General features: G+C 49.4%; 45 protein-coding genes and 6 tRNA genes (1 of these 51 running past the window's edge). 18 read left to right on the forward strand and 33 right to left on the reverse strand.

Annotation, left to right across the window (positions count from 1 at the left end; translation table 11 throughout):
• Positions 1–194: 194 nt before the first annotated feature.
• Complete coding sequence (gene prsT, locus EOE67_RS08870) at positions 195–2,948, reverse strand: XrtA/PEP-CTERM system TPR-repeat protein PrsT (protein ID WP_164852263.1); 2,754 nt, start codon at positions 2,946–2,948, stop codon at positions 195–197.
• A 56-nt stretch (positions 2,949–3,004) separates the two neighbouring features.
• The gene (locus EOE67_RS08875; RefSeq protein WP_068065958.1) at positions 3,005–3,265 is read right to left on the reverse strand and encodes an acyl carrier protein; all 261 of its coding nucleotides are present in this window, start codon (positions 3,263–3,265) and stop codon (positions 3,005–3,007) included.
• A gap of 137 nt (positions 3,266–3,402) precedes the next feature.
• Here EOE67_RS08875 and EOE67_RS08880 point away from each other — a divergent pair, with 137 nt between their 5' ends.
• The 3 genes from EOE67_RS08880 (at position 3,403) to EOE67_RS08890 (ending at position 7,770) form a co-directional block, all read left to right on the forward strand.
• A complete protein-coding gene (locus EOE67_RS08880) occupies positions 3,403–4,962 on the forward strand; it encodes an acyl-CoA ligase (AMP-forming), exosortase A system-associated (RefSeq protein WP_240652760.1) in 1,560 nt (519 codons plus the stop codon).
• Positions 4,949–6,247 carry a pyridoxal-dependent decarboxylase, exosortase A system-associated gene (locus tag EOE67_RS08885; RefSeq protein WP_127698750.1) on the forward strand — a complete coding sequence of 433 codons (1,299 nt, stop codon included), beginning with the start codon at positions 4,949–4,951 and terminating at the stop codon, positions 6,245–6,247. Before EOE67_RS08880 ends, EOE67_RS08885 begins: the two co-directional genes overlap by 14 nt.
• An 89-nt stretch (positions 6,248–6,336) precedes the next feature.
• On the forward strand, positions 6,337–7,770 hold the full coding sequence (locus tag EOE67_RS08890) for a right-handed parallel beta-helix repeat-containing protein (protein WP_164852264.1): 1,434 nt from the start codon (positions 6,337–6,339) through the stop codon (positions 7,768–7,770).
• Positions 7,771–7,809: 39 nt separating this feature from the next.
• Here the strand turns inward: EOE67_RS08890 and EOE67_RS08895 are convergent, their stop codons facing one another.
• The 4 genes from EOE67_RS08895 to EOE67_RS08910 are packed head-to-tail and all read right to left on the reverse strand — an operon-like array spanning position 7,810 to position 11,763.
• Complete coding sequence (locus EOE67_RS08895; protein WP_127698752.1) at positions 7,810–8,715, reverse strand: hydrolase 1, exosortase A system-associated; 906 nt, start codon at positions 8,713–8,715, stop codon at positions 7,810–7,812.
• Positions 8,708–9,511 carry an alpha/beta hydrolase family protein gene (locus EOE67_RS08900; protein WP_127698753.1) on the reverse strand — a complete coding sequence of 268 codons (804 nt, stop codon included), beginning with the start codon at positions 9,509–9,511 and terminating at the stop codon, positions 8,708–8,710. Before EOE67_RS08900 ends, EOE67_RS08895 begins: the two co-directional genes overlap by 8 nt.
• Positions 9,504–10,700 (reverse strand): GNAT family N-acetyltransferase, encoded by a 1,197-nt coding sequence (locus tag EOE67_RS08905; RefSeq protein WP_127698754.1) that lies wholly within the window; start codon positions 10,698–10,700, stop codon positions 9,504–9,506. Before EOE67_RS08905 ends, EOE67_RS08900 begins: the two co-directional genes overlap by 8 nt.
• Positions 10,684–11,763 carry a sugar-transfer associated ATP-grasp domain-containing protein gene (locus EOE67_RS08910; RefSeq protein WP_127698755.1) on the reverse strand — a complete coding sequence of 360 codons (1,080 nt, stop codon included), beginning with the start codon at positions 11,761–11,763 and terminating at the stop codon, positions 10,684–10,686. Before EOE67_RS08910 ends, EOE67_RS08905 begins: the two co-directional genes overlap by 17 nt.
• 223 nt (positions 11,764–11,986) lie before the next feature.
• Here EOE67_RS08910 and EOE67_RS08915 point away from each other — a divergent pair, with 223 nt between their 5' ends.
• Both EOE67_RS08915 and EOE67_RS08920 read left to right on the forward strand, forming a co-directional pair.
• Positions 11,987–14,959 carry an InlB B-repeat-containing protein gene (locus tag EOE67_RS08915; RefSeq protein ID WP_127698756.1) on the forward strand — a complete coding sequence of 991 codons (2,973 nt, stop codon included), beginning with the start codon at positions 11,987–11,989 and terminating at the stop codon, positions 14,957–14,959.
• 127 nt (positions 14,960–15,086) lie between these two features.
• Positions 15,087–16,184, forward strand: coding sequence for a hypothetical protein (locus EOE67_RS08920; protein ID WP_127698757.1), 1,098 nt, complete (start codon positions 15,087–15,089; stop codon positions 16,182–16,184).
• Between the two features lie 28 nt (positions 16,185–16,212).
• On the opposite strand, the gene EOE67_RS08925 is transcribed toward EOE67_RS08920, so the two are convergent.
• From EOE67_RS08925 to EOE67_RS09010, 18 genes are all read right to left on the reverse strand, one after another.
• Complete coding sequence (locus EOE67_RS08925; protein WP_127698758.1) at positions 16,213–17,361, reverse strand: DegT/DnrJ/EryC1/StrS family aminotransferase; 1,149 nt, start codon at positions 17,359–17,361, stop codon at positions 16,213–16,215.
• Entirely contained in the window at positions 17,358–18,506 is a 1,149-nt protein-coding gene (locus EOE67_RS08930; protein ID WP_164852265.1) for a carboxylate--amine ligase, read from the reverse strand. The genes EOE67_RS08925 and EOE67_RS08930 overlap by 4 nt, the downstream gene beginning before the upstream one ends.
• Complete coding sequence (locus EOE67_RS08935; protein ID WP_127698760.1) at positions 18,506–20,011, reverse strand: lipopolysaccharide biosynthesis protein; 1,506 nt, start codon at positions 20,009–20,011, stop codon at positions 18,506–18,508. Before EOE67_RS08935 ends, EOE67_RS08930 begins: the two co-directional genes overlap by 1 nt.
• Before the next feature lie 12 nt (positions 20,012–20,023).
• Positions 20,024–21,271 (reverse strand): glycosyltransferase, encoded by a 1,248-nt coding sequence (locus EOE67_RS08940; protein ID WP_127698761.1) that lies wholly within the window; start codon positions 21,269–21,271, stop codon positions 20,024–20,026.
• Complete coding sequence (locus EOE67_RS08945; protein ID WP_127698762.1) at positions 21,271–22,296, reverse strand: polysaccharide deacetylase family protein; 1,026 nt, start codon at positions 22,294–22,296, stop codon at positions 21,271–21,273. The genes EOE67_RS08940 and EOE67_RS08945 overlap by 1 nt, the downstream gene beginning before the upstream one ends.
• The gene (locus EOE67_RS08950; RefSeq protein ID WP_127698763.1) at positions 22,275–23,492 is read right to left on the reverse strand and encodes a hypothetical protein; all 1,218 of its coding nucleotides are present in this window, start codon (positions 23,490–23,492) and stop codon (positions 22,275–22,277) included. Before EOE67_RS08950 ends, EOE67_RS08945 begins: the two co-directional genes overlap by 22 nt.
• 30 nt (positions 23,493–23,522) lie before the next feature.
• The gene (locus tag EOE67_RS08955) at positions 23,523–24,530 is read right to left on the reverse strand and encodes a polysaccharide deacetylase family protein (RefSeq protein WP_127698764.1); all 1,008 of its coding nucleotides are present in this window, start codon (positions 24,528–24,530) and stop codon (positions 23,523–23,525) included.
• Positions 24,527–25,864 (reverse strand): putative O-glycosylation ligase, exosortase A system-associated, encoded by a 1,338-nt coding sequence (locus EOE67_RS08960; protein ID WP_164852266.1) that lies wholly within the window; start codon positions 25,862–25,864, stop codon positions 24,527–24,529. Before EOE67_RS08960 ends, EOE67_RS08955 begins: the two co-directional genes overlap by 4 nt.
• 111 nt (positions 25,865–25,975) lie before the next feature.
• Positions 25,976–27,346, reverse strand: a complete 1,371-nt coding sequence (locus tag EOE67_RS08965) for a phenylacetate--CoA ligase family protein (RefSeq protein WP_240652761.1) — start codon at positions 27,344–27,346, stop codon at positions 25,976–25,978.
• Positions 27,339–28,430 carry a glycosyltransferase family 4 protein gene (locus EOE67_RS08970; protein WP_127698766.1) on the reverse strand — a complete coding sequence of 364 codons (1,092 nt, stop codon included), beginning with the start codon at positions 28,428–28,430 and terminating at the stop codon, positions 27,339–27,341. Before EOE67_RS08970 ends, EOE67_RS08965 begins: the two co-directional genes overlap by 8 nt.
• On the reverse strand, positions 28,430–29,641 hold the full coding sequence (locus tag EOE67_RS08975) for a TIGR04063 family PEP-CTERM/XrtA system glycosyltransferase (protein ID WP_127698767.1): 1,212 nt from the start codon (positions 29,639–29,641) through the stop codon (positions 28,430–28,432). The genes EOE67_RS08970 and EOE67_RS08975 overlap by 1 nt, the downstream gene beginning before the upstream one ends.
• 12 nt (positions 29,642–29,653) lie before the next feature.
• Complete coding sequence (locus EOE67_RS08980; protein ID WP_127698768.1) at positions 29,654–31,540, reverse strand: XrtA/PEP-CTERM system amidotransferase; 1,887 nt, start codon at positions 31,538–31,540, stop codon at positions 29,654–29,656.
• Between the two features lie 70 nt (positions 31,541–31,610).
• Positions 31,611–32,714, reverse strand: coding sequence for a TIGR03088 family PEP-CTERM/XrtA system glycosyltransferase (locus EOE67_RS08985; RefSeq protein ID WP_164852267.1), 1,104 nt, complete (start codon positions 32,712–32,714; stop codon positions 31,611–31,613).
• Positions 32,711–34,171, reverse strand: coding sequence for an exosortase A (gene xrtA, locus EOE67_RS08990; protein WP_127698770.1), 1,461 nt, complete (start codon positions 34,169–34,171; stop codon positions 32,711–32,713). Before xrtA ends, EOE67_RS08985 begins: the two co-directional genes overlap by 4 nt.
• Positions 34,171–35,376, reverse strand: coding sequence for a TIGR03087 family PEP-CTERM/XrtA system glycosyltransferase (locus EOE67_RS08995; RefSeq protein ID WP_127698771.1), 1,206 nt, complete (start codon positions 35,374–35,376; stop codon positions 34,171–34,173). The genes xrtA and EOE67_RS08995 overlap by 1 nt, the downstream gene beginning before the upstream one ends.
• A 3-nt stretch (positions 35,377–35,379) precedes the next feature.
• The gene (locus tag EOE67_RS09000) at positions 35,380–36,411 is read right to left on the reverse strand and encodes a FemAB family XrtA/PEP-CTERM system-associated protein (protein ID WP_127698772.1); all 1,032 of its coding nucleotides are present in this window, start codon (positions 36,409–36,411) and stop codon (positions 35,380–35,382) included.
• Between the two features lie 154 nt (positions 36,412–36,565).
• On the reverse strand, positions 36,566–37,420 hold the full coding sequence (locus EOE67_RS09005) for an XrtA system polysaccharide deacetylase (RefSeq protein WP_206099536.1): 855 nt from the start codon (positions 37,418–37,420) through the stop codon (positions 36,566–36,568).
• A gap of 5 nt (positions 37,421–37,425) precedes the next feature.
• Entirely contained in the window at positions 37,426–38,832 is a 1,407-nt protein-coding gene (locus EOE67_RS09010) for a TIGR03013 family XrtA/PEP-CTERM system glycosyltransferase (RefSeq protein ID WP_127698773.1), read from the reverse strand.
• Positions 38,833–39,016: 184 nt separating this feature from the next.
• Between EOE67_RS09010 and EOE67_RS09015 the strand changes: the two genes are divergently transcribed.
• From EOE67_RS09015 to EOE67_RS09030, 4 genes are read left to right on the forward strand one after another with little or no spacing between them, the layout of a single operon-like run.
• Complete coding sequence (locus EOE67_RS09015) at positions 39,017–39,646, forward strand: XrtA/PEP-CTERM system exopolysaccharide export protein (RefSeq protein ID WP_127698774.1); 630 nt, start codon at positions 39,017–39,019, stop codon at positions 39,644–39,646.
• A gap of 25 nt (positions 39,647–39,671) precedes the next feature.
• The gene (locus tag EOE67_RS09020; RefSeq protein WP_127698775.1) at positions 39,672–41,264 is read left to right on the forward strand and encodes an XrtA system polysaccharide chain length determinant; all 1,593 of its coding nucleotides are present in this window, start codon (positions 39,672–39,674) and stop codon (positions 41,262–41,264) included.
• A complete protein-coding gene (locus EOE67_RS09025; RefSeq protein ID WP_240652762.1) occupies positions 41,261–42,196 on the forward strand; it encodes an XrtA-associated tyrosine autokinase in 936 nt (311 codons plus the stop codon). Before EOE67_RS09020 ends, EOE67_RS09025 begins: the two co-directional genes overlap by 4 nt.
• 46 nt (positions 42,197–42,242) lie before the next feature.
• Positions 42,243–43,874 (forward strand): porin family protein, encoded by a 1,632-nt coding sequence (locus EOE67_RS09030; RefSeq protein ID WP_127698776.1) that lies wholly within the window; start codon positions 42,243–42,245, stop codon positions 43,872–43,874.
• Between the two features lie 83 nt (positions 43,875–43,957).
• On the opposite strand, the gene EOE67_RS09035 is transcribed toward EOE67_RS09030, so the two are convergent.
• On the reverse strand, positions 43,958–45,019 hold the full coding sequence (locus EOE67_RS09035; protein ID WP_127698777.1) for an AAA family ATPase: 1,062 nt from the start codon (positions 45,017–45,019) through the stop codon (positions 43,958–43,960).
• Between the two features lie 317 nt (positions 45,020–45,336).
• Between EOE67_RS09035 and EOE67_RS09040 the strand changes: the two genes are divergently transcribed.
• The 6 genes from EOE67_RS09040 to EOE67_RS09065 all read left to right on the forward strand — a co-directional run bounded on the left by EOE67_RS09040 (position 45,337) and on the right by EOE67_RS09065 (position 45,941).
• A tRNA-Ala gene (locus EOE67_RS09040) sits at positions 45,337–45,412 on the forward strand.
• Positions 45,413–45,425: 13 nt separating this feature from the next.
• Positions 45,426–45,501, forward strand: a tRNA-Glu gene (locus EOE67_RS09045).
• A gap of 30 nt (positions 45,502–45,531) precedes the next feature.
• Positions 45,532–45,607, forward strand: a tRNA-Glu gene (locus tag EOE67_RS09050).
• Between the two features lie 26 nt (positions 45,608–45,633).
• Positions 45,634–45,709, forward strand: a tRNA-Glu gene (locus EOE67_RS09055).
• A gap of 22 nt (positions 45,710–45,731) precedes the next feature.
• Positions 45,732–45,807 (forward strand) — tRNA-Glu (locus EOE67_RS09060).
• Between the two features lie 58 nt (positions 45,808–45,865).
• Positions 45,866–45,941: transfer RNA gene (locus tag EOE67_RS09065), tRNA-Ala, on the forward strand.
• A 183-nt stretch (positions 45,942–46,124) separates the two neighbouring features.
• On the opposite strand, the gene EOE67_RS09070 is transcribed toward EOE67_RS09065, so the two are convergent.
• Positions 46,125–46,724, reverse strand: coding sequence for an arylesterase (locus EOE67_RS09070; RefSeq protein WP_127698778.1), 600 nt, complete (start codon positions 46,722–46,724; stop codon positions 46,125–46,127).
• Here EOE67_RS09070 and EOE67_RS09075 point away from each other — a divergent pair.
• Positions 46,723–47,430, forward strand: a complete 708-nt coding sequence (locus EOE67_RS09075; protein ID WP_127698779.1) for an ABC transporter ATP-binding protein — start codon at positions 46,723–46,725, stop codon at positions 47,428–47,430. The two genes, EOE67_RS09070 and EOE67_RS09075, sit on opposite strands and share 2 nt — an antisense overlap.
• Entirely contained in the window at positions 47,420–50,008 is a 2,589-nt protein-coding gene (locus EOE67_RS09080) for an ABC transporter permease (RefSeq protein WP_127698780.1), read from the forward strand. The genes EOE67_RS09075 and EOE67_RS09080 overlap by 11 nt, the downstream gene beginning before the upstream one ends.
• A gap of 69 nt (positions 50,009–50,077) precedes the next feature.
• On the opposite strand, the gene EOE67_RS09085 is transcribed toward EOE67_RS09080, so the two are convergent.
• The 5 genes from EOE67_RS09085 to EOE67_RS20970 form a co-directional block, all read right to left on the reverse strand.
• Positions 50,078–50,971, reverse strand: a complete 894-nt coding sequence (locus EOE67_RS09085; protein ID WP_127698781.1) for a TIGR01777 family oxidoreductase — start codon at positions 50,969–50,971, stop codon at positions 50,078–50,080.
• A 213-nt stretch (positions 50,972–51,184) separates the two neighbouring features.
• A complete protein-coding gene (folX, locus tag EOE67_RS09090; RefSeq protein WP_127698782.1) occupies positions 51,185–51,556 on the reverse strand; it encodes a dihydroneopterin triphosphate 2'-epimerase in 372 nt (123 codons plus the stop codon).
• 415 nt (positions 51,557–51,971) lie between these two features.
• The gene (locus tag EOE67_RS09095; RefSeq protein WP_127698783.1) at positions 51,972–53,291 is read right to left on the reverse strand and encodes an ATP-binding protein; all 1,320 of its coding nucleotides are present in this window, start codon (positions 53,289–53,291) and stop codon (positions 51,972–51,974) included.
• Positions 53,291–53,968, reverse strand: a complete 678-nt coding sequence (locus EOE67_RS09100) for a response regulator transcription factor (RefSeq protein WP_068065857.1) — start codon at positions 53,966–53,968, stop codon at positions 53,291–53,293. The genes EOE67_RS09095 and EOE67_RS09100 overlap by 1 nt, the downstream gene beginning before the upstream one ends.
• A gap of 92 nt (positions 53,969–54,060) precedes the next feature.
• Positions 54,061–54,567, reverse strand: coding sequence for a glycine zipper 2TM domain-containing protein (locus EOE67_RS20970; protein WP_276317437.1), 507 nt, complete (start codon positions 54,565–54,567; stop codon positions 54,061–54,063).
• Between the two features lie 239 nt (positions 54,568–54,806).
• On the opposite strand from EOE67_RS20970, the gene EOE67_RS09110 reads away from it, so the two are divergent.
• On the forward strand, positions 54,807–55,154 hold the full coding sequence (locus tag EOE67_RS09110; protein WP_240652763.1) for a ComEA family DNA-binding protein: 348 nt from the start codon (positions 54,807–54,809) through the stop codon (positions 55,152–55,154).
• A gap of 154 nt (positions 55,155–55,308) precedes the next feature.
• On the opposite strand, the gene EOE67_RS09115 is transcribed toward EOE67_RS09110, so the two are convergent.
• Both EOE67_RS09115 and putP read right to left on the reverse strand, forming a co-directional pair.
• A complete protein-coding gene (locus EOE67_RS09115) occupies positions 55,309–56,532 on the reverse strand; it encodes an EAL and HDOD domain-containing protein (protein ID WP_127698784.1) in 1,224 nt (407 codons plus the stop codon).
• Positions 56,533–56,675: 143 nt separating this feature from the next.
• Positions 56,676–57,671, reverse strand: the 3' portion of a protein-coding gene (gene putP / locus EOE67_RS09120) for a sodium/proline symporter PutP (RefSeq protein WP_127698785.1). It continues 498 nt past the right edge of the window; the window shows 996 of its 1,494 coding nt (coding positions 499–1,494); its start codon lies off the right edge, out of view; its stop codon occupies positions 56,676–56,678.

Genomic DNA, 57,671 nt, shown 5'->3' on the forward strand with positions numbered 1-57,671 from the left:
CCATCAGATCTTCAGGAGATTTGCAGTCAGCTAACAGCTGATCCAGTAATTGGTCTGTAATTGGCATTCTTTATCCCTTCCAAGGAGTTAGGTAGAATGCCACTTACACAGATTTTTTTACAGACTCAAAAAATCAGGCCTCAATTGAGGCCTGATTAAATTTGAACAGTCACTTCATTCATTGAAGTGGCAAATTACAACAAAGCTTTTAACGCATTCATTTTATCTTCGCTTGGTTTGTCAGTCGGTTTTACTTTGTCGAGCATCGTTTTCGCGGTATTTTTATCACCGGTTTTGATTAAGGCGTCGATATAGTTCAACTGCACCGCAACATTGTCCGGTCGGATCCGTAACGACTTTTCAAACTGCTCCAGTGCCTTTGCCTGTTGGCCAGTAATGAATAACACTGTGGCGTAGGTATCCAGCACGTCCGGGTTTTCCGGGGCCAGTTTGATAGCTTTTTCGATATGAGGTAATGCTTCAGTGGTTTTTTGCTGTTCCAGTAAAGTCCAGGCCAGGTTATTCAGTGCCGCCACATTCTCTGGCTGCGTATCTAATACCTTAGCAAAAGCAGTGGTCGACTTTTCTTTGTCGGTGCCGAGCAGCAGGTTGCCATAATAGATTTGTAACGCTGAATCATTTGGCTTGTAGTTAAAGTGTTGTTCAATAAAGGCTTTTGCTTTTTGTTCCGACATCGTTTTGGCGTAGATATCGGCAATCATCAGCGCCGTAACGCTGGCTTGATTTTGCTGATAACTGCCGGTTAACGCCACTAAAGCTTGTTCCGGTTGTTTATCAGCCAGCAATAACCGACCTTTAACAAAGAGGGCGTCAGCTTTGGCTGCTTCTTCGGCAGATAATTTTTCAAGCTCTTTCAGCGCTTCTTTATACTGACCCATTTCGCCCAGTAACTGCACTCTGGTGCCATACAGCACTTTGTTGTCTGGTGCTTTGGTCAGCTCGTCGCTGGTCAGTTTCAGCGCTTTGTCCAGCTGTTTGTCCAGAATCAACATCCGTAAATAGGTATACAACGAGTTCTGATCTGCTGAATTTTGGGCAAACCACTTTGCTGCCGATTCTACGGCCGCCTTGCTGTCTTTTAACACAGCGCGCTGATGTTCAATAAACAATGCCCAATGGAATGAGTGACGTTCTGTTTCTACCTTGCCGGTGGCATTGAGCAAATCCAGACCTTGTTGATGTTTACCTTGGTCCGCCAACATCCGGGCATATAACAAAGCCGCTTGATAATCGGTTGGTTTGTCTTTATTCAACGCTTCTGCTTTGGCAAGGGCTGCGGTTGCATTATCGTTCCTGGTCAGTGCGTATAACTGTTCCAGCGCCGGCAGATAAGTTGGGTGTTTTTCCAGTAAGCCGGACAAGATTTTAATTGCATCGTCTACTTTGTTGGCGGCTTGTGCCAAGGTCGCCTGTAATAATTGGCTGAACGGATGTGTTGCATCCACTTTCAGCGCTGCATCAATATGCTGTTGAGCCAACAGGTTATTGCCTTGCAGGAAGGCAATATAGGCCTGCATATTCAGGCTGGAATGTTTCAGCTTGTCGTCATTTTCCCAGCTTTTCGCCAATTCCAGTGCCTTGTCGTATTGGCGTTGTTGCAGGTAGGCTGTCACCAACACCATTTGGGTCTGTTCTACCTGAGGTGCCAGCTTAGCAGCTTCTTCCAGTGCCGCCAGACCTTGTTGCTCCATGCCCGGAATACTGAGTTTCAGACTGCCTAATGTCATCAGGTCGTCGGCGGTGGCTTTGCCGCTTTTTTCATATTTATCAACTAACTCTTGCGCCGCGCTGTCTGAGCGTTGTTTCACCAACTGAAAGGCGGTTGCGGAAACTAACTGCAAATCGGTGGCTGCATTGTCATTGCTCAGCAGTTGTTGCTGTGCGGCTGCGGTGTCGCCGAACTTCAGTTTTAATGCCACATACAGCTTTTGCGCCGGCGGGTAGGTGCCGAGCTGGCTATGTACAGCCTGCAGGTGGTTTAAAGCTTGTTGCTCAAGGCCAAGCTGCGTTGAAGAAATGGCGGCTAAGACGCGGCTACTCACAGAGTTCAAGCCGTTATCGATGGCAATTTCGCTGGTTTCTTTGGCTTTTTGGAAGTCTTTGCGTTCGAATTCAACCACCGCTTTTAAATAGTTGGCGAGTGGCTGTTTTGGGAATATTTTTAATAATTTAACGATTTCTTTATCGGCTTCGTCGTTTTTATTGGTCGCAATATAACTCTGCGCCAGAATCAATCGTGCCAGATGGGCACCTGGGTTCAGTTTTAAATAAGCATTAAAACTCTCAATCGACGCATCATATTGCTTCAGCACATTTTGCAGTTTTGCTTTGAGTAACAACGCATCATTATAGATGTGATGTGGCGCCGTGATGCTGCTCAATGCTTGTAATGCCGCTTCGTGCTGACCGGACATCACCTGCGTTTGTGCTTCAACCATCGCTTTAATCGCCGGATCGGCAGATTTGGCAAGATCAGCAAAAATTGCTTTGGCACCATCTGTATCCGAAGCTTCAATCAACGATAAGGCATGATACAGCTTCAATGTATCTTGGACGTCTGCCGGCAACTCCGGGTGTGCCGTCAGGTACGAGCCAACTTTTTGATGTTGACCTTGCAGGAAATAACTTTGGGTCAGTGGAATGGCGAGGGTCTTGCTGTCGAGTTTAAATTCAGCGGCGCGTTCCAGTTCTTTCGCGGCTGAAGCGGCATCACCGGCTTTTAAGTAAATCATGCCAAGTTCAAAACGTAACCGACCATCGTCCGGCTGCTGTTGAATGGCCGACTTTAATTCGATAATCGCCGCCGGAATTTCATTATTGGCGGCAAACTTCAGCGCATCCTGCAGATGCTGCTCGCTGTCTTTTTTACCACAACCCTGCAGCAGCAATGCCGCTGTGATACAGGTTACAAGGAGTGTTTTTTTCATGATTCTGTTCCATCGATTTACGAAAATAAAAGAAGACTTCAGGCCATCATTCCGCGTTAGCAGGTAGCGTGATGTTTGTTTTGTACAAATTGGCATAAGCTGCCAAAGGTTGCAAAAATTTCTGCGCTTAACTCGTCGTCGTCAAACTGAAAACCATAATGATCTTCCAGCATGGTTAAAATGGTCATAATACTGGCCGAATCGAATTCCGGCAGTGCGCCAAGTAACGGCGAAGAGGGTGTAAATTGGGTATCGAGAGCGAGGGCAGTTTGTAGGATCTGCTGCACCAGCGATTGAATTGTTTTTGGTTGGTCCATTACCCGGAACTCCAATAGACATTTGGTGTTAACGCATTGTACTCTACCACATTATTAACTTAAGCAAAGCCCCCGAACCTGGCCGGTGCCAGCGCATTATCTACGGGATTTGTGTCAAGCATGGATGAGTGGTTCAATTGCCGGTAAATTTTATCAGTCAGTTCAGCGAACACGCGGCGGCTCGCTGGCCGGAGCGCATCGCATTAATAGCCGGTAGTCAGCAGTTAACTTTTGCGGCGTTACACCAACAAGTGTTGGCTTGTAGTTTGTTGTTAAGTCAGCGCGGGTTAAAAGCTGGTGAGCGGGTGGTGCTGGCAGCGCCAAAACAGCTGGAACTGGTCGTGATGCTGCTGGCGGTGGCCAGACTTGGCGCCGTGGTGGTACCGGTGCATGCACAGTTAAAACCGGCGCAGTTGGCGCATGTGCTACAGGATTGTCAGGCGTCGCTGTTGATGACCAATCAACATCGGCTGACTCAGTTGCAGGAACTACAGCTGCCACTGCCCGAAATTAAAATATTGCTGACCGAGACTTTGTCACAGGCCATCACCGAGATACACACAACTGGCGTAGAACGAGTCCCCTGCATTGCGACTTTGGTCGCCAGCGATGTCGCCGCCATTATGTATACTTCTGGCAGTACCGGTTTACCCAAAGGGGTGGTGTTGTCACAGCAGAACTTAATGTTGGGGACTTTAAGCGTATGCCAGTACTTGCAGTTAACCAGTGACGACGTGTTACTGGCGCTACTGCCTTTTAGTTTTGATTATGGTTTGAATCAACTGCTGACCGGACTTTATTGCGGCGCCACTGTGGTGTTGCTGGAGTATTTGTTGCCACAAGACGTGGTCAAAGCCGTGGTGCAACATCAGGTGACTGGTTTAGCCGCGGTGCCGCCGTTATGGTCTGCCCTTGCCAGAGCAAACTGGGGTGAACAAGGCGGGGCTTCACTTAGATTTATTACCAATTCCGGCGGTGCAATGCCGCAGCCGCTGCTCACGTCATTGCAGCAGATTTTCCCCCATGCCAAACCCTATTTAATGTACGGCCTGACTGAAGCCTTTCGGTCCAGCTATTTAGAACCCTCAATGCTCACGGCAAAACCAGGCTCAATCGGCAAGGCCATTCCTTTTGCCGATTTACTGGTGTTGCGACCCGATGGTAGCGAGTGCGCTGCCGATGAGCCGGGCGAACTGGTACATCGCGGGCCGCTGGTCAGTTTGGGGTACTGGAATGACCAACAACGCACCAACGAGCGGTTTCGGCCGGATCCGGTGCAGCCGACAGCCGTCATCAACAAAGCGCTCGCGGTGTGGTCGGGCGATGAAGTCCGCCGTGACGCCGAAGGTTATTTATATTATCTGGGGCGGCTGGACGAAATGCTCAAATGTTCCGGCTTTCGCATCAGTCCGGCTGAAGTTGAGCAACTGGTGTATCAATCTGCACCCCAACTTTATGATGTTGCGGCTATTGGCGTGCCGTTTGGTGATACCGACAGCGCCGTGTTATTACTGTATTGTTGTGACGCGCCGGTGGATGAAAAAGCCTTACTGGCGATACTGCGACAGCAGCTGCCGCATTATATGTGCCCAAAAGCACTGCAAAAGCTTGCTGCGCTGCCAAAAACCGCCAATGGCAAATTAGATCGTAAATCTTTGCGTCTGACTTATAAGGATTTTTTCGGTGACAACGCCTAAGCCAGCTGATCTCCAGTTTGCACCAACCCCAGAACCGCTATCGCCGTTACTGGCCACTCAACCGCAACTCGCGGTGCCATTAAGCTATTTACAGACCGTTGCAGGCACACTTCAGATTGGTGGCAAGTCGATGCAACAAATTGCTGATGTGCTCGGCCAGCAACGATTTTATGCCTATGACCGGCAGGCAATCACCCAGAAAATTCGGCAATTACGCAGCAAAATGCCAGCGCAGTTAAAGCTTCATTATGCTATTAAAGCCAATCCATATTTGCCGGTGGTACAGCACGTTGGCACCTTGGTGGATGGTTTTGATGTGGCGTCGCAAGGTGAGTTATTGCTGGCGCTACAAACCGGCATGTCGGCGGCAAAAATCAGTTTCGCAGGCCCTGGTAAAACGGACGCTGAGCTAAGAGCAGCGCTGACTGCCGGTTGTTGTGTGCATATCGAATCGGTCGGCGAATTACACCGGCTTTGTGCTATTGCAAGCCAGTGTGGGCAAATCGCGACCATCGCGCTGCGGGTAAATCCGGAATTTGAATTAAAAGCCGCCGGTATGAAAATGGCGGGCGGCGCTAAAGCTTTTGGTATTGATCAGCAGCAAGTGCTGGCGTTGTTGCCAAAGCTTTCGGCGATGCCGGTGCAGCTGGTTGGTTTTCATTTGTACTGTGGCTCCCAAAATCTGCAAGCGGACGCTATTTTGCAGACGCAGCAGCAAATCATGCAGTTATTGCTGCAACTGTTGCCGCTATGTCCGACGGCGCTGCAATTTGTCAATTTGGGTGGTGGTTTAGGTGTGCCTTATTACAGCAGCGATCGTGCGGTAGATTTGGACAAGCTGGCTGAGGGCTGGGCAGAGCTATTCGAGAAACTGCCTGCAGAATTGCAACAGCTTGAATTTATACTGGAATTAGGGCGTTACCTGGTCGCCGAAGCCGGTGTCTACGCTTGCAAAGTGGTGGATATCAAACAATCGCATGGCCAGACCTTTGTGGTCTGTAACGGTGGTATGCACCATCATTTGGCGAATTCTGGTAATTTTGGTCAGGTGATCCGGCGTAATTACCCGGTGGCATTCGCCGACAAACTAGACCAGCCATTGGTTGCAGCGGTGCAGGTGGTTGGACCGCTTTGCACACCACTGGATGTGCTGGCCGATAAAATTCAATTGCCCAAAGCGGAAGTCGGCGACTGGTTTGTGGTGTTGCAGTCGGGGGCTTATGGTGCCACGGCCAGCCCACAGGCGTTTTTGGGGCATGGCGTGGTGGCGGAGATTTTACTTTAATCGCGCTTTGAACATGTAGGCAATACCAACTGGTGTTGCAGCTGGTTATCTGACGGGAACCCTGAGCAAATTCAGGCAGGATGAATACAATGCGCAAGTATCTTTTATGGTCGGGTGTGGTAGCAAACCTGCTGTTGGTCGTTGGTTTTTTATTGTGGGCGCGTAGTATTTACTGGTTGGGTTTACCGCTGCCGCTATATAGCCAAAAAGTTGCAAATGATATTCGGGTCAATTATCCCAGTGTGGCTTTTGTCACGCCGATATTGGATTTTTTTGCCGGTTTCGAACATAAGAACTTTTTATACCGGCCATTGGATCCAACCAAGTGGCATGGCGCTGGCGCTCATCCTGATTATCAACCGCCAGCCGCAACCAACATCGTTACAGTCGGCAATATCACCGAACTTAAAAAAGCCCTGCGCGAAGCATTGCCCGGCCAGCAAATTGACGTTCTGCCCGGGCGTTATGAATTTGACCGGACCATGGAAATCCGCCAAAGCGGTGCCGAAAATAACCCGATCCGATTAACCGGCCGCAACCTGCATCAGGTTGAGTTTTCGATGAAAGGCGAAGGCTTATTGATTTTGCAGCCATATTGGCAGATTGAAAATATCAGTTTTATTGGTGATTGTGATATTCATGATCGCTGTCAGCACGCTTTGCACATTGTTGGGCGCGCCAACAATGTCGTGATCCAAAACAATGTGTTCCGCGATTTTAACTCGGCGCTTAAGGTCAATGGCAATAAAGGACATTATCCGGATTTCGGGCTGGTCAACAACAATACCTTTTATAATACTGCGCCACGGATCACCAAAGGCCCGGCGACGCCGGTGGATATCGTTGCGGTAAACGACTGGCGGGTCAGCGGCAATTTTATTTTTGATATTCAAAAATCTGCTGGTGATGAAGTCAGTTATGCCGGATTTATTAAAGGCAATGCGCATCGTGGCGTGTTTGAACGTAATTTGGTGATGTGTGAGGCCAATTTAAAAGGTGGTGGCCATACGAGCCTGGGTCTTTCTTTTGGTGGCGGCGGTACTGGTAAGCAATATAGCCGGGATGAAGTTAGCCGCGAAAGCAGCAAAGGCGTGATGCGTAATAACATCATTATGCATTGCCCGAACGATGTCGGTATTTATCTCAATGAAGCCCACGACACCTTGTTGGAAAACAATATTGTGTATAACACCGTCGGGGTTGATGTGCGATATGAAGACAGTACGGCGGTGCTTCGTAATAATATTATCAGCGGCCGGGTGATTAACCGCGCTGGTGGGTCACATCAATTGCAGCAAAATCTGATTCAGAGCCGTAGTTTTTTCACCGGCCGCGATCATCTGAAAGATTTGTTTAATTCGGCTGACTTGGGTGATTTCAGTTATCTGGAACCGTTAGAACTAACACCGGAGCCGACCCATGCCGGTGACGGTGTGCTGACCGATTATTGCGGCAAGCTGGTGCAGGCGCCGTACATTGGCGCCTTTGCTGATCCACAGTTTTGTGCGCAAAAACTCGACTAAGCGGGTCGTTGCAGCTGGTTCAGTGTGGCAAGTACTGGTTTATTGTGAAAAATTCTGCAAAAGCCAGTCCTTAATCACGCGCTGTAACTGTAAAAAGTGGGTGGCATCGCTACAGGTATGGTTGGCTTTGGCTACGGTTTTGGTGGTGGTGTGCCGGGCAATTTGTTGGCGTTGTGTTGCTGGCAATTCAGCCAGCAACGATGCACATTCTTGCGCCGTCAGGTCATTTTCACTCAGTGCCAACAACACTGGCTTTGCATACTGCTGCCAGTTGTGCAACATCGCTGGCAAAAACTGCTGGTTTGAGCCTTGTGTCGGCTGTAGATCTGGGCTGCCGTTAGCATTTTTTGGATTCAGATTTGCGCGGGCCTGCCACCAATACTGCAAAAACTGCTGCAGACTTTGCAGTGGTTGACTCCGACCACTGAGTAATTTTTGCCAGAATTCCGCAGACCATAACCGCTGCCAGTAGTAAAACCGCACCATGGTTTTGGCGTGATTTTGCTCAGCGCGACACCATGGATTCAGGAGTATCAAACCAGCGGTTTGCGGCAATAGCTGTTGATTTAATAAGATAGCGCTGGCGCCGTCGCACAGACCGAATAACAACCAACGTCGGATCTGTGGTTGTGCCTGCTGCGCTGCCGTCAGTATTTCCGGCAGCCACTGCGCATGCTGGATAAAGTCTGCTGGTTGGCCTTCTGCATCGCCATAACCGGGAAAATCAAACCGCAAGCTGCTGATCTGTTGCTGCTGTAAGTAACTCGCGAGCTGCTGTTGCATCCGATGGCTACCGGCACGAACCTGAGCGCCGCCACTTACCAGCAAAACCGCGATGTCACTTTGCCCTTCGACAAAAATACCCAGACTGCGGTTGCCGGCAATCGACAATGGCAGCAGCTTGGGTTTCGAATGTTCAAGCGCCAGTTGGCTTGGTTCAGTCATGCTGATCACCTTCCAAAAACTGCAGGCTTTCCTGGATTAACAGTGCCACCGGCAAAGGCTCTTGCTGTAGCCAAAACGCCGGTAACGCCAACAACTTTTGGCTGCTGGTCGCTGCGTCTGCATCAATCTGCAGCCAGGCATTGGTGGCAGGGATTGGCAGTTGTGGCAAGGTCGAGAGTTCCAGCCAGCATAGGGTGTGATGTTGCCACTGGCTGAGGTCTGGTTTAAGTGCATTGATCTGGCGATAAAATTTCGGAGTGATGCTGTAACCGGCAATGTCGACCGCTAGGTCCTTGTCCAGCAACTGTGAGGCCGAAGGCGCTTTTTCCGCTTGCAGTAAATTGCTGGCTTGATGTTGGCGGAACAGCTGCTGTAAAAATTTCTGACAATCAAGCTGCGGCTGCCACAACAAGAGCTTTCCGGGCTTGATCTGTTGCATCAAAGCCGGCCACATCCCAAGTAACTGCAACGCGCCAAAGCGACAAGCCAGCAGATGAACCGGCTGTGGTAGTTTGGCACTTTCGAGCCACTGACATAAATCCTGCTGCCACAGGTTGAGGTCACTATCGCTGAAATCGCCCTGGCTATCGCCGGTGCCATAAAAGTCCGGCAAATAGCAGGTCCAACCGTTAGCTGCAAGTTGTTGGCACAGTTCACTGAATAGTCTTCGGCTGCGATTGGCTTCTTCGGCGAACGGCGGCAAAATCAGCAAAGTCTGACCGTTAGGGGTTGTGCTTTGCCAGCGAGTCATTAACCACCAGCCCAGTTGTCCTTGTTGATATTCGGCGTTAATCATGTTGCGATCCGGGTGCTTGAATTAACTGCCGTCTCTGCCGCAACGTACTCAACTGGCGCAACTTGCAGCGAAACCCTTGTGTCAGATATTGCAGCCAACCACTGAGGCTTTGGCAATGAAACAAGTCCAGCTGCAGCAGCGGCAAACATTCATCCATCCACTGCGCTTTGTAGTCATCGTTGCCGGTTAAAAAGTCGATGTTGGTGACGTTGTCCTGCGTCATCACCTCATCAATCATCGCTGCCATCAGCACAGTGCCCGGCGATAGTGTATCAAATGCTTGATCCTGCGAAAGTTTGACGATAGCCGCCTGTTGTTGCTGCACCAGCCAGAACTGAAAAGCGACCGGCTGATCATTGATGAGCAGCAGCCCCAGCCGCAATTGGCCTTGCTGACTGCTAAATTCCAGCAACCAGTTGATAAAATCCGGACTTGGCTCTGGTTGTTTCCAGCTGCGCTGATAAATATGCCAATAACTTGCCAGTAACTCTGGCGTCAGTTGGCGGTGAATTTGAATGGCGGCACCTTGTTGCAGCAGTTTTTTCTTCTTGCGCCGAATGGTGTTCACCAGCTGCGACTGGCGTTGTTGCCAATAGTCGGTATGGTTTGTTGCTGCGGCGCGCCAGTTGTGGCCAAAAGGCGAGACCAAAGTTTTTATGCTGGCTGGGCATTGCTGCTGAACCTGTGTCGCAGTGGTCTGCGAAAGCGGTTGTAACCGCAGTTGCTGCCATTGTGGCCACAATGTCGATATTGCTGCAACGAGTAGTGGCCATAGTTTGGTCTGTTTTAGCGGTGCAATGCCGGAGCTGAGAGCAGGCACAAAATCTGGCATCAGCGGCGCAAATTCCGGACTGTAATAATTACTCAGCGCCAACAAACTGTGGCTATCGTCACTGGTCCGAAGCGGCAGCAAAACCAGCAACTGCTGATGGTGGTAAATCTGCAAAAGCAAATAGCGGCTGCCTTGGTTGACACCGTTTTGCTGCTCAAACTGTTTGAGCTGTGAAAACCAGCGGAGTTGTTGTAACCAGGGCCAACCGCTTGCAGCAGCCGGTTCTAGGCTCGCAACCGTCTGCTCGTCCGGCCAGTCGCCTGCGCAATGATACAAGATGCCATCAAGGTTAAAGCCAGGCCGTGATCCGGTAGCTGGCGAACCGATATGCTCTGTGGATTCAGCGTGTTGTGTCATGGCCTCGCAACCATTGATCAACCCGTTTGAGTGGCAAATCAATCCGGGCGCAGCCAATCTGATCCGGTTTGACGTTCAGTTCAATCATCTTCGGGCCATCGACCGCAATCGCCACATCAACGCCCGCTACATTGACATGCGGAAATGCCTGTAGTGCACGTGCGGCTAATGCCAGACATTCTGGCCAGAACGGCAGTTGTACATCGGTGATTTGACCGCCGGTATCGGGGTGACAGCTGGTTTGTAACAGCGGATTTTTGGCGTTGGCGGCATATTGTAAAATACCGCTGCTGATATCGACCGGGCAGCACATACCGCCGCTGCTGGTATTATCAACCAGACTGCCTTTACGGCCAACCCGTAAAAAAGCGCCGCCAATTTTCACTTCACCACGCGCCTGATACAGCCAGATACGCAAGGTATTCACCGAATGTGGGTTAATGGCCGACAACACCGGATGTTGTTGTAAATAATGCTCAACGATATAGCCATCAGGATTTTCTGCGGCGAGCTGCCACCAATCACTGATTTCGGTAATGGCGTTGCTAAATGGGTGGGTGAACAGCAGTCGGTCATGAAATTCGATGTTAAAAGCGGCAAAACCAGCACCGCCGTAACCTTCAACTGGTTTTAGACAGATACGCTGGCCGACATGTAGTTGGCAAAGCCTTATAAAATCATCGAGGGTACAGAGGGGTTGTCCGGACTTCTGTACACCAGCGCGATGGTGCAAAAAACCAATAAATTCTGGCGTAGGCACTGCCAACAGTTGTAAAACAGCTTTTTCCACCACTTTATGCTGTGAAGTCTTTTGATAAGGCCGACTGTTCCAGCGGTCGATAAAGTTGTTATATTCCTTTTTATTTGTATGTAACCACTTGTCTTTAAATGGAATTTCCGGACGCCACCAACGTGCCTGCAGGTAATAACCGGGTCCGATATCGCGAAAAATAAACAATAGGATCATTTCCAGCAGTTGTCGCCATCTTGGCAACGACGGAAACTGTTGTGCATTGAGGTGCAGAAATTTCCAGGCATTTTTTACGTCGGTTAACACTTGCATAAGACATCCGGTTCAAGTAGCTGACACCATGTGTAAAGGTGTTTAAAAACAGCAAGTTTTGGCGTATGGGCTACAAAGAAACAGCCTATGGCAAGATTAAAGAGTTTTGGGCAGGCTGTAAAGAATTGCGCAAACTGCGGATTCAACCCGAACTAAAGCCAGATGTGGCATACTAAGGGTCTACAGCGGTAAATTCTGTTTTGCTAATTGAAGGGAAGGCCACATGATCCGGGGAATTTTTATAGCCATGTTGGGCTTGTTCAGTTTAAGTGGTTGCGGCGGTGGCGAAACCACAGCTGAAACACCAACACCACCGACGCCAGTAAGCGTAAAAACCGTACAGCTGGCGATCAACGGATCCGGCGCCGTCCAAAGCTCCACCGGCCAAACCTGTCGCGTAAACTGCATCATCGAAACCCAAAGTAGCAGTTTGCAATTAGAACCCAAAGCAGATGACGGCGCGCAGTTTGCCGGCTGGTTAAACGATTGCAACGGCACCGCCGCCTGTACTCTCAACCTCAGTTCAGTCAGCAAAGCGAACGCCACAGCGGTGTTTCAGCCACGGCCGGTTATGCTTAAAGTGGTTGTGATTGGCACCGGACAAGTGCAGATCAGTGGTCAGCAGTTACCATGCCGTGAACAATGTGAATATCCAATTCCATTTGGCACGACACTCACCTTTACCGCCAGCCCGCTCAGCGGGGCTACCTTCGGCAGTTGGAGCAGCCTTTGTGGTAATGCCCAGGGCCAAAGTTGTACTGCAACCATTAATCAACCACAGACTTTAACCGTTACGTTTGACCCTCCTGTTGCGCAGCAAGCCGTCACGTTAAATGTGATAGGGCTTGGCAAAATCACCTCAACTGCATTAAACACCCCTTGTACCGGCAGTTGCAGTGTGAATGTACCCGCCGGCACAGTGCTGGCATTGAATGCGGTACCGGATGCGGCGCAGCAGTTTGTGGGCTGGAGTGATCCATGTCAGGCATTGCCGGCTTGTTCGCTGACTGTCACGGCACCTGTAACCCTGACCGCGCGTTTTGCACCCATAGCGACGTCCCAGGTCGATGACAGCAACTTTGTTACTGTGACCAATCCGCAAAGCACCGCGCTGCAGAATTATCCACTACAGTTTGCCCGGCCTTTTGTCGCTGGCGAAATTGCCCAGTTCCCGCAGTTGACGCTGAATGGTCAACCATTACCAACGCAGGCAGATGTGAAACAACGCCACCCGGATGGCTCAGTGCGACATGCCATCATCAGCACTGTACTCCCAACCGTTGCCGCCGGCGCTTCACTGAAGCTGAATTTTATCAACCAGGCGACGGGGCGGCAGCAAGGCGCGCCAAACAAAACCGCCATGTTAGCAGCGAATTACAACTTTGATGCAACGATTGAAGCGAAGTTTGCCGATCTGCCGCTGCACGCTGTTTCGGCCAGAGCAATGTTGCAGCAGGATAAATTCAGCTACTGGACTCAGGGCGATATCGCCACCACTATTTTACTGGTTGATCATAGCGTCGATCGGCCGTTCGACTTTGGGGCTGATCAGCATCGTTCAGTGCGACCGGCATTTTATGCGACATTCTGGCCAGCGCTAAACAAGGTGCAAGTGCGATATGTCGGCGAAATTACCAATTCGTTGGTGTTGCAGGATCAACTGTACGATGTAACGCTTAAGGGCGGTCAGCTCAATCCGGCAGTGCTTTATCAACAAGCGGCCTTACCGCATCAGGCAATGACCCGTTGGACCCGGCAGTTCTGGCTTGGCGAACAGCTGCCGGTGGTATCGTTAAATCATCAGCTGGCCTATTTGAGTAAAACGCGGCTGGTGCCTAATTTTGATAGCAGTCGCGAAATCTCTGACGCTACCATTCAAACCCAATATCAAAGCTGGGAAAATAAAGACAGTGCACTTTATGACGGCGGATTGTGGGCAAAACCAATGGCGAATGCCGGTGGCCGGCCTGATCTTGGTTTATACCCGGCTTGGACAGTGCGTTGGTTCTATTCCGGAGACTGGCGTTTGACTGAAATTGCATTACGCCAGGCAGAACTCAGTGGTTCCTGGCCGTTTCATGTGCGGGAAGGCGATGCCAGCCGTACCTTTGATGAAGCAAAAACTGTTAGTGGTTTAGGTAAAATTCTGTCGATTAACCAAGGTGGTCGGCCTACGGCCTGGATCCCAAGGCTGAACTGGCATGAAACGGCGGCCAATGACAAAATCCAGCCGCTTGTGCCTTTGGTTAATTCCGGCTGGCGGCCAGATGTACCCCATCATCCTGATTTGGCATCCGGCCAGTACCTGTTGACCGGTGATTATTATTTCCTGGAACAAAGTTTGTTTTCAGCGGCTTATACCACGATGGACAACAACGCCGCCGCTAAAAGCTCAACTTTAGGCCGTGGCCCAACCGGTAGCGAAGGTGCGTTGTATTCTGGCGAAACCAGAGGCCAGGGCTGGGCATTGCGTACCAGAGTTCACACCGCCTCCATTACGCCAGATGCGATGCCGGAGCAGCAGTATTTTGTGAGCTTGACCAACAAAGCGTTAGCGATTTGGGAAGGGATGTACAACGTCACTGATACGCCGAACAAAGACAACGCACTGTGGACATTCGGCCGTAACACCATAGCCCCAAAAGAATTTGTGTATGCGGCGGGCGCGGTGTCGCCGTTGGGGCAGTGGGTGCATGGCGATAAATTTGCGACCAGTTATGTCAGTGAATATTACGATATGAGCAAAACAGCCAATGGCGCCTCGCCGTGGATGACGCACATTGTGGTGTTGGCGCTCGGGCGTGCGGAAGAGTTAGGTTTTGCTGCAGGACCAATGAAACGTTTTGTCGGTCGGGTGCTGGCTGGACCAGCACTAGAAACCGGTTTTGCACTGGAATTATTGTCTGCCTACCGGCAACCAAGCATTACTCAGCCTGATGGAGGCTGGTATCAAAGTTGGTTGGCGGTGCAGGATGGCTATTTGCCAGCCTATCGATTAGAGACATTTAATCGTTATCAATTAGGTGGTTATATTGATGCCGAGTTTGGATACGATGTGATGGTGTGGGGCACTGCTTCTTATGTCACTGATCTGCCGGGCGGCGAAATTGTCTGGCAGTTTTATCATAACCGCTTAAAAGACCGGATCAGTTTTAACAACAATCCGAAATGGGCAATTTTACCGCGGCGTGATTAAAATCGATTGTGGTACCCACTGACCAGAATCGAATGCTGTAGAAAAAAATGCTGTAGAAACAAAAAACGCAGAGCAAACAAAAAAGGACCTGATGTTGGCGCGAAATGATGTGATACATGAGCAGGCTGTGGCTAAAAACATTGTGGTTGACCAAGGCATGGTCGTGCATTGGTCTGATCAACACAGCTGTTTATGTAGCAAAGACTTATCCATTTATCGTTTTGACTATCAAAGCAAGCAGCTGAAGTTTTTATGCCAGTTACCGGCCAAAGATCAAAGCCTGAAAGGCCAGTTCAAGTACAGACTCGCCCGCAGTGCTTTGGTGCAGCTGTTACGCCCCTCGGCCGGTATCGGCCATCTATTGCAACTTGCCAATGGTGATATTCTGGTGGTATTTGACCGGGTGTACCTGTGCCAAAACCTGCCGCAAGGTTATCAGGTGAAGGTGCTGCCGTCGGCAGACTTTGGGCGTTTTGCCACGCCGTTACGCGGTGGTTTGGCGGTGCATGAACAAAGTCAGTTGGTTTATTTCGGGGAATACCTGAATGGGCATAGCCGGGACATTCGGATCATCCGGGTTGATCCGCAGGCAGGCACGACCACCTGCTGCTGGCAGTTTAGCCGCGCCGAAATTAAGCATGTGCATGCCATACATTACGATCGGTATCGGAACCGGCTTTGGGTGCTGACCGGTGACACCGACCAAGAATCAGCCTTTTATTACTCCGACGATGAATTTCAAACTTTGCATAAATTTGCCGGTGGCAGCCAGCAATGGCGGGCTATTGCGTTGCTGATTTATCCGGATGCTATTGAATGGGGCATGGACGCCGGCCAGGACGCTGCAGCTGACTGTATCAATAAAATTTACCGTTATCATTTTGCGACTGCTGAAGTAACTGAACAAGCCATCGTCGGGAATCCGGTATATGCAGCTGTGGCGCAGGCGGATGGTGCTGCGGTCATGGCGACCAGCTTTGAGCCAAAACGGCTGCAGGCGACCATCCCTTGTGCCGAATTATGGTATCGGTCTGCCACAGGACCTTGGCACAGTATTGCAAAATTCGAATATGAAAAACGACAGCGCAGTGGTGTCAGTTTGTATGGCATGGTGTATTTGCCCAGAGGCGAATTACCGGCGAATCAAATCATGGCTACGCCGGTTAATAGCCAGACCGACGATTATTGTGCCATGTTGTTGCAAGGTCCATTTACCAATAACTAATGCCGTGGAAGTGCATCATTTCTGGGTACTACGATGACACAAGCCGCTGATCAAGCAAGCGCAACTGGTTGAGCAGGGTGGTAAGTTCCGCTGGTTGCAACCCTTGCCACGGAAGTTCCAGTAAACCGGAAGTCATGCTGCCATCAAAACTTTGGCTGCTATTGCCATAGGTGGTTTTGGTTTTGATGCCGAGTTCCAAACAGGTTTTGGCAAGTTTGGCTGGTGCGACCTTGGGTGATCGTACAATTAATCTGGTCAAATAGCGGCCAGCCTGTAACTGTGGAAACTGCAACTGCTCTAAACCGGCCAGTGCTTCTGCGGCAATTGTCGCTTGTTGTTGTAAGTATTTGACGCGACTTGGTAAAGTTTCAAACTGCTTCAGCGCGACTGCCGCATCAGGTGCTGCTATGGCATAACCATCGGCATAAGATGTTGCGACAGTCCGGCCCAACTTTTTGCGCAGCAGTTGGCTCAGTCGCTGTAGGTAATAGTCGATACTATTGGCGATACCATCGTGCTGGTAACTGGCCCAAAAATGCCACAACGGCCACAGTCGGCTCCAGCCTGAGGTTGGTTTTAACGGCACATCGATGTTCAATGCAGCTGGATACAACAGCACGCCGCCTGAGCCTTGCACGCCACTGACAATGGTTTTCGCTTGGGCGAAGCTAATCACCCCAAAATCACCAAAAGTCCCCAGCAGTCTGCCATCGGCTTCGATACCGGCGACTTGCGCCGCATCGTCAATTAACAGCACCTGATGATGACGGCACATGGTTTCGATGTCACTGATAGCGGCGGCAGCACCGTACATATGCGGTAAGATCACCGCCAGAGGTTGGCGTTCCAGCAACGCCGAAAGCGCCTGTGGGCACATATTCAGCTCGTGATTGACCGCCACCGCCATTCCGGTAAACCCGGCGTCGGCAATCGCTTGTGGCACACTGGTACAAATATATTCCGGATAAAGCACCAGTTGGCGTTGTGGCTGCTGAGTTGCGGCATAACGCAACGCAATACGAATACCGGCGCGGGCCGAATTAAGCAGCAGCACCTGGCGCTGATATTGTTGTGCCAGCTGTTGTTGTAGTTGTGGTATCGCTCGTTGACTGAACAAAGCTTTAAAAAAGGCTGCGAGTTCACCATTGTGCCAAAGTGCGACTTTAAATTTGATCATGACAGCTTTCTTTTCAGCCGGCGCCAGAAAGACATCAGGCCTGGTGTTGGATCCGACCAACGCCAGACAGCGGCAACTCGCTGATAATCCAGGCAAAGCACATTTGGCCCGCCATTGGCCAGTGCATTGGCATCGGCGATTTCGTCATACCAGACGACTTTTTTGGAAAAAGCGTGTTGAGGGGCTGTCGCATGTGCGATGGATTGGCCTGCCAAACTAGCCACCATCGCTGCCAGCACATTACTACCGGCCAAAGTGGCTATTTCATGTTGGTAATCGGTGCGACCGACGGTCGGCTCAATCATATAAAAGCCACCACGCTGTGCATCAAATTTAAATTCCATGCCCATTTGTCCAACATAACCAATAGCCTGACAAAATTTCACGGTTTTTTCGGTGAGTTCAGTGGCTGCTTCCGGCGCTGCGGTACAGCTGGCGGTTCCGCCGACCTGCAACGGCCAGGAACGTAATTTGCGCCCGGTAAAGCTGCTAAGCAGTTGGCCTTTGGCATCGAAGTACGCCAGACAGAAATAAATGTCGCTGTCGGCGCCTTCCAACCATTCCTGCACGATCATCTGCGGCATTACCGCGGCGATGGCCGGATATAAACTTGCGACTTCTGCCGCCGAGCTTACTTTATAGGCTTTTTTAAACTGGCGGCTGTAGGCTTCATTTTGCTCTAACGGCTTAAAAACACAGGGATAATTGAGATCGTCAATCAATGCCAAATCTGCTAATTGTGACAAAATCCGGCCTTGCGGAATAGCAGCGCCGACCTCATTGGCCAGCTGTTGAAAACCGGATTTTGACTGCAGCGCCAGCAACATGGCCGCGTCACAAAATACAAAATGATAAAAGGGTGCCAGACGCTCACGAGCGGCACTCACTTGCACCACGGTCTTTTCTTCGGTCAGCAGCAGCACCGGTTTGTTGCCGGAAAAGCGGGCAGCCAGCTGTATTAATTCATCAACCACGGTCGGCGCTTTGGTGTCGGCAGAACGATGTTTCTGGCCCCAACGGCTATGCCAGGCGGGCGCTTGTTCACTATCACACAACAAATGCAGTTCACAATGGGTCAGCGAACGTAACACGCCTAATGCATTGGCACTGCCACCAACCACCAACACCGGAATTTTTGCGCTCATCATTGTTGCTCCTTCAACCGGTTAAAGGGCCAGCGCTGTAATTTCTGTTTCGAAACGCCAAGCTCCTGCAGTACTTCATAACAATCCCTTAAACCACTTTGACGGATATACACCAAAAACAGCAAATATCCGAGCAGGCCAACAAAGGTTTTGCCGAGCAGCAGCCATAGCAGATGGTCAAAGCCAAAATGCACTGAGCCATAGTGGAAACTCAGCACCAGCACAGCCATCCAGATACAGGCTTCGACCGGAGTTTGCAGCGCTTTTAAATAACGGCGCATGGAGAAATCGAGGTGAATTCTGGCGGCGTAAAACAAGTAAATGGACGATAAAGGGTAAGAAATGACCAATCCAATCGCGACGCCAACTAAGCCACCGTACACAGCGCCAAAATAGACGCTGATCGGAATGACGACAGCACATAACGAGGTATAACGCGCCGTGATATTGGCTTTACCAATCGAGATAAAAGCCTGGGTAATCAATGGGTCTACCGATTTAAACAGACCCAGAATACATAAAATCTGCAGTGGGAAAATCGCTTCCAGCCAGTTTGGGCCCAATAACACCGGTACCAGTTCCGATGCCGTTAACGCCATCCCGGCCATCACCGGAAAACCAATCAGCGCAATGCCAGACGTCAGTCGACGCAATGCGTTGTCAAGGCGGGTTAAGTCCTGCTGCATTTTTGAAAAGAGCGGCGAGGCAATCTGGATCACCATGCTGGTAATGTGCGAAGTCGGCAGCGCAGCCAAGGTTGCAGCCATCGAATAAACCCCAAGTTGTTGTGGGTTCAGGACTTTACCGATGATTAGGGTTTTTGCATTGTTGTAAAAGTACCAGGTCAGGCGTGAATAGGTGACAGTCGCGCCAAATTTCATTAGATCGGTGGCGGCGCCGATATTGCCAAAACGACTTGGCCGCCAGTTGCTGAAATACAAAATACAGATGGTTTTAAATAGCTGTGACGCCACAAAACCCCAGGCCAGCGCCCACACCTGATAACCCAACCAGGCCAGTACCAGGGTGATGGCACATTGCATTAAGATCATCACAAATTCGATGCCGGCATAAATTTTAAAGCGCATTTCGCGGGCGATCAGGGCGTCCGGTACCGTGGCAACAGCACCAATAATAAAGGTCAGCGCGATAAACCGCAGTACATCGGTCAACACTTCATGTTCGTAATAGCTGGCGATGGCCGGACTGGCAAAATACAGCGCCCCATAAAGCGCTGAACTAATCAGCAGCGCCAAGGTGAAACAACCATTTAATTGCGTCTGGTCGATATCCAGCCGCTGCTTGATGGCACTGCCTAAACCGATTTCATTAAAAAATCCGATAAAACCGACAATCACCATCACAATGGCCATCAGACCATAGTCTTCCGGCGTCAGGAGGCGGGCCAAGAGCAGCGTATTGACAAAAGAAATCAGTTTGCCGGCGCCTTTACCGACACCTAAGTACATCAAGCCTTGTAGTGTTTTGTTTTTAAGTTGGTCCACAATAATTCCAGTTTAATCTACGAGCAGGCTTTGCATCAGCGCGGCGAGTTGCACGGTACGAGCGCGACGGCTATAGCTGTTGGCGGTTGCTGTATCCAGTGGCGCGCTAAAATGTCCGGCTAATAAAGCGCGGATAGCTGATGCCAGTTCAGCGTCTTGCCAAACCCGCCAACAGTTGGGTAGTTCGCGACAGGCATTGGCAGTAGCGCTGCCATCCGGGCAAATAGCCAACAGTGGTTTTTGGCTCTGAATATAATCGTACAGCTTGCCGGGTATTTGATACTTAAAAATTTCGTCCTGGATCAGCATATTGGCCGAACATTGTTGCATTTCGGCAACCGCTTGCTCAAAAGCAATGGCCGGCGCGAATTCGACCAAATCGGCAATATCGTGTGCTGCCAGCTCTTTGGCGTAGCGCTCCGGTTTAGCACTGCCACGAAAACGCAGCACAAAGTTTTGCTGATTGATCAGTTGTTGTTGCTTGAGCTGTTGCAACACCCGAAAAATGCCGTTGATATCACGGCCATTGCCATACAAAGCACCGCTGTATAACAAGGTAAATTTATCTGGTACCAGTGCTGCCGGTGCGGGCAGCGGTACAAAACCATTTTCAATCACGCAGAATTTATCGCCGGCTTGTTCCGGATAAATGCTGCGATACAAATCCGCCGCCTCGTTACTCGTAGTGCAGACCTTGCTGGCACTTTGCACAATTTTGCGCTCCAGCAAGCGATTGATGGCGTTAAAGTGCTGATAAGCCGGATTATAGTGGCATTGAATAGGGTCGCGAAAATCGGCAATCCACGGCAAGTGATTGGTTTTAGCGAGCTTGCGGCCAATCAAGTGCGCGGTGAGCACCGGGTAAGTTGACCAGATACAGCCAATATCAAACTGCTCAATCAACTGTTGCCCGAGTTTGGTCGCATTAAAGTACCATGGCCAATAGCGATCCGGCAGCGCTAGCCAGTCGGGCGAGCGACCAGCGATCGAAAACAACCTGCTGGCGTCATACGCCTTAGCACGATAAATCCGGCCGGCCAGAGCGGGTGGGATCTGCAATTCGTGATCAAAACGCTGATAAATATCGCTGCTGGCAGTTAGAACTATTGGGTTCCAGCCCAGTTCCAGCAAATATTCAGCAAATCGATATGGGCGCTGCACACCAGCACTGCGTGCTGGCGGCATTTCCAGAGCAATCAGCAACACATTTCGATTGCCGGAGGATGGCGCGGGCGATATGCCGTCAAAGTCGCGCAGCATTAGCCTTTCACCTGTCGTTCGTGTCGCAGTATTTGCCGAATTAACGTCATAAACCCACAAAGTTCAGCTTCCAGCTCCAGAATATGTACGTCTTCACCATCCAGAATACGCGGGATTTGCAGCACATCGGTGCCATGGGCAAATAAGCCGGTTTTGGTGGTGGTGGCGGTGTTTACCTGATATTGCGCTAACCAGGGCAGATGCTTCGCATCATATTCACCGCTTGGATAACAGAAATGGCTGAGCTTTGCCGGATCCTGAAATTGCGCCAACCATTGCCGGTTGTCTTCCAGTTCCCGCCCAAACAATTCCGGCTGTAACGGGCTGCAATGGCGGTGCGTATGCAGTTGTAAATCCACATGATGTTGTTGCAACGCGCGCAGTTCTTCAATATTGAGTAACCGAAATAGTTGTTGCCCGTGGTGTTGTAACGACACCCCAAGCTGATCAGCCAGTTGCTGCAGGACCTCTGCGCGGTGAGCCGGCTCTTCGAGCTGATCGATCAGCGCACACACCTGTTTCACCAACTCGGCCGATGGCAAGTTGGCAATTGACCAGCTTTGGTCAACCGCCAGTTGCGGGATGGTCAATTGCAAAGTGGTGTTGCTGGTTTTCCACAACAGATAAGACAGTGCCACGTTCAGCACCGGAATTTGTTTGTCAGCGTAATAACTGGTGACATACAGCATCAACGGAAAATGATGTTGCGCCAGTTCCGGTTGCACCAGTTCAAAAGTGCCAGACCAACCATCGTCCATGGTGAGCACCACTTGCAATGGCTGCGGATTGGCCAGGGCTTGTTGCAGGGATACGACCTGATAGCGGCTGTTCGCCAGATAATTCAGCCGCTTCCCAAAAGTTTGTTTAGTCATAAACAATTTTGGCCGGAACAAATGTTCATCGGCGTAGGAAAAACCGTGATAGCACAACACCCGAACCCGGTCGCGGAACCACCAGCGGCAGAGCGCGAAGATGCCAAGCAGCCTCGCAACGGACAGTAAACTTAACTTAATTTGTTTACGCATGATCGTATCAGTTCCATCATAAAAGCTTTGGTGTTAAGCCAGGCCAGCTTGCGATCACCGGGATAATTTAAATCGGAATAAACGCCCGGATGTAAAAAATACAGGAAAAACCCCAGCAGACTTTTCAGCTTGGCGGGTGTTGCGACATCTGGATCACGTACTTTTGACAACATGTAGCCAAAATCCGCCGGTAGCGCATGACGGGCACGAATGATCCGGGTCAGTCGCACTGCTTGTGATGGCTTGGTTTTATTAAAAAAGTAGTCAAGGTGAATGGCGGGGAAATGTAAACCGGCCAGAATATCCAGGTTCAGCGCTGCCCAATATCTGGAATTGAGCTCAATAAAGTCAAAGGTCTGCGTCGCCGCGTCCCACTTGTACTCGACCATCGCCGGACCATTCCAGCCCAGCGCGTGCAGTCGCAGCACCGCATCGTCGTACATCGGTTGATGCCACCAGCTTTGGCGTAGCGCCGTTAAGCCGCCGGTATGCGGGTTTTCATGACTGGCAACCGCCATTGATTCGGCCAGAATGTGTCCATCCTGCATCAGTAAATTGACCGTTGCTTTTACGCCATGACTGCAATCCTGCAGCAGCACTTTGTCAAAATCGGCCAGTGCGGCGACGACTTTTTGCCGCGCAGCATCCCAATCTCGGGCTTTTGCCACTAAGGCTGCATCCCCTTGTTTACTATAAAAACCATCACCTTTGACAAAAAACGGCGCTGTCCAGTTGCTGGTATCTAATGCATCAAGCTCGGCTGCGTCGGTGATAATGGCAGTTTGGGAGATATGTTGCTTTAGGCGCTCGTCAGCGCTTTTCATAAACAAATCAAAAACATACACTTTAGATAAACAGCCGTACACCAGTTGTTCATCCTGCGGGATCGGCATCAAGGGCGCAAATTCGGCAAAATGATGTTTAATCGCCAGTAAAAAACCTTCGCTTGGGATAATAGCTGCTATTTGGTAGGTTCGGATAATCCCACGCAACCAGGGTAAATAATCAGCACTGTCATAGGCCGGACATTGGTGACCCTCGGTAGCAAAAGATGAGACGCAGCCCAAAGCATCGGCTTTGACCGATGCAGCATGAACCTGATAACCGTGCTGGCCTAACGAACGAACGACCGCAATCGCGCCCATTGAATCAGCCTGAGGGACCAGTACCGCTTGCTTCCATGCTGTCGCAGACATATTCATTTTCCACACTCACTTAGTGCCGGTTCAGCTGACATGCTGACGAACCCGGCTTTTGAAAAATTTAAAATGGTAGCGCTCGGCCAGGGCATTAATCGCCAGGCGCAAACAAAATTTGCCTGGACTCCGATCCCATGGCGTAAAACGTTTTAACTTATACACACAATCGATTTCCGGTTGCGCCACGCCCCATTCGGTCGAAAAAGCAGCTTTAAACCCCAAATCACGGACGATAGCCACATGATCGTCAGTAAAATCCTGTTGGTATTTACCATTGGGGTAGGCAAAAAACTCAATCGGGCTGTGGGTAATTTGTTCCAGCAACAATTTGCTATCCGATATTTCCTGCTGCGCTGTTGCCAAAGTTTCCAGTGCCAGAATAGGGTGGTGCACCGTATGGGCGCCGATCGTCATGCCGTTCTGATGCATGATGTTGACTTGTTCACGGGTTAGAAATTGGTGCAGATGCGCCGGACAATGACACTGCGCCAGGATGTCGTTAATCATCAGCTGGCGTTGCTGCAAAGTTTGATATTTGGTGAGTTCGGTAATAGCTGCAATACTGGCACGGCGTTGGACGGTGGTACCAATCAAAAAGGTGTTTTGTTGCAATTGCAGCCGCATCAGATCTTGTGGCGCATGGCAGATGGCATAGGAAATCTGATTCTCCCACAAATAACCTTGCTCAAGGCCAGCAGTGCTAATGAAGAAGGTCGCTGTCAGCTGGTGTTTTTTTAATAGCGGGTAAACATAAGCAAAACAATCATAAAAACCGTCATCGATGGTAATGACCACTGCGTTACGCGGCAGTTGTTTCGCTTGCGCCAGCGCAAAGGCTTCGGGTAGCGGCAATACTTTAAAATGTCGTTTTAACCAAACAAGCTGCTGCTCAAATAATTCCGGCGTTAACGCCTGCTCGGACGATAAATCGGCATTGGGCATCACCCGGTGATAATTAAGCACCGAGAAGCTTTTGGTGCCGGCAAACAAATTCAGCACTTTAATTCCGAGATTGAGTAACGGGGTAAAAATCATCCTGAGCCTTCCCTTGCAAACTGCGAGTTCGCGTTTGATGCCAGCGTTTGTTGGGCTGTCACCTCGCGTTTAATTATATTACTCATCACATGGCTGATTGCGAATAACGCAAACAACAAATCAAAATAGGCCAGGCTGACGGCAGCGCCTGCGACCACGTAGGCCACCAAGGACACCCTAATCATCGAGCTGAGCTTGACCATCGACGGGCTGACCGGGTGTGCTTTCAGCATTTTGGCGGTTTGTTTCGCCTGACTAAAAGCGAGGTAAATAATCAGTAAAAACAAGAACAATCCTAAGAAACCATGATCGCCCAACACCTGGAAATAAATACTGTGAGCTGCTTTGGCACCATCAAAATAGACGGTTGAGGTATCAAATAACCAGTTTAGATTGTGCTGCGGATCGTATTGGAACCAAATCGCATTCATCTGCCCGGCTTTAAAACCGCCGCCGGTGATATTGTCCATCGCCATTAAAATGGCTTGTTTCCACGCCATGATCCGACCCAAAAATGACATATCCTGGTCGGCGTTTTCAATGGTCGACATCCGCTCGTGCCAGCTCGCGGGCATATATTCCAGGCCAACATAAGCAATCAGCGGCACCACCAGCAGGTAGATGAATTTGTGTTTGCTATGAAACCAGAAGTAACCAGCGACGATGGTGATCCCGATAAAACCACCACGCGAACCTGAACCCAGCACACAAACGACCGCCATGATCAGCACTAAAGTTAAGCCGGCTTTCAGTATTTTATGCTGGGTGACACTAAGCAAATAAACCACCAGCGGGATCATCACAATAATACCAACCGCTAAGTCGTTCCGATCACCCAGCACATGGCTTGGCATACCAGCGAGAACGTGGCCACCGCCGGAACTGATGTATTTCAGGCCTTCGACGACCGAATAGAAACCCAGCGAAAACACCACCGCCCAAATCATGGTATTGATATGGGTTTCGGTACGCAAAATCGCCACTGCAAAAAAGTACAATAAGCAGATTTTGAAAAACTCAACCCATTCAGTCCAGACCACTTCCGGAATTGAAATGGTGAACAGGCTGGTAAAAAAGGTCCAGACGAGAAAACAAACCACCGCCCAACTCAGGCTATCCCACTGATTTTTCTGTTTTTCTTTCATCACCAAATAGGAAATGATCGCAGCGCCGACAATAATCAAATTGTAACGAATACCACTGGCAAAACCGTACACCCAGGCTTTTGGAAAAAACAACGCCACCCACAACCACATCGAAATACCGATAAAGGGTTTTTTAAAGCAGAAATACAAAATCATCGGAAAAATCAGCAGAAAAAACACATCACGCATCGTGTTTCTCCTGCTCATCAGCTTTGGCGTGCTCTGCATCGTCCTGTTTGGCGGCGAAATGGCACAGTGCCACCACGGCGATTAAATCCAGAGCAAACAAAATACTTTCCATCAGCCGGTCACCTTGCTGATCACATACCGATATTTCCCGGAAGCTTCGGCGGCTATCTCGTCGCGAAGGTCAAACTGGATTTGTACTTGCTGCCCAAGCCGGGCTTTTAAACCCTGTTCAATGGTTGCCAACAACGGCGCACTGTCGACGCCTGGTTCCAGCACCAGTTGGACTGAAGTTACCAGCAACGATTCCTGAACAATTTTAAAATTGCTGATGCCGTGCAATTCACGGATCACATAAATCAGTGCCAAACCATGCATCATGGTACCGTCGGCAGCCAGCACAAAATCGGTGCTGCGACCTTCAATTTGCTCCAATATCGGTAAACCACGGCCACAAGGGCAAGGATTTGGCGACTTGGTGGCAATATCACCGGTACGATAACGGATAAACGGAAAATCGCTGGTCGCCAGATGAGTGACGACGATTTCGCCGCTTTGCCCATCGGGCAGGCAGTTGCCATCTTTGTCGATGATTTCGACAATGATATCTTCTGCCGAAATATGCATATTGCCAGATGGGCATTGGTGCGCAATAAAACCAGCATCACGGCCGCCATAACCGTTGGCCACCGGTGCCTTAAATACTTGTTCAATCAACTCACGCTGGTAGGGATATAACCGCTCAGAAGTAACGAACACCACTTTAAGGCCAAGCTTGGTTAAGTCGATCTGATGTTGCTGCGCTGTTTTAGCAATCAGATGAAACACCGACGGATACCCAAATAACATCGCAGGTCTGGTGGTCTGAATGTGCTTGATAAACTGCAGCAAGGTGGTTTCGGTTAAATCAAACGCCGGAATTAACGTGGATCGGAACAACCGGTCGCGCCAGATTTTAATTTTATCTTGTTTATTCAGCTCAATCGGCGAGCCCCAGGCGACAATTTCTTTGTCACCAATATCAACACCCCACCAGCGGGTGGCGCGCCATTTTTCGGCAACATCGTGGCTGATCCGCTCGTTGCCGAGTAAAAACGTCAGTGGCGTGCCGCTAGAGCCGCCCGTGGTAAAAGGCCGGACGATCCCCGCATGCGCATGTTTTAATTCAGTAAAATGACCGCGAATGGCCGCTTTGTCTAAAAACGGCAGTTTGGCTAAATCAGCGGTGGTTTGAATATCCGAAGCTGACAAGCGCAGTTCGTGCATCAGCCGTTGGTAGTAGGGTACGTGCTGGCAAACATCGCGGATAAAGCCTTGCAACCTGTGTTGCTGCGCTTGCAGAATTTGCGCCTGACTCAGCCACTGCGATTGTTCCAGCTGCTGTTTGATTTGCACAGTGCGGTGTTTTTTCAAAAGCTCATGCAATGGAAATAAACAACCGGCGACAAAACTCGTGTAAAGGCGATCGAGCATCGGCTTAAGCATTGCTTTTCCCTCCTGGCAGCAGCTGTACATACTGCTGTTGCAGCAGCGCCCAGACGCGCGGCCAGCTAAATCGTGCAACATTGGCCAGCCCGGCTTGTGACAACTCGCTGGCATAGTCCGGCTGCTGCAACAATTTCATCATTTGCGCAGCCATTTGTGCCGGTTGTTGCGGCTCGACCAATAACGCATCAATGCCATCGGTCACCAGCTGTGGAATGCCGCCGCTGTTGGTTGAAACAATCGGCACCGCGCTCGCCATCGCTTCGATCAAAGAATTGGGTGTATTGTCGACCAGACTGCCGTTTAGCATCACATCAGCACTTTGATACAAAGCTGCCATTTGCGCTGGGGTTAACCGACCGCAAAATTCGACCTGGTTTAAATTCAGCTCACGCACCAGGTTTTGCAGCGCTGAAAGTTCCGGACCGGTGCCTGCGATAGTCAGCCTGGCTTGTGGCACTTGTTGCTGTACCTGAGCAAAAGCGCGGATCACGGTCGCCACATCGTAAATCTGTTCCAGATTTCGCGTCACGATAAAATGCGGTGTTTCCGGGCGCAGCTGTTTATTGCGGTGGGGCACAAATAAGCTGGTATCCAGCACATTCGGCACTATGACCGCTTCCATGCCATAACGATTAAACACTTGTTGCAAGAAGGTGGACGGCACCACGATCACCGCACATTTACGCAGCGCCCAGCTGACTTTTGTCCAGGACTTGGCAAAAAAACTGTCGGCATATCCACCGCGGTAATTCAGCACCACTGGTATATTTCGGTGCTTGGCAATCAGAATGGCCGGCACCGCGAATAAATGCCAGGACCAGCCGGAGTTCGCCATGATATGCAGTAATTGCACTTCGGGCGTTAGTTCACGGCGTAAAGTGGCGAAGTAACCCAACAGCCGAAACAGCGCTCTCAGCACCGGAATACCGGCCACCCAGGCGGGCTGATAAGGCGCATTGGTCTGAATAATCCGCACCGCAATACCTTCGCTTTGCAGCAGTTCCGCCAATTTTTCTGTCTGATTGGCCATGCCACCGGCTGGCGGCGGCAACGGGCCGGCAATGCACAGTTGGCGCAGCATCAGCGGTTTCCTGCCAATAACTGGGTATACAGCGGTAAATAATGGCTGACACTGACCCGCCAGTTGCGCACCTGCTCGACAAAATTGCGGCCCTGCACAATCACTTGTGGCCACTGCGCGCTTTGCTGCGTCAAGCGGATAATGGTATCGCTGAATGCCTGGACGTTATCTGCCGGAAACAAAAAGCCATTTTCGCCATCACGAATCAGTTCTTTATGGCCACCGACATCAGACGCCAGCACCAACTTGCCTTGCGCCATGGCTTCCAGCGGTTTGAGTGGGGTGACTAAATCGGTTAAGCGCATCGATTTACGTGGGTAAATCAGCAAATCAACTAGGCTGTAATATCGGTCAACAGAGCCATGCGGCACCCGGCCGGTGAAAATCACATAGTCGGATAGGTCAAGCTCTTTGGTTAGTAGTTGCAGTTGTTGTTGCTGCGGACCACCGCCGACCAGCAACAACCGCACATTCGGCTGCGCAGCAATCACCGCCGGTAAGGCTCGGATCGCCAAATCTAAACCTTCGTAGGCGTAAAAAGACCCCAGAAAGCCCAGCACTAAACAATCTTGTAAGCCCAATAGCTGTTCCAGTTCGTGGTCGCGACCGTTGGAGATTTGAAATTGTTCGATATTGACCGCGTTTGGGATCACAGTAAATTTGTCAGCAGCAAAACCACGGCTGACTAAATCCAGCCGTAAGCCTTCGCAAATAGTGGTGACGGCAGCTGCGCGTTTCACCACATAGTTTTCCATTTGCCGGGTCAGCTGATAACGTAAATCGCCTTCTTTGCAGGTGCCGTGATCAACTGCCGCATCTTCCCAGAAGGCGCGGATTTCATACACCACCGGCAAACCACAAATTTTTGCTGCCCGAAGAGCCGCCAAACCGTTTAAAGCCGGGGAGTGAGCATGCAAAACATCCGGTTTTTCAATGGCGACTGCCTGCAAAATCCGTTCGGTGAGCGGCTTAATCAAAGCCAGCTGATTTAAACCGGGAACTTTGGTCATCCAACCTTGTGGCTGGGCCGAGCGGTAAAACTTCAGGCCGTCGACCAGTTCTTCACCAGCTTCTGGATTGCCGTGTTTGGGGCTGGTGACATGACAGGTTTCAATACCCTGGGCACGTTGCTGCTGCAAAATAGCTCTGCTGCGAAAAGTGTAACCGCTGTGCAGTGGAATTGAATGATCAAGAATATGTAAAACCTTCACTAAGCCTGTCCTTTAAGCCGCCTGGCTTAGAAAATTTTCAAACATTAATAAAGTCCAGAGCGCGGTGCTGTGGTCGCTCTGGCCGGACTGATGCTCTTTCAGCCAAAGTGCGATGGTCTGCATGTTAAATAAACCACTTTGTTGCATCAGCTCGCTTTGCAAGCGGGTATTGACCTGCTGCTTTAACGCGCCGCGGAACCATTCGGCCAACGGCACCCGGAAACCCATTTTCGGCCGGTACAAAATATCGTTTGGCAGGTACGGTTCCATCGCTTTTTTCAGCACATATTTACCTTCGCCAGCGCGCAGTTTTTGCGAAGTGGGCACCTTGGCACACCATTCAACAAATTTATGGTCCAAAAACGGCACCCGTACTTCAAGGCTATTGGCCATACTGGCGCGGTCGACTTTGGTTAAGATATCGCCGACCAGGTAAGTTTTCAAATCAATATATTGCAACAAGGCTAATGGTTCGTCACCATCAAATTCTGCTTCGTAACGACGGAACAGTTCCAGGCTGTTGTAACCACCCAGCTGTTGCTTAAAGTCATCTGAAAACAGCGCATCCCGCTGATGTTGTTTCAGTAAAGAAATCCCATGCAGGTAACCTTCGACTAAATCCATCGCCAGCGATTGAAAAGTGGTTTTAGCCCGTAGCACACGAGGGGCCCAATCCAGTTTTGGATAGAGTTTACCCAGTGGCTTAAATACGGTTTGGCGTAACCAGGCCGGAACACGGTCACGCACTTGTTGTTCGGCCATCAGTAATTTATACCGACGATAACCGCCCAGCAGTTCATCAGCGCCATCACCCGACATACAAACCGTGACTTTACTGCGTGCCAATTCACAAACCCGATAAGTGGCAAGGGCAGAACTGTCGGCATAAGGCTCATCATAAAAATGTGCCAGTTTTGGGATCAGCTCATAATCGTCGGCTTTGACAATACGGCTATCGTGCTGGGTGTGATAACGCTCGGCAACTTGCTGGGCGTAGGCAGTTTCATCATAAGCGGCCACATCAAAACCAATGGAGCAGGTTTTGACCGGTTGGTCCGACATACCGGCAATCAAGGCGACAACGGCACTTGAATCCACACCACCGGACAAAAATGAACCCAGCGGCACTTCGGTCACTAAATGGCTGGCGATGGCGCTATTGAGCTCCTGCACTAATTGCTGCTGAAATTGTTCGTCAGTCAGTGTCAGCTGTTGTTTGAAACTCAGCCGCCAGTAAGTGGCTTGCACAGGCGTTGGTGCTGCAACTGACAATACCAGTGTTTCTGCTGGTGGCAACTTCGCCACCGAATGGAAAATGGTGTCTGGTTCTGCGATATAACCCAGGGTGAAATATTGTTCAATCGCTTTGGGCGACATGGTTTTATCCAAACCCGGCAATAGTTTTAAGCTTTTAAGTTCAGAGGCAAAATAAAAGGTGTCGCCGATGGTGGTATAAAACAGCGGTTTGATGCCAAGCCGATCCCGCGCCAAAAACAGGCGTTGCTCCTGTGCATCCCACAGCGCATAAGCGAACATGCCTTGCAGTCGTTCGACACAGGCATCACCCCATTGCATATGGCCGCGTAAAATAACTTCAGTATCGCAGCGAGTGTGGAAATGATGGCCAAGCGCTTGTAACTCTTCGCGCAGGGCAGGGAAATTGTAGATTTCACCATTAAAAATCAATACAAAACGGCCGGACTCGTCTTTCATCGGCTGTTGGCCGGCGGCTAAATCGATAATCGACAAGCGGCGATGACCCAGACCAATCCGCTCATCAATAAACTGATCACCTTCGTCCGGGCCACGGTGGAACTGCGCCTGATTCATTGCCGCCAGTAATTGCTGATCCACCGGTTGACCTGCTGCTAACCGGAACATGCCGACTATTCCACACATAGTTGTTCCCTAAAAGTTGTTCCCTAAAAGTTGTTCCGTAAAAGTTGTTTCTTAAAAGCAGAGTCGCACCTTAAAGGCGGACTGCCCGATACAGACTTAAATATTGCGTCACCATAGCCGGTTCGCTGAATTTTTCACAGACCCGCTGCCGACAAAGCTGACCTTGGCTCACGGCAAGTTCCGGTTGCTCAAGATAACGCTGCATGGCATTAGCGAGTGCTACCGGTGAGCTGGCAGCGACCAGGGTGCCGTGATCGGCCTGAATTAATTCCGGAATGCCACCAACCGCAGTCGCGACAATCGGCAAGCCACAAGCCATGGCTTCAAGCACAGTCATCGGAATGCCTTCGGCTAAAGATGACATCACAAAAACCTGGCTTTGTTGCATCAAAGCGGCAATATCCTGGCGTTCTCCAAGAAATTCGATGTGCTCGCCAATGCCAGAATCCATCGCTTGCTGCTGCAATTGCTGACGAAGTGGTCCGTCGCCAACCAATAACAACCGGCATGGCAAAGTCGATTGCTGGCGCAATAACGCAAATGCGGCAATTAACGTGGCTTGGTCTTTAATCGGGCTTAATCTCGCCACATGAATAAAGTCAAAGCCAGCATTTTTTGCCGCTGACGGATTAAAATTGTCGGTATTGATACCGTTGTAAATCAGCTGTACTTTTTTTTGTGGCAACCGGACTTGCTGCAACAACCACTGGTTTAAATCGTCACTGACCGCAATATAGCGCTGGACAAAGGGGCTGATTAGCCTGCGTAACCATTGATATTTTTTATTGTCGCCTTTGGGATCCGAGACATCCCGGCCATGTTCAGCATGAAAATGGCCGCGCACACCTGCTAACCAACTGATAGGGTGGTATTCAAGCGTCGCCAGGTTATAACTGTGCAAAATCGCCGGGCGTAACTCGCGTAATAATCGCCATAATTTCAGATGCACAGATAAATCAGCACCGGGCTTTTTACCCAGGCAATACACCGGTACGTCCGCCGGCAGCTGACTGGCAAAGCTGCTGGCGTGGGTCAGGCTGATGACCGCATGCCGAAAGCCTTGATTGGCCATGCCACGGATGCAGTTGAGCATCACCCGTTCCAGGCCACCGGTGTCCAGACAATAAATTAAATGCACCACCAAGGGCGGTTGTTTTGCTGCAGTTGAACTCACGACGATGGGCTACTTTGTGGTTGCATCTGCGTTTGCATCTGGGCTTGCATCTGAACTGCCAACTGCTCGAGCTTGGCTAAATCCAGCTGTTCAATGCTGATCGGAACCGAAATCGCGCGCACGCCGGATACCGATGAGTCGCCTTGCAACAGGCTCAGCACCTGATACAACTTGGCCCATTTGGTATCGACCGTTTGCCGTTGACCAATCTGATACCAGAACAAAATACTGCGGGATTGACCGAGGTGATTTTTCAGTTCGACGAGCCGGTAAGGTTTTTCTGCAAAGCTGATGTCACGCTGCTTCAGCACTGTCCATTGTTTAGTGGAATACAGCCAGTTAGCCCAGGTAATCATTTCACCTTGCTGCTGCTTGTGGCCATAATCGGCGCTGAACACTTGCCAATTGTCGGTATTCTCACCCTGAGTTCGGGTCAAACCATCACGAAAGCTGACCTGCCAATCCGATGTTTCGACAGCGCTGAAACCCGCAGGTAACGCCGCTGCCGCAGGTTTTTCCGGCGCAATGGTCAGCTGGACTTGCTGGCTCAGGATAAAGGTCACTGTGAGCAATCCAAAAAAGCCAGCCAGTGGCATGAGTTTCATTGGGGTGGCTGCAGTATGCGTATTGGCTGGTTTTGCGGTGGGCTCGGCATCGGCAAAACGACCGCCTAGCCAAAACATTACAAACATCACCACGCCAAAAAACAACCAACCGTAAATATAATGATCAGCACCAAAACCGTATTCCATCTTGGAGACTTCGGCAATCCAAATCAGGAAAAACGCCCGAAAGCCATTGGCAAGGATTGAAAATGCCAGTAGTGACAGCATAAATAGCAGATGCTTGTACCACTTGCGGTAAGTCAGATAACAAAACAGGGTGCCGATGGCCACCGAAGCGATTAAAAACCGCAGACCGGAACAGGCGACCGCAACTTCAAACTGACCGATTGGTGTTGCCAGATATAAACCTTCGCGAAATACCGGCACGCCGGCCCACTGCAGCATCGCCACACTTAAACTGGCAGTAATGTCTTGCAGCGGCGGGTTTAGCGCTTCGCCAAAAGGCACCATAAAAATCAGGTAAAACAGCGGAAACAGCAGTTGTTTTGACAGCGCCAGGCCGAGCAAAGTAGCAAGGCCAAGCTGCAGCAGGATCACCGCACTAAAGTGAGATAACGCATTGGTATCTGAGGCAAAACCAATCAGCCACACCAGCAGCACCGGCAACATCAACAGCAATGGCCAGGCACTGGGTTTGGGGCTGAAGTTGATCAGCTGACGCTGGTCGTAACATAACCATAACGCAATCAACGGGATCAGGTAACAGTGCATATAGGTGTCGGAACCACGCCACACCTGTTCCATATTTTGCAACGTAGGCCAGAACACCAGAGTCCAGCCCGCAATCAGCAACAGTAACCAGGCGCCAAATTTAATCTGTTGTTGCTGCATTAAGGCCTCCGAATCCACTGCTTCAGTGGTTCCAGCGTGGCTGCCCAGGTAAAGTTTTCGATAATCCACTGCCGGGCGCCGATAGTGGCAACAGGTTCTGCCAGCACATCCAGGCAATGGCCGGTAAATTCAGCAGCGGCATCGGTCTGGCGTAACCAGGCCGATTGGGGCGCATTAATGCCTTCCATCGCCATCGCCGTTGCGACCACGACTTTATTCATCGACATCGCTTCCAGCACTTTGTTCTGGATACCACGTGCGATCCGAAGTGGAGCGACCACGAGCAGCGCATGCTGAATATAGGGGCGAACGTCTTCGACCCGGCCGGTGACGACAATGCCGGGCAGTTTAGCTAAGTCTTTTACTTCTGCCGAAGGATTGCCGCCGACAATCATAAAATGCAGCTGCGGTTGTTGTTGCAAAATACCAGGCCAGACTTGCTCGGCAAACCAGCGCACGGCGTCAACATTGGCCCAATAATCCATGGCCCCGGTAAACACAATATAAGGCTTATCCAGCTCAAATTCAGCGGTGGCGAGGGGCAATTCCGGGTCGAAAAATTGTACGTCCACGCCATTCAGTAACGGCTGAATTTTTGGAGTCAATACGGCTGGCATTAAGGTGCGGAATAACGCTGCTTCATCAGGGGAGACAAATAAGCTGTGGTCAAAACGCTCACAATATTGCTGTTCAACTTTTTGCAGCAGCTGATGTTCGCGCTGATAAACCCAGCGCATCACACCACCATGATTGTCGGCGTATTGCCGCCATTTGTCGGAATCAACATCAACAAAATCAATCACCCGGTGTAACTTGCTGTACTGTGGTTTATCGACAAACTGCGCCATCGACGATGAAAACACCACCACCGTATCAATCTGGTAGTTTTCCAGCGTGTAATCGACCCAACGCTGTAATTGCACATCGGAATAATAAGGAATGGTGATCGGTTGCCCGGTCAGAAAGGCGGTTAAACCTTTCAGTTTGGCACGCCATTTTTTTTGTGGCCGGCATTTATATTCCACACACCACTGCGCCAGTTTGTCGACATACTGATAATCAAAATCGTCGTCAACAAAACAACCTAAATGCACTTCATACTGCTCAGACAAGGCTTTGAGCAGGTTAAACGAGCGTATTTTATCGCCTTTATTCGGCGGATAAGGGATGCGGTGGCACAGATACAAAATTTTTGACTTTGCCATAATTTAACCCAAAAAGTGCGCTAGTTTCGGACCGAGCCAACGACTGATAGCTAGTGGAAGCTTCTGCCACATTTTTATAAATAGCTGATACTTAGGGTTATTCGGGCTTAAGTTAGACAGTTGTTCGGCTTTAATCAACTTAAACTGGTAATGCAGTAACTGGTTTTGCATGCCCCAGTGTTTTTTATAGCTGTAGGCGCCAGAGTCCAGTTTGCTGCGGCCAAAATCAAAGAAATGACATGCTTTGTTGGCTTTGGCGTGACACATCAGTTGATAGTACATGAAGTCGTTACTTTTCAGCTCACGGGCAATCGGCTTGCCACCGCCGTAGTAGGGCAGGACCTGACCTTGATAATAAAAATTAAATACCGAAGACACTGCAGCACCTTGCTGGCGAATGGTCAGAATTTCAGTGTCAGCAGGGAAGGCTTGTTGCAGCGCATCAATCAGTTTTTTCGAAAACACCGGCGTGCCGAGATTACGTAAACTCTCGGAGTAAATCTGATAAAAATCGGCGTTATCGGTTTCAATATGGGTGGTTAAATCGGTCTGCTGTGCGCGGCGGATTAAAGCGCGTTGATTCTTTTTGATCGCAGCAAGAATGGCGGCATCGTCAGCGGCGAGTTCACAGCCAAAAGTTGCATGCTGACTGCGGGTGAGCCAATCGTTGTCCTGCGCGTCTTTATAACGGAGTTCAACATGATCAACACCGAGCTCAGTACCGATTTCAATGGCTTTTTGCTCCAGCGCCCGCCGTACAGCCGGTTCGCCTAAAGCGCCGCCATAGACACAAAAAGGGGTCGAAACCAGTGCATTGCCGAATAAACGGCTGTTTACCCAAGCCAGCGGTAATACGCCAACGATCTGCTGATTTTCAGTGGCATACAAATAATAGGTCGGGTGATTCAGGGCTTTATTCAGCACTTGCTGCCAGCCAGCCAAATGGAAAAATGATCCATCGGCTTGCGCACGGACGAACTGATCCCAGGCCGGTTGTTGCGGATCGTCCAAGGCTAAGGTTGCAATTTGATACATCTAAATCCCTTAGTTGTGTTTGCTTTTTATACCCGTCATCCTTGAAGATTCGGGGTTGTTGGCAGCCTTCACTCGCCCCAGTCACATAGACTGCTATGCTCCTGGGGTCTCGCTCAGTTGCCGCCTACCCGAATCTGCAATGATTTTGGTTAAATTATAAGTTTTTTAGTGTCTGTTGATACACCTGGCCGAGACTGCCCCAATTAAACTGGGTCAATAAACGGTCCAGTTTGTGCTCCATTTTGTCCAGATTCACATAGTGCCGGAATTTAGATTTCTGACCAGCACCTTCGACGCGCGGCTGCTCCGGATCTACTTCCCAAGGATGGAAGTAGAACATGTACGGCATGCGATCTTCGCGCAGAAATTTACTAATCAGTGTGCTGCTGAGCCAATAGGGCATCAGTCGGAAATAACCGCCACCGGCAATCGGTAATTGGCGTCCTAACATGGTCAGCGTCGGCATTGGGATTTCCCAAATACCTTCCGGGCGCATATAAGGTTGTTGTGGCCAATCCGGTACACCGTATAAATCGTGTTTAATCGGGTAGGTACTGGAACTGTATACGTGACCAATGTCTTTGAGAATTTCAAAGGCCCATTCACTTTGTTTATTAATGGAAAAACTAGGTGCACGATAGCCAATCACTGCTTCGCCGGTCAGTTGTTCCAGAATGTCTTTGGCTTTCACCACATCATCCCGAAACTCAGCCTGAGTTTGCTGATGGACACGGGTGTGTGAAAAACCATGGCTTGCCACTTCATGACCGCGGCGCTGCACTTCTTTCACCAGATCAGGAAAACGCTCGGCGACCCAACCCAAAAAGAAAAAGGTGGCTTTAGCATTGTTGCGATCGAACTGGTCCAGTAACACCCGCGTATTGCGATCTACACGCGGTGTCATATGCTGCCAGTCGGCCGGGGTAATTTGCTGTTCAAAAGCAGCGACGTGGAAGTAATCTTCAACATCGACCGTCAGAGCATTAAGTTTGTTTATCGACAACGTCATCTGAATTAGCGGCCTTTACCAAACAAAACAATTTCCACGGTTCTGATCAAAATGACCAGATCCAGCAGTAAGGTGCGGTGTTTGATGTAATACAGATCAAACTTCAGCTTTTCCTGCGCATCTTCAGTGGTAGAGCCGTAAGGGTATTTCAGCTGTGCCCAGCCAGTTAAACCTGGTTTCACGTTATGCCGCTGATTGTAATACGGAATTTCTTTAACAAGCTTTTCAACAAACTCTGGACGCTCTGGTCTTGGGCCGACAAAACCCATGTCACCCATGATGATGTTAAACAGCTGCGGTAATTCGTCGATGCGGTATTTACGAATAAAACCGCCAATTTTTGTCACCCGATCATCGTTCACGGATGCCCATTTGGCACCATTTTTTTCAGCATCAGGACGCATGCTACGGAATTTCAGGATAGGGAAGGGTTTACCATCAATGCCGATGCGGATTTGTTTGTAAAAGACCGAGGTGCCGGTACGGCGGCCATCATCTAAATAAATGGCAAGGGCGGTGATCAGCATCAGCGGCCACAGCAAGCAAAGTACCACAATCGCTAACAGTGCATTCAGACGGTGGTCAAGGCTGGTTTTGAAGCGATGGTTCATTTCAAAACCGTTGGAATAAATAACCCAACTTGGGTAAATCAGGTTTACCGCAATCTGGCCGGTTTCCTGTTCAATAAAGTCGAGAATTTCGATGACATCAACACCACGGGTTTTACATTTAAATAAATGCTCAACCGGCAACATATTCCGCCGTTCATCACAAGCAATCACCAGCTGTTCAATATCATTCTCAACGGCGTATTCATACAAATCAGTTTTGTAATCAAAATGTATTGTTTTTGATTCTGGAATGTGACCAAGTTGGTCGCCATCGATAAATACAAAACCATGTACTTCAAAGTTTCTTTTATCAACATTCCGGCGCATCCGGCGTTCAATAATCGAAGCGCGTTCACCAGAACCTAAAATTAAAACTTTACGTCGACTGATTTTGGTGACGTCGTGGTAGTGGAATAACATCCGGAACGACGTCAGCGTGAGCATTGATAAAAACGCAGCGATCAGGCTGTAGCTCAGGCCAAGATGCAAAGAGGGGACAATACTGAAAATGACCAGTTCTAATAAAATACCGGACAATAACAAGGTGATAACAACCCGCTTCAGCACGCCGCCGGTGTCTTCACGCAATTTTTGATCGTAAAGACCAACCGATAAGGCGCATAACATCACGCAACCGGTAAACAGCACAGCGTTAATCGCGGCCATTTCCTGGTCAACAGGTTGGTAAAGGGAATAAAGATAAGAAGCTGCGAAACTCGAGACGAGCAGTAATAATGTCTCCCCGAGTAAAAACAACTTGTCAGCCAGCGTATTTTTTCCGAATCGAACTGCCTTATTCATTGATACTTCTTCCTGGAAATGCAACAACTATTTCAGTTTTCAACTTTGCCTACTTGACTAAGTTATTGTCGTGGAGAAGTATACGCTTGAGAAAATAAAACTGAAATTAATTTTTTATGTCTGTCGCCCAATAACGGTAAAATTCGGTTATATTACAAACGCATCAGCAATAAGGACGCAAGATATGAATGCAAAGTCAGGCCAATTTACAATTCTCGCCATCGCCGCAGCACTTACTCTGCAAGCGTGCAGTACCAGCCAGTTGCCACCGGCAACAGTTCAAAACTCTTTAACAACAGCGGTTACCGATTATAAATACCTGATCGGTCCAAACGATACTGTGACCATTTTCGTCTGGCGTAACCCGGAATTGTCTGGCTCCTTTATTGTGCGTCCGGACGGACAAATTACTACGTCGTTGGTTGAAGATATCCCGGTTGCAGGTAAAACACCGAGCCAGTTAGCCCGTGAAATGGAAAAAATTCTGGCGAAATTTATTCGTGATCCAGTGGTTACGGTGTCGGTCAACGGCTTTGTAGGTCCATTCAGCGAACAGGTTCGGGTGATTGGCGCTGCGTCAAAACCTCAGGCCTACCCATACCGTCAATATATGACGTTACTTGATTTGATGATCGCTTCAGGCGGTTTAACAGAATTTGCCAGCGGCAACAGCGCCAAGCTAGTCCGCACTAAAAATGGTAAACAAGTGAGTTATGAAATCAAATTGGATGATTTGATTCGTGAAGGTGATATTTCCGCCAATGTCGATATGTTGCCCGGTGATATCGTAATTATTCCGGAAGCCTGGTTCTGATTGTTGTAGTGTCTGGAGTAGTTCGATGAAGGAATTAAACCTTGCGATTGAGATGTTGCTCATCTATCTACAGGGAGTGTGGTTAAGACGCAGATATATTGTGATCACCGCTTGGCTGGTATGCCCAATTGGCTGGATTTTGGTATTTAACATGCCACCTACCTTTGAAGCGAATGCCAAAATATATGTTGAAACAAGATCTGTGCTTGACCCGGTGTTACAAGGTTTAACTATTCGGGACAATCCGGAGCAAGAAATTCAGTTGATGGCCAGGACGTTATTGAGCCGGCCTAACCTGGAAAAAATCGCACGGGCAACCGATATGGATATTTCGGCCTCTGATAGTCAGTCGTACGAAAACCTGATCAACTCATTGCAAAACAGTATCAAGCTCAGTGCTGCTGGCCGTGAAAATATTTACGTCATTTCTTATGCGAACTCCTCACCACAGCTAGCGAAACGGTTGGTGCAGGAGACGTTGAATATCTTTGTCGAAAGTCGGGTTGGCAATGCAGTTGCTGATAAACGCAAGGCATCTGAGTTCATCGATAGTCAAATTACCGAATATGAAACGCGTTTAGCAGAAGCAGAAACGCGGCTTTCTGAATTTAAAAAATCGCAAATTGCCATGGGGCCAATGTCAGACCAAGGTTTTTACAGCCGGATAGAGTCTGAAAAAGCGCGCCTCGAAGAAGCACAATTACGCCAGCGGGAACTGGAAGGACAGCTTGAGTCGGCCCGTCGTCAGTTACAAGGTGAAGCTTCTGGTTTCAGCGACAGTACTTCGGGCGCGAACTCTGGTTTCACCACCCAGTATGACGAACGGATTAAAACGCTACAGACGCAATTAGACGGCCTGCTGATCCGCTATACCGATGTGCATCCTGATGTCATCGAAGTGGGGCGACTGATTGAATCCCTGAAAAAGATGCGCGCTGAAGAGATTTCCAACCTGGAAAAAGCCATTGCCGGTGCGCCACAAAGCAGCGCTGGTTTTAGCCAGAATCAGGTATACCAGGAATTAAAACTTAATGTTTCCCGCCTCGAAAACGAAATTGCTTCAGTCAACGTGCGAGTGCGTAATTACGGCCAGAAACTGGAAGAACTGGAACGTCAGCGCAATATAGTCCCTGATATCGAAGCTAAATTTGCCGGTTTAAACCGTGATTATGAAATCACCAAAAGCAAATACGAAGAATTGTTGAGCCGGCGCGAAGCGATGGACTTATCCAGCCGTGCCGATGAATCGCAACAGGACGTGCAATTTAAGATTATCGAACCGCCACATGTGCCAATCAAACCATCAGGTCCACCACGACTGGCGTTTTACACCTTAGTATTGTTTGGTGGTATTGCCGCCGGTGTCTTTATGGCATTCGCCCGTAGTCAAATTTCTCCGGTCGTGACCAGCGCATTACAGTTAAAAACCATCGCCGATTTCCCGGTGTTTGGTTTGGTGTCGCATACCCAAAAAGATGCAATGTTGAAACAGAACAAAAAGCATTTACTGTACTTTCTCATTCTGAGTGCAATGCTGATGTTATGTTATTGTGCCTTGGTGGCAAATGAAATGGTGTTCGGATTGACCGCCAAGCAATTATTAGGGCGTCTGTTATGAGTACTATCGAAAAGGCCTTAGACAAACTGGGTGCCGCAGCGACGGCGTCACCCGCGACAGAGCCGGTGATTGAAAAGGCGATGGCCGCGGCCGATGAAGCCATCACTGCGCCAGCAGCGGTGCCAACCACTGAAGTTGCAGTGCAAGCGACAGCAACCGCAACCGCACCAGTGATAGCCGAAACCGTTGAGGCATCACCGCGCAATTTTATTGAAATTGACCTGCAAAGCCTTAGTAACCGCAATTTTGTCTCGATGGCCACCGAGCGGCGGCTGATTTATGAAGAGTACCGGGTGATTAAGCGCAAGCTTATTAACAACGCCTTTGGTGGCTTAAGTTCAACATTAAAGCATCCAAATCTGATTTTGGTCAGCAGCAGTCGGCCGGGCGAGGGTAAAACTTTCACCTCAGTCAATCTTGCATTGAGTATTGCGCTGGAACAAGACAAAACCGTGCTGTTGGTTGATGCAGACGTGTTAAGACCAAACGTATCCCGTACGCTTGAAATCAGCACCCCTTTGGGTTTGACAGACTATCTGAGTTCAACTGACATTGATGTTGCCGACATTATTTACAGCACCAACGTCGAACGGCTGAAGTTAATTACCGCCGGCAAACCGCACCATTTGTCGACTGAGTTGCTGGCCAGCGACAAGATGATTGAATTGGTGAACGAGTTTGCATCCCGTTATCCGGATCGGATTGTCATTTTTGACGCACCGCCTCTGCTCGGCGTCAATGAAACTGCGGTACTGGCAGCGATGTGTGGTCAAGCCGTGGTGGTGTTGGAAGAGAATAAAACCAAACTGAATGAGCTGGATAAGGCCTTGAGTTTGTTGCCAAAAGAGTTGGCAGTTGGTTTTGTTATCAACAAGGCTTATTACAGCCGTGATAAAGGATATGGCTACGGTTATGGATACTATGCGGAATAGCAAAGCATTGCGATATAGCATACCAAAGCACACTGGCAAGGCGAATTTGGCCAGCAACAGCGTGGGTGCGGTGGTACTAAAACTCTCTGCAATTTCACTGGCATTTCCGGTGGTAGCCGATGTCAAAATCACCCCATCGTTGTCGACAAGTACCTATGCTTATCAGGTTGAGGTGGGTGATGCCGGTACTGATGAAGGTTTAGCGCAGGCGGTCACACCCGGGATCATTCTGGCGTACAGTACCCCCTGGCTGAAATCAAGTTTCAGTATCGATCAGATGGCGTTGTTTTATAAAGACGCCCAGCGTGAAAACAGCACTTATATCAATTATCGGCTGAACAACACGGCCAGTTTTTTACATAATAGACTGGCTTTTCAGGTTGGTTCGACCCAATCCTATCGTTCTACCGGTGGCCAGTTTTCTAACTATGTCGATGAAGTGACGAATAGCGGCAATATGGCGAAGGTCATCAACAATAGCGCCGGTATGAGTTACCGCAATGATACGGTGGAGTGGCTGAACACCAGCGTGAAGTTAAATGCGTCAGAGTCGCGTAGTGATCAGGTATCAGAACCGATATTTGATGAGGATCCGTTTAATCAGGATTTGAATGTACAACGGGTGACCGGTGCTGTTGAATTGAAGTCGGCAGACCGCAACCGTAAGTTTTTCTGGGGTTTTGATGCCAATGCCTCAAAAACAGGTCGTAAACAAAGCGAAGATTTATACAACCGTCGTGGTTACGGCGTGATTGGCGTGCCATTTTTCTGGCGTGTTTCAATGATTGGCCAGGGGAGTTACGAAAGTAACAGCCGACTGACCAACGTCAATAGTTTGTTTGGTGGCTATCGGAATTACCACAGTATCGGCGGTGGTTTGGAGTGGAAAATCACTGATCGTTCCTGGTGGAACGTTACCTTTAATAAGGTGAACGATCAGGAAGGGCGCCGCGAGTATATCGGCACCCAGTTCAGTATTCAGCCGTCACGTCGGACCAAGTTAACCGGAACTTTGGATCGGCGGTTTTTTGGCCGTAGTGCTGAAGTGAGCGGTAGTTACAATTTACAGCATTTGACAATGCAGGTCACAGTGTCTGACTCAGTGAACTCATTGCTTAGCTTAAATGGTGACAACGCCGAGTACGGTTTGTTTTTGTGTCCACCGGGGCAGGCACCAGGTCTTTCAAACTGTTATCAACCACCGACAGCGCAGTATCGGCCACAACCTGGTGAGTCTTACTACAATATTTTGTTACCAGGCCAGGAGTTAAGTGAGCAGATTGTGGTTCGCCGTAATCTCAATTACACCCTTGGTTATGGTTTTAGCCGGTTAAAATTGCAACTGCAAGTAGGCCAAAGGCGAGATATTTATCTGGAGCGAAATGCCGAAGTTGAAGATCAGTATATAAACGCCAGCAGCAACTGGCAGTTGTCGCAACGTAATAGTTTGTCGTTGAGTTCGTCTTACTCGCGGATTGATTATCAACTGGATGAAAGTTTACCCGGGACTGGTCGGCGTGAAGGGACACAAGCAACAAATACATTAGCTTTTAACCGCAAAATTAATCCGGACCTTAGTGGCGCATTATCGGTACGCCGTGTTGACGTTAATTTTGAAGGTAAGTCGTTGGATTACAAAGAGAATCGGATTCATTTTGATCTGGATTTTAAATTCTGACAACTTTAAAACCGGCTCACTCTAAACCAGACTAAAGTAAATTCTGGCAAAAGTGTTGATGTCATCGGTTTAACAAAGGCAGCTTAGCTGCCTTTGTCGTCTTCAAGCTTACGCATCACTTGTTGATGTTGTTGATTCAACAACGTATCCAGTTCTTTCGCCATCTTGATTTTATGCTCCAGCGAGCTGTCGAGTAATCCGGAAAGTTCAGCCAGCATGGCGTGATAAGGATTTGCCGGTGTAGCTTGGGTTGCGGCTTCTGCAGGGGCTGTCACTGTTGTTGTCATGACGGCAACTGGCGCAGCCTGGATCGGTATGGTTTGTGTTGGTTGGCGCTGAGCAACCTCGCCACTGATTTCGGTGATCACTTCTTCGACATCAGCCTGTAGCAATAAGGTTTTATCTTCCAGATATCCGAACAGTAAAATGCGATCCATCAAGTTATTGATTTTACGAGGAATACCATTTGTGAATCGATAAACGCTGCCAAAGCAACTTTGGTCAAGCAACGGCCGGCTAACGCCTGCTTGTTTAATCCGATATTCGATATAGGCCTGACAATCTTCTTCTGACAACGACGATAAATTTGACGACGCAATAATACGTTGCCGGAACTGCTCCATATGCGGCGACTGAATAATGGCATTCAGTTCGTTTTGCCCCAGCAGAAAGCTTTGTAATAATGGTTTGCCGGCGATTTGGAAATTGGACAACATCCGCAGTTCTTCAATCGATTCCAGTGGTAAATTCTGCGCTTCATCCACTAATAGCAACGCGCGCTTATTTTGACCGTGTAACAGCGTCAGATAGTGTGAAATGGCTTCGATATAGGCCGTTTTATTATTGTCTTTGACACTCAAGCTGAAGACGGAAGCGATCATCCGCAATAAATCATCCGGGCCAAGCCTGGATGTGACGATTTGTCTGGCGACTATTTGCTGGTCAAGACGTGCCAACAGTTGATTGGCAATGGTGGTTTTACCGGTGCCGACATCGCCGGTGATCACAATAAAACCTTCACCCTGGCTTAAACCGTATTGCAAATAGGCGAGGGCGCGTTTGTGCAGTTTACTGGCGAAAAACCACTGAGGATTTGGGGTCAGTTGAAAAGGCCGCTCGTGAAATCCGTAATACGATTCGTACATCAATGACTATCCTAAATTAGCAGTTGTCAGTCCTGCCTGCTGTTTGATCCGGTCCAGCAGACTTTAATTCGGTCGAAATCATAGCACAGCAGCTGCTAAAACTGACAATCTTCTGCAGCTTACTGGCTTACGACAACCATGAAAAAACAGCGCAATACCACTGTTTTCGCATGCTTTTTCAGCTGCGTGTTTAAAAAGTATCCGAACAGATCGGCCATTGGAAAAAACTATTGACACATATTAGCGTGCCCCATAGAATGCGCCTCGTCTTGTGACGAAGCCACTTCAGCAATGGAGTTGTAACGTCCATACGGTGTGGGGCTATAGCTCAGCTGGGAGAGCGCTTGCATGGCATGCAAGAGGTCAGCGGTTCGATCCCGCTTAGCTCCACCAAAGTTTACAATGTGTCCCTTTCGTCTAGAGGCCTAGGACACCGCCCTTTCACGGCGGTAACAGGGGTTCGAATCCCCTAAGGGACGCCAAGTAAACACAAGACACGAATGTATCCGCGGGTCCCTTTCGTCTAGAGGCCTAGGACACCGCCCTTTCACGGCGGTAACAGGGGTTCGAATCCCCTAAGGGACGCCAATACATTCACCCGATAACAGCACTGTGTCCCTTTCGTCTAGAGGCCTAGGACACCGCCCTTTCACGGCGGTAACAGGGGTTCGAATCCCCTAAGGGACGCCACGCTGCTATCAAATCCTGGGATGTCCCTTTCGTCTAGAGGCCTAGGACACCGCCCTTTCACGGCGGTAACAGGGGTTCGAATCCCCTAAGGGACGCCACTTAGGAAATTCAGATATACCATCCTGTAGCCTCAATCCAGTTGGCAGCAGTCAAGATGGGGCTATAGCTCAGCTGGGAGAGCGCTTGCATGGCATGCAAGAGGTCAGCGGTTCGATCCCGCTTAGCTCCACCAAATCAAGCGACACCAAACCCAGCTCCAGTAAATTCCAAAAAATCTCCTTATTAAATGCCTTGTTACCACACTTACGATATTTCAGTTTTACGTTGCGCCCATCAAATTCTGCCAATGCTCAAATTTACGCCGCCATCTAAAAGATGCCGGGCAGACCCATTCGTTCTGCTCTGACACTTCAGCTTACAATTTCTGCAGTAACGGCGCGATAAAATCGCGGATAATCGGCTGCGCTTTAACGTTCGGATGAATACCATCCGCTTGCATCAAATCGGCTTGCACCGCGATGCTATCCATGAAAAATGGCCAATAGACCGCCTGCTGTTTTTCGGCTAATGCCGGATATAACGCGACAAACTGCCTCGTATAACGTGGCCCATAGTTCGGTGGAATGCGTATCTGCATCAGGATTGGTTTGGCCTGGTGGTTTTTCACTTCGGCAATCAATAGTTGCAGGTTTTGTTCGATTTGTGCCGTTGGAAAACCGCGTAATCCGTCGTTACCACCGAGCTCAATTAACACTGCCTGCGGTTGATGTTTAGTCAGTAATTCAGGTAATCTGGCAAGACCACCGGCTGTAGTCTCGCCGCTGATACTGGCGTTGATGATGGTCCAAGAGGACTGATTTTTCTCAAGTTGTTGTTGCAACAGATGCACCCAGCCTTGCTGTTGTTGCATTCCGTAACCGGCGCTTAAACTGTCGCCCAGAATTAATAACTTTTGTGTTGCCGCCTGCAGTGACAGGCTGAAAACCAAAACTAAAATGGTGAAGCAAAATCTCATGTCATTTACACCAGAAATTTATATCCAGGCCAAAGCGCTGACCAAACAAGTACAGTTGACCGATTCAACTCTGACTATCCTGCAACATATCGATTTGACAATCAACCGCGGGGACAGTGTGGCAATTGTTGGCGCCTCAGGTTCCGGCAAATCAACGCTATTAGGTATTCTGGCCGGGCTTGACACGGCCACCAGCGGCGAAGTGTATTTAGCAGGTCAACCTTTGCATGCATTAGACGATGACGCGCGGGCCGAACTACGTGCCCGCCAGGTCGGTTTTGTGTTTCAGTCCTTTTTGCTGCTGCCAAGTTTGTCCGCACTGGAGAACGTGACGTTACCGGCTGAACTGGCCGGCATTAAAAATGCGACACAGCGCGGCCGCGAATTACTGGCGCTGGTTGGATTAACCGAAAGGGCAGATTTTTATCCAAGCCAGATGTCCGGTGGTGAGCAACAACGTGTCGCCATTGCGCGCGCTTTTATTACCAAACCGGCCATTTTATTTGCCGACGAGCCTTCGGCGAATCTGGACGAAACCACCGGCGCCAAAATAGAAGATTTGCTGTTTGAACTGAACGCACAGCAGGGCACAACGCTGGTGCTGGTGACGCACAACCCGGCTTTGGCCAAACGTTGTGCCAAACAAGCCACCATGCAGGCCGGACATTTAACCATGGCTGTGGCGGAGGTGACCAGTGTGGCCTAACGTTGCCTGGCGTCTGTTCTGGCGCGAATTAAAACGCGGTGAGTTATGGGTGATCGCTTTCGCCCTTTGTTTAGCCGTATTTACCGTGGTCAGCTTAAGCGGCATCACTGAAAGCGTCCGCTCGGCGTTGGCCCAGCGTAGCGCCAATTTTATTGCCGCTGACAAAATATTGCGCTCCAGCTTGCCATTTAACGAAGCTATTTTTGAAAAAGCCGCCACGCTACAGGTTAAATCGGCCAAACAAATGCAATTTAGCACCATGGTGTTTGCCGGTGATGAAATGCAGTTGGTGAGTGTAAAAGCAGTGTCCGCCAGTTATCCGCTGCGTGGCAAATTGACGTTACGTCAACATGAAGCCGTTGATGCGCCGATTGTGCCGACCTTTTCGCAAGGTGAAGTGTTCCTGGAGCCGCGTTTATTGCAGCTGCTGCAAATCAAAGCCGGCGATATGATTGAAGTGGGTGTCAGTCAATTGAAAGTCGCTGGCGTGATCGCCGAAGAGCCTGATGCGCCGCTGAGCGTGTTTGGCAATGCGCCGAGGTTGCTGATGCACGTTGATGATGTCGCTGCGACCGAAGTGGTGCAACCCGGTAGCAGAATTGGCTATCGTTATCAGTTTGCAGGCTCGGACGCGCTTCTGACACAACTGGAAACAGAGGTTAAATCTCTATTAACTTTGCACGACCGTTGGCAAAAGCTCGATCGTGAATCTGCGGTGGGTTCAGCATTAGATCGCGCGGAAAAGTTTTTACTGTTGGCAGGTTTGCTCGGCATTGTGTTGGCAGCATGTGCGGCGGCCGTTGCGGCCAGTCAGTATAGTCAGCGCCACGCCATGTCAGTTGCGGTGATTAAAGCACTTGGCGTGACCACGGCAACCGCCCGCAAAATCTACGCCAGCCACCTGAGTTTAGTCACCTTGTTAAGTGTGAGTATTGGCCTGGCTTTAGGGCAATTTGCCAGCAGCAGCGCCCAGTGGGCGATTGTGAACTGGCTTGGTGACTATCAGGCTGAATTTAGCAGCCGGCCGTTATGGCTCGGTCTGCTGACCGCTGTTATTTGTGCTGGTTTGTTCTCGGCCCGACCGATTTGGCGCTTAGCCGCGGTGCCTGCGCTAAACGTACTGCGCCAACGCCAGCAAGAATGGCAATTTGATATCTGGCATCTGGCCACTGGTGCAGTTGCTGTCTGGTTGTTGATGTGGTTGTTCAGCGGTGATCTGTGGTTGTCGGCCTGGTTGTTTTTACTTTGTGTGGCTTTTGCTGCGTTGCTATTGGGTATGGCCGCTGTCATTGTCAAAGTCGCTAAACCGATGAGCGCGGGTCAAAGCAGTGCGCTTCGTCTGGCGTTGGCCAATTTACGCCGCCGCTTATGGCCGAATAGTTTTCAACTGATCACCTTTAGTCTGGCGCTGTTTTTAACTTTACTGCTGTATTTTTTGCGTGCTGAACTCATCGGACAATGGCAACAACAAGTGCCAGTCGGAGCGGCGAACCAGTTTTTGGTCAATATCACCGAGGCTGAAAAGCCGCAAATAAGCGCCTTGCTTACAAAAAATCAACTGACGGCGGGCAACTATTATCCGATGATTTCCGGTCGGGTACTGAGTGTCAATAACGAAACCCTGACCGAGCCAGACGCTGAGAATAGCGATAAGGCCGAAAGTGAAAACCGGGATACTGCTAATCGTGATACTGCAGAGCGCAAAAAAGGCGAACAGCAAGCGGATCAGACGGGCACTGCTGCCAATGCCGAAACTGCTGAACGCCGCCGTGGTATCGGTCGAGAACTCAATCTCACCTGGCTCAGCCAGATGCCAGCCAATAACGAAGTGGTCAAAGGTCAGTGGTTTGTGGATGGTGGTAAAGCTGAAGTGTCGGTTGAAGTTGAACTGGCTGAACGGTTGGATTTAGCCATCGGCGATACCATCGGTTTTTCGGTGGGCGGCCAGCAATTCAGCGCTAAAGTCAGTAGTTTTCGAAAAGTGGACTGGAATAGCTTACAGCCAAATTTCTTTATGATTTTATCACCGGATTTAATGGCGACTTTTCCGGCAACCTACCTGACAGCTTTCTATTTGCCGCCGGCGCAACAACCATTGTTGAATCAGCTGGCGCGGCAATTTCCAACGGTATCGGTATTGTCGGTGGATAATATCTTAAAGCAAATCAACGATATTATTGCTCAGGTATCATTAGCGCTGACGGTTATTCTGGCGCTGGTATTTGCTGCTGCGGTGTTAGTGTTGGTGGCGCAAGTGCAGGCAACGCTGGAGCAGCGGCAACAGGAGCTGGCAATTTTGCGCACCTTAGGCGCCAAAACGGTATTCTTAAGGCGTGCCGTGCTGGCAGAATTTGCCGCGCTTGGCCTGATGGCCGGGGTGTTTGCCACGGTGCTGGCGGAAATACTGTTAGCGGTGCTGCAAGTGCGGCTATTCGAATTACCGTTTTCGCTGCACTGGAACTTATGGTGGATAGGACCAGGGCTTGGCATGTTGCTGATCACCGGGCTTGGTTATCTATTGCTGCGAAAATTATTGATTGTGGACGCGCCAACGTTACTGCGCCGTGCATTGCAGTAGTTTTCTGCTTTGATGGAGTTTTCCAATGCACTGGTATGAAAGGAGAAACCAGTGCATTGTCGGGCGATATTAGAGCGTTAAATCTTGCAAAGCAGCACGGAACTGACTGAATTTAAAAGTAAAACCCTGGTCAAGTAGCCGTTGTGGATACACATTTTGGCCGAACAGCAATAAATCAGACATTTCACCAAACAACAACTTTACCGCAAAAGCCGGCATTGGCAACAACGCCGGTTTTCCCAAGCGCTCCGCAAGTATTTTTGTCCACTGTTTGTTACTGACCGCCATCGGCGCCGTGGCATTAAACACGCCACGAAGTTCCGGTTGCAGTGATAAATAATCAAAAATGGCAATTAAATCATCCAGATGGATCCACGACATATATTGCTCACCGTTGCCGATGACTCCGCCTAACCCCAATTTAAACGGTGGTAGCATTTTCTGCAAAGCCCCGCCATTGGCGGCCAGCACAATACCAATCCGCAAAATACAAACTCTGGTTTGCTCGGAACGGGCACGATTGGCCAGATTTTCCCAGCGGGCGCAGATGTCGTGACTGAATTCTGGGTAGTACGACTGATAGTTTTCATCAATCGCATCGCCAGACTGCCGGCCATAAAAGCCGACGGCAGAGGCGTTAATCAGCGTATGGGGTGGGGTGGTCGCTTGCTGGATCAAAGCCACCAGCTGCTCAGTCAACTGCCAGCGACTTTGACAAATGCGCTCTTTTTGCTGTGGAGTCCAGCGGCGGTTGGCAATAGATTCACCAGCAAGATTGATCACCATATCCAGCTGATTAAAATCAATATTGGCTAACGATTCTATGGCCTCGACCGTATTGCCAAATTGCTGCTGCACCTTTTTTACCGATCGGCTCAGGACAATCAGTTGATGTTGATTTTGCCATAATTTGACCAGCGCCGAACCAATCAGACCACTAGCACCGGTAATTAATATTCGCATGCACTGACTCCAAAAAAATGGCCGTGCCGTGATGCCGACACTTACACTATTGATTCAAGGTTTAAACACTTGTTTGTGCAAGTATATAGCCAAAATCATTGAAGATTCGGGTAGGCGGCAACTGAACGAATCCCCAGGAGCATAGCTGTTCTATGTGACTGGGGTGAGTGAAGGCGGCCAACAACCCCGAATCTTCAAGGATGATGGATATAGTTACTTTGTGCCCTTATTGACGGATAAGCTCAGCGACACCGAATCGGCGAAACGTAATGCATAGGGTTTATCAATTTCAACTGCGGCATATTGGACTGAAGGGTGCGCTGCGGCAATCGCCAGCACATCGGCGGTTAATTTCTCTAACAAAGAGAAGCGGTTATTTTCGACCAGTGTAATAATATCTTTGGTGATGGTGCGATAATTCAGTGCTTTGCTCATATCATCGCTATCGGCGGCCTGAGTGGCACTGTATTCAATGGTCGCGTTGATAATGACGTCTTGTTTGTTATTAATTTCTTCATCTTTGATACCTATAAAGGTACGTAAACGGAGGTTTTTGATCCGGATCACTGCATTATTTAAAGTCATAACTTTTCCTGAGTCGAATTGGCCTCAAGGCCATTAGAGTAAACATAGCATCTGTGCCAATTACGCGGGTAGTACGCGATAAGATCAAATTAATACTTTGCTTTACTGAGTAATTCCGTATGAAGTCTGATTTGTTTAATGATCAATACGGAATAGTTTAAAATGATGGCGGGACCTTTTGAATACTTTCAGCAGATCGTCACGCCCGATCTTTTCAGCGGTTTGCAATTCCCGCTTTACTTGCTCAAGTTGTGCATTAAGGCATCTGGAATAGTCAATTTGTGAATGGCTGTGACTGTCACAAGGACTGTCAGCCGCAAGCTGAAACTACCCAGCAGGACACACAAAGATATGACTGATTTCATCGCGTTTCGCTGGCCGATAACAGGCTGATTAATATAGAAATTGGCTAATTCTAATATTGATGCTCGGGAAATCGCAAACGAAAACAGGCGCCGCCGAGCGTACTTTGTTCGATATCGATTTCACCGGAGTATGACAGACAAAGTTCATGCACAATAGATAAACCTACGCCGTGTCCCTCTTTGTACGTATCAAGGCGGGTGCCGCGACTCAGTAGTTCAGTGGTTTTATTCGGTGGCACACCGGGACCATCATCTTCAACACTAATACTCAGCGGGCGTAAGGTCACCGTCAGTGCGACCTGTTGCTGGCAGGCTTTAAAGGCGTTATCCAGCAGGTTGCCTAACATTTCCATCAAATCAGTTTCATCGCCACGGAACATGGCGTTCGCCGGGCAGTCCAGCGCCAATTGTACCTGTTTGCCGCGATAAATTTTTTGTAACGCACTTTGCAGCTGACCAATGATTGGCGGGATGGCAATTTGTTTTTGCCAGACATCCTGGCCGGAACTACTGGCGCGTTTCAGCTGATGCTCAATCATGGCGGTGATGCGGTCGATTTGTTCCCGCAGTTCCGGTTGTTGTGCCAAAGGCGAGGTATTCAGCACCGCCACCGGTGTTTTCAGCGCATGTGCCAGGTCGCTTAAATGATGGCGGTAGCGTTGTTTTTGGCGGTTTTGACTGGCGAGCAATAAATTAACGTCTTCTTTAAGTGTCGTCAGCTCGGCCGGATAATTGCCGTTGAGCTGTTGTTGTTCACCACTTTCAACCTGCCGGATTTCGTGATCCAGCGCTGACAACGGCTGCGTCGTCCAATAATAGGCCAGCAGCATCACCAGCATTAACACCGCAGCAATACCAATAAACCAGCGCATCAGTGTATTGCGAAAGGCTTTGACCGGCGCCTCCAGCAGTTGCTCGTCCTGTACAATATGAATGGTCAGCGGCATGCTGCGCTCGCCCATATCGAACAGCAGTGCAAATGACAAAGTCCAGTACACCCGGCCATCTTGCTCTTGCGAAATAAATTCGTGTTTGCCTGGCAGCATTTCATGCTGTGGCGGGATAAAGGTTTGATTTAAAGAGGAATCTGACTGCCACATCAGTTTATCGCCACTGACGATAAAGGCACTGGTGCCAGAATCCGGCCGTAAAAAATCAGCCGGTAAAATGCTGTTATTAATTTCTACAATGTCGTTTTTAGAGGTCAGTTCGGATAAAAACGAATATAAATGCACTTCTAGTTTTTGTTCGGTACTGGTCAGCAGCTGGGCGAAAAAAGCCCGTTCGATCGCCAGAAAACACACAGGTAACAGAAATAACATCAACACCAGGCTGATCACAGCCTGGCGGACCTTCAGCGACAACATCATCAGTTCACGGCCAGGTTAAACCGATAACCACGGCCCCGCAGCGTTTCGATTGGTTTAAGTTCACCGTCCGGATCGAGCTTTTTACGTAAGCGCAGGACAAACACTTCGATCACGTTGCTATCCAAATCAAAATCCTGATCGTAGATATGTTCAGTCAATTCAGTTTTGGAAATGACTTTGGTTGGGTTGAGCATAAAATACTCCAGCACTTTATACTCGTAAGCGGTCAGCGGTACTTCGGTTTCACCACACCAAACCTGTTGCGTACGGCTGTTTAAACTGACGGGTCCGGCGACCAGTGTTGGGTCCGGTTGACCCGCGGCACGGCGAATTAAGGCATTACAACGCGCCATCAGTTCTTCGACATGAAAGGGTTTGGTCAGATAATCATCGGCACCAGCGTCCAGGCCCTGGACTTTTTCCTGCCAGCTGCCACGCGCGGTCAGAATGATAATCGGGGTTTTTAAATCCTGTTGCCGGGCTTTTCGGATCAACGATAAACCATCAAGTTTCGGCAAGCCGATATCGATAATGGCCAAATCGTACGGATATTCACTGATTTTGAAAAAACCATCGGAACCGTCGTGCGACAGATCAACACTAAACTGTTGCTGTAAAAGATGATTTTTAATTTGTTCTGCTAATAACACTTCATCTTCAACCACCAATACCCGCATGTGCATTCCTTATGACGTTCGCCGCTGCAGACGGCGTGAAAATTGTGACCAGCAAGCGGTGTTATCGCAACCGTACTGGCGACCCCATTTAATTAGCGTTTGTTGACCGGCTCAACATACACCGGCATTTGTGGGCCGGGATCCCGGTCCATCAACGTGGTGTATTCACGACCTTGTAACTGATAGGTTACCTGATAACCGTCAACCACGCTTTGATATTCCACATCAGTTCCGGATTCGTAACACACGGTTTCATGATGCATCACATCAGTACCATTTTTTTGGCCAACATCATTGCCGATGGCGCCGCCAATCACCGCGCCAGCGGCTGTGCCAAGACCACGATTGGAACTGTTGCGGGCAATGGTATTACCTAATACACCACCCACAATAGCACCGACGATGGTCGGTGCCGCGGAATCGGCATGGCGTTTCATTTGTTGACGTTCTTCACACACACGTCTGGGTTTATGAATTTCGATGGTGCGGTAGACCGGTTGGGCCTGGGTGACTGTCGCCATTTGGTAATTCTGGCGATTATGCTGCGAATAGCTGGTGCAGGCGGTCATTAAAGGTAATAACAAAACCAGATACTTCATGGCGAATACTCCTGACAGATGTTCCTGTAACCATAACGGCCGGATACTTAATTGCAGCTGAATCTAAAAATAGATCGAAAACAGAATAAAATAGTATATAAAAAGTTAAATAAATATTAATTATTCGGCTAGATTAAATATTAGTTTGTTGAACAAGGGTATTTACCCATTCCAAACTAGCAAGTGCCGGGTTGCCGGCGCGTATTTTACTCATGAAAAACCCAACAAGGAAAGTCAGCATGAAGATGAAATCGTTATGGATGGCGTTGGCACTGGTGGTTCCGGCGCTGTTGTTAAATCCGGTGATTGCCGAAACGGTGCCAGTGGCGGCGAAAGTAACAGCAGCTGCCAAACAATCTGGTAGCCAACAAGGCAATCCACAAGGCAAGCAAAGTACCAAGCTGAGTATCAACAAAGCCAGCCCGGAACAATTAACCGCTATTCCGGGGATTGGTCAGAAAAAAGCGCAAGCGATTCTCGACTATATCAAAGCAAACGGACCGATTAAGGATCCGAAACAATTGACGGAGGTCAAAGGGATCGGCGACAAACTAGCGGCAAAAATCGCGGAGTTTGTCAGCTTTTAAAGAAAGCGCTGCTGCTACTTGCTCAACCTGTGGGGGGCCGGGCTGTTGGCAGCAGTGTCGTTGTTATCTGAGATCTGGGAATTGAGTGACAGCCTGCACTGTCACTTCAGCGAGCGAAGACAACAACACCGAATCTTCAAAGATGACAGGTATCTTAATTGTCACCCAGAGCGCGCATTTGTTCATTCGCCCATTGCACCGCTTCGTGGTAAGCATCCGGTAATAATTTCGCGTCAAGACCGAGTTTTTCAATTGCAACATTCGCTGCTTGCCACATGGCTTGTTCATAACATTTAACCAGCCCAAGATATTCGGCCAGCAAACCTTCGTTGTCGATTAAGGCGTCTTTGATATCTTTGGATAATGGCAATTTGCTCATGACAGAGGTCATCGGCTCATCCAGAATCGCGTCCATCAATGACATCATGCCGGTTAGGAAAGCCTTCGCGATATCGGTCTTCCGATGCAGGGTGGCAATACCTTCGGCAAATTTTGCTCTGGTCATGGCTAAACGCATCAGCTCGGCTGGTTTTTCGCTGCTGACCTGGGCGGTAAATAAAACTGACAAGAATTTCTTCAGTTCTAACTGACCAAGGACGACCAAAGCCTGCTTGATGGTTTCAATTTCCGAGCGACGTTTAAATACTGCTGAGTTGGAATAACGGAGTAATTTGTAGGACAGATTGACGTCACGTTCGAAGATGGTCGTAATTTTTGCCAGGTCCATTTCAGCTTTGGATGTTTCGTACAGCAACTCTGCCAGCGTCATTTGGGCGGGGGATAAAGCTTTGCTTTGTAACATTTCCGGTTTAGAGAAAAAATAGCCCTGGAAATAACTAAAACCCATGCCCATTGCTAGCTGAAACTCTTCAATGGTTTCGACTTTTTCGGCCAGCAGTTTAATATTTGGGAAACCGGAAGTCGCTTTAATCACATCCTGAATCACATCATTGGTGGTGCTGCGAAAATCGATTTTAATGATGTCGATGAAAGGGTAGAAGTGGCGCCAGACAGGCTGGTGGATATAGTCATCCAAAGCAATGATATAGCCTTGTTCTTTTAATGCCTGGCATTCGGCCAGCAAACGTTTACCGGGTTGGACTGTTTCAAGAATTTCCACCACCACCTGATCTTTTGGCAGCATTGACGGAAACTTTTTCAGCAGGGTATCGAGGGTAAAATTGATAAACCCCAGTTTGTCGCCGAGGAAGTCATCCAGACCAAAGTTAAATTGGCTGCCAGCAATCATCCGTGACGTTGCTTCGTCACCATCAATATCCGGAAACACATTTTCCAGGCCATCTCGAAACAGTAATTCATAAGCAAAAAGATTTTTGTCACGATCCAGGATGGGCTGACGGGCGGCATAAAAATACATACAGACTACAATTCCTTTGACGGCACTCTGGCAAGCAATGTAGCAAAGAAAATGTCTGGGTGGGAACTAAAATTTCGCTGTGGTGGCAATTTACCTGAGGGCTGCCGTGATCAGAAAATCTGACCACGGAGCCTATCGGTTTATTACGCTTGTTTCATTAGTTTGCACATCTGATCAAATTGGCCAGCAATCGCAACTTTTGGTGCTGCCGTCAGCTTGCTGACGATGACAATGGCCAAGGCCGAAGCGACAACGCCGGGAACCATGGCGTATAACCACTGATCCATCGTCTGGCCATTCACGGTGAATGGGCCATAAATCCACACCAATACCGTCACCGCGCCAGCAATCATGCCCGCTAAAGCTCCCCACTGATTCATCCGGCGCCAGTACAGGCTAATCAATACCAACGGACCAAAAGCAGCACCAAAGCCGGCCCAGGCGTTGCTGACCAGGCCGAGAATCGAACTGCTGCGATCCAGCGCTATCAAAATTGCTACCAATGCCACTAAAAACACCGATACCCGACCCATCAGCACCAAATGGCTGTCCGAGGCGGTTTTGTTAAAAAAGGTCTTATAAAAATCCTGCACCAACGCACTGGACGTCACCAGCAACTGACTGGAAATGGTACTCATCACCGCCGCCAACAATGCCGCCAGTAAAAAACCAGTAATAAATGGGTGGAACAATGCTTGTGACATCACGATAAAAATCGTTTCCGGATCTTTGAGCTCACCACCGGTTTGTTTGATGTAGGCGATACCGATAAAGCCGGTCGCGACAGCACCCAGCAAGGACACGATCATCCAGGACATGCCGATCCGGCGTGCCACCGGAAAATCTTTAACCGAACGAATGGCCATAAACCGCACGATAATATGTGGCTGACCAAAATAACCTAAGCCCCACGCCATCAACGACACAATGCCAAGCGCGCTGGTACCGGTAAATATATCCAAATGATTTGGGTTCAGTTCAGCGACGATATCAATCACCGGTGTCACGCCACCCACCACATCAAGGGCGACGACCGGCACCAGTACCAGCGCCAGAAACATAATAATGCCCTGCACAAAGTCGGTCATGCTGACAGCCAAAAAACCACCGAGCAGGGTATAAGCAATGACCACGCCGGC

It is taken from the genome of Rheinheimera riviphila (assembly GCF_004005945.1).
GTDB lineage: Bacteria > Pseudomonadota > Gammaproteobacteria > Enterobacterales > Alteromonadaceae > Pararheinheimera > Pararheinheimera riviphila.

Excerpts from the sequence above, each read along its gene's own strand:
- prsT (WP_164852263.1), bottom strand. The coding sequence starts at position 2,948 with ATGAAAAAAACACTCCTTGTAACCTGTATCACAGCGGCATTGCTGCTG.
- EOE67_RS08875 (WP_068065958.1), bottom strand. The coding sequence starts at position 3,265 with ATGGACCAACCAAAAACAATTCAATCGCTGGTGCAGCAGATCCTACAA.
- EOE67_RS08890 (WP_164852264.1), top strand. The coding sequence starts at position 6,337 with ATGCGCAAGTATCTTTTATGGTCGGGTGTGGTAGCAAACCTGCTGTTG.
- EOE67_RS08895 (WP_127698752.1), bottom strand. The coding sequence starts at position 8,715 with ATGACTGAACCAAGCCAACTGGCGCTTGAACATTCGAAACCCAAGCTG.
- EOE67_RS08900 (WP_127698753.1), bottom strand. The coding sequence starts at position 9,511 with ATGATTAACGCCGAATATCAACAAGGACAACTGGGCTGGTGGTTAATG.
- EOE67_RS08905 (WP_127698754.1), bottom strand. The coding sequence starts at position 10,700 with ATGACACAACACGCTGAATCCACAGAGCATATCGGTTCGCCAGCTACC.
- EOE67_RS08910 (WP_127698755.1), bottom strand. The coding sequence starts at position 11,763 with ATGCAAGTGTTAACCGACGTAAAAAATGCCTGGAAATTTCTGCACCTC.
- EOE67_RS08915 (WP_127698756.1), top strand. The coding sequence starts at position 11,987 with ATGATCCGGGGAATTTTTATAGCCATGTTGGGCTTGTTCAGTTTAAGT.
- EOE67_RS08925 (WP_127698758.1), bottom strand. The coding sequence starts at position 17,361 with ATGATCAAATTTAAAGTCGCACTTTGGCACAATGGTGAACTCGCAGCC.
- EOE67_RS08930 (WP_164852265.1), bottom strand. The coding sequence starts at position 18,506 with ATGAGCGCAAAAATTCCGGTGTTGGTGGTTGGTGGCAGTGCCAATGCA.
- EOE67_RS08940 (WP_127698761.1), bottom strand. The coding sequence starts at position 21,271 with ATGCTGCGCGACTTTGACGGCATATCGCCCGCGCCATCCTCCGGCAAT.
- EOE67_RS08945 (WP_127698762.1), bottom strand. The coding sequence starts at position 22,296 with ATGCGTAAACAAATTAAGTTAAGTTTACTGTCCGTTGCGAGGCTGCTT.
- EOE67_RS08950 (WP_127698763.1), bottom strand. The coding sequence starts at position 23,492 with ATGTCTGCGACAGCATGGAAGCAAGCGGTACTGGTCCCTCAGGCTGAT.
- EOE67_RS08955 (WP_127698764.1), bottom strand. The coding sequence starts at position 24,530 with ATGATTTTTACCCCGTTACTCAATCTCGGAATTAAAGTGCTGAATTTG.
- EOE67_RS08960 (WP_164852266.1), bottom strand. The coding sequence starts at position 25,864 with ATGCGTGATGTGTTTTTTCTGCTGATTTTTCCGATGATTTTGTATTTC.
- EOE67_RS08965 (WP_240652761.1), bottom strand. The coding sequence starts at position 27,346 with ATGCTTAAGCCGATGCTCGATCGCCTTTACACGAGTTTTGTCGCCGGT.
- EOE67_RS08970 (WP_127698766.1), bottom strand. The coding sequence starts at position 28,430 with ATGCTGCGCCAACTGTGCATTGCCGGCCCGTTGCCGCCGCCAGCCGGT.
- EOE67_RS08980 (WP_127698768.1), bottom strand. The coding sequence starts at position 31,540 with ATGTGTGGAATAGTCGGCATGTTCCGGTTAGCAGCAGGTCAACCGGTG.
- xrtA (WP_127698770.1), bottom strand. The coding sequence starts at position 34,171 with ATGCAGCAACAACAGATTAAATTTGGCGCCTGGTTACTGTTGCTGATT.
- EOE67_RS08995 (WP_127698771.1), bottom strand. The coding sequence starts at position 35,376 with ATGGCAAAGTCAAAAATTTTGTATCTGTGCCACCGCATCCCTTATCCG.
- EOE67_RS09000 (WP_127698772.1), bottom strand. The coding sequence starts at position 36,411 with ATGTATCAAATTGCAACCTTAGCCTTGGACGATCCGCAACAACCGGCC.
- EOE67_RS09005 (WP_206099536.1), bottom strand. The coding sequence starts at position 37,420 with ATGACGTTGTCGATAAACAAACTTAATGCTCTGACGGTCGATGTTGAA.
- EOE67_RS09010 (WP_127698773.1), bottom strand. The coding sequence starts at position 38,832 with ATGAATAAGGCAGTTCGATTCGGAAAAAATACGCTGGCTGACAAGTTG.
- EOE67_RS09015 (WP_127698774.1), top strand. The coding sequence starts at position 39,017 with ATGAATGCAAAGTCAGGCCAATTTACAATTCTCGCCATCGCCGCAGCA.
- EOE67_RS09020 (WP_127698775.1), top strand. The coding sequence starts at position 39,672 with ATGAAGGAATTAAACCTTGCGATTGAGATGTTGCTCATCTATCTACAG.
- EOE67_RS09025 (WP_240652762.1), top strand. The coding sequence starts at position 41,261 with ATGAGTACTATCGAAAAGGCCTTAGACAAACTGGGTGCCGCAGCGACG.
- EOE67_RS09035 (WP_127698777.1), bottom strand. The coding sequence starts at position 45,019 with ATGTACGAATCGTATTACGGATTTCACGAGCGGCCTTTTCAACTGACC.
- EOE67_RS09075 (WP_127698779.1), top strand. The coding sequence starts at position 46,723 with ATGTCATTTACACCAGAAATTTATATCCAGGCCAAAGCGCTGACCAAA.
- EOE67_RS09070 (WP_127698778.1), bottom strand. The coding sequence starts at position 46,724 with ATGAGATTTTGCTTCACCATTTTAGTTTTGGTTTTCAGCCTGTCACTG.
- EOE67_RS09085 (WP_127698781.1), bottom strand. The coding sequence starts at position 50,971 with ATGCGAATATTAATTACCGGTGCTAGTGGTCTGATTGGTTCGGCGCTG.
- folX (WP_127698782.1), bottom strand. The coding sequence starts at position 51,556 with ATGACTTTAAATAATGCAGTGATCCGGATCAAAAACCTCCGTTTACGT.
- EOE67_RS09095 (WP_127698783.1), bottom strand. The coding sequence starts at position 53,291 with ATGATGTTGTCGCTGAAGGTCCGCCAGGCTGTGATCAGCCTGGTGTTG.
- EOE67_RS09100 (WP_068065857.1), bottom strand. The coding sequence starts at position 53,968 with ATGCGGGTATTGGTGGTTGAAGATGAAGTGTTATTAGCAGAACAAATT.
- EOE67_RS20970 (WP_276317437.1), bottom strand. The coding sequence starts at position 54,567 with ATGAAGTATCTGGTTTTGTTATTACCTTTAATGACCGCCTGCACCAGC.
- EOE67_RS09110 (WP_240652763.1), top strand. The coding sequence starts at position 54,807 with ATGAAGATGAAATCGTTATGGATGGCGTTGGCACTGGTGGTTCCGGCG.
- EOE67_RS09115 (WP_127698784.1), bottom strand. The coding sequence starts at position 56,532 with ATGTATTTTTATGCCGCCCGTCAGCCCATCCTGGATCGTGACAAAAAT.